The sequence below is a fragment of the Achromobacter sp. HZ34 genome, assembly GCF_002209485.1.
GTDB lineage: Bacteria > Pseudomonadota > Gammaproteobacteria > Burkholderiales > Burkholderiaceae_B > Bordetella_C.
On sequence record NZ_NJIX01000001.1, the window covers coordinates 344,379 to 402,049 of the forward strand.

Here is a 57,671-nt window from a genome sequence, read left to right on the forward strand (position 1 = left end):
GATGCCGCGCCTCAAACTTTCTTCAGCAGCGGCGGCGGCGGTGGCGGCGGTGCCGCGGCGATGGTGGTGCAGGGTGCCAACGGTTCTGTGGACCTGCTGGGAGGCTCCGCCCTGCTTGGGGGCGTCGGCGGCAACGGCGGCTTGGGATTCATCGACACGTTCGCGGCAAGCGGTGGCGCTGGCGGCACGGGACTATCCGTCTCGGGTACCAACATTACCGTCGTGGTGGAGGACAGCGCGGTGGTCAGGGGCGGCGCCGGTGGAACGGGTGGGATGGCGGATTCGTCGCCTTCCTTCGGCATTGCAGGGAGTGGCGGCAAGGGCGGTGCCGGCATCACCATGAACAACGGGTATATCTCGGTCAGTCAGCTCGGCTCGGTCGTGGGGGGCGACGGCGGGGCAGGGGGCACTTACACAGGACTCGTTGGAAAGCAGACCGGGTTGGGCGGGGTCGGCATCCTCGGCCACGACCTGAACATATCCATCGCGGGTGCCGTTTCCGGCGGGCTTTCGGGAGACGGTGCGATTCGCGCTGAAGCGATCCTGCTGACGGGCGGCGTCAATCAGGTGACCATCGAACCGACCGCGCAGATCGCCGGTAATGTGGTGGCCGCCGGCACCAGCACGCTGCGGATCGCCTCTACGGTGGATCAGACGCTCGATGCCTCGATCTTCGGCGACTACGACACCCCCGCGCAATACCAGGGATTCACTACCTTCGAAAAAGTCTCGTCAGGCACCCTGACGCTGACGGGGACGACGAATTACCTGACGCCCTGGAACGTGCGCACCGGCACGCTTTCCATATCGTCCGACGGCGCGCTGGGTCCAGTCGGGGGTGATCTCACCTTGACCAACGGCACGCTCGAAGTCTCGGGCTCGGGGTTCACCAGCTATCGCAACGTGGCGCTCCAGAGCGTGGGGGGCGTGGTGCAGGTGGACAACGCGCTTGGCAATCTCGTCCTCGCGGGCGCGGTGTCCGGCCCGGGCGGGCTGCGGAAAACAGGCGACGGTACGCTCACGCTTTCTGGCACGAATAGCTACGCGGGCGGTACGCAGGTGGCGGCGGGTACGTTGGTCGGCAGCACATCCTCTGTCCGCGGGCCCGTGCAGGTTGACACCCTGGGGATGTTGCAGCTGGTGCAGGACACCGACGGCGAGCTCAGCGGATTCCTGGCGGGTACCGGTACGCTGGTCAAGGATGGCACGGGCCGGGTGACCCTGATCTATGACAACTCCAACTTTACCGGCACCACCTTCATCAGCGGCGGCGCGCTGAACGTCATCAACAACAGCCTGGGTGGCAACGTCACGGTGTACCCGCAGGGCACCTTGATGGGCGATGGCACCATCGTTGGAAACGTCTCGGTCTTCGGCAACGCGACACTGTCGCCGGGCAAGGACAAGCCGGGCACGCTGACCATTGGTGGCAATCTCGATCTGAAGACGGGGTCCACGCTGCGCATCCAGTCCGACTCCGATGGCCAGCATGCCAGCAAGGTCGTCGTCAACGGCTCGGCGACGCTGAATGGATCGGTCGCCTCGGTGGAAGCCAATGGCAACTATTCGACGGCCACCAACTACAGCATCCTCAGTGCTGTCGGCGGTATCACCGGCAGCTTCAGCAATGTCACCAGCAACCTGGCGTTCCTGCAACCCACCCTCGCCACCGTCGGCAACGATGTGACGCTGACCTTGGTGCGCAAGGAGGTTACCGATCCTGGCACCGATAACGGTGCTGGCGGCACCACGCCCACCGGCGGCGGTTCGACTGGCGGCGGTTCGACGGGCGGCGGTTCGACGGGCGGCGCTTCGGGTGGTGGCAGCACCGGCGGTTCGCGTCCGATGACCTTCGCCGATGCGGCCAACTCCCGTAACCAGCGTTCGGTGGCCAATGCGCTGGAAAGCCTGGGTTCGGGCAATGCCCTGTACCGCCAGATCGAGAACCTGGCCGATGGCCAGCCGCAGTCGGTGTTCAAGGCCCTGTCGGGTGAATCGCATGCGTCGACGGCGTCCACGCTGCGTACCGGCGCGGATACGGCACGCGCGCTGCCGCTGGAGCATTTCCGTTCCAACTTGAGCGCCAACCTGTTGGCCGGCGCCCCGACCGCACAGGCCGGCACCAGCGACATGGGTACCAATCTCAGTTCCTTGCCCAGTTCGTCGGCCAAGCCGATGTGGGCCCAGGTGTTCGGTACGTGGCAGACCTTCGGCGGTGGCGACGCGGCACGCGTGACGCAATCGACCTCGGGCCTGTTCGTCGGTGGCGACCAGGCGGTGGGGGGCGGATGGCGCGCGGGCGGGGCGCTGGGTTATAGCGAGACCCGCAGTCGCGCGGGCGAAGTCTCGTCCAGGGCCGATATCGACAACTACAGTGCCACGCTCTACGGCGGCCGCAGTTTCGCCGCGGGCGCGGGCAAGTTGAATTTCCTGGCGGGTGGCAGCTACACGTGGCATGACATCGACAGCCGTCGAAGCATCGACACCAGCGGCTTCGACCAGTCGCTGAAGTCGAACTACAGCGCCAGCACCAGCCAGCTGTTTACCGAGCTGGGCTACGCACTACCGGTCACGGGCGCGCTGACGCTGGAACCGTTCGCGGGCGTGGCATGGAGCGACATGCGCACCCGTGGCTTCTCGGAGTCGGGTGGATCGGCCGCGCTGAATGGCGAAGGCGACCGCAATACGCTGACCACCACCACGCTGGGCCTGCGTTCGCGCACGGCGTTCGCGCTGGGCAAGCTTGAAGGCACGCTGCGTGGCACGGTGGGCTGGCGCCATGCGTTCGGCGATGTGATCACGCACAGCCGGATGTCGTTCAACGGCAGCGATTCCTTCACGGTGGCGGGTGTTCCGCAGGCGCGTGACAGCGCGCTGGTGGAAGTGGCGGCCGATGTGGCCTTGTCGCGTAACGTGTCGCTGGGCCTGGCCTATGGCGGTGAGTTCGGCGGTGGCAACACGCAGAACTCGGGCATGCTCAACCTGGCCTGGAAGTTCTGAGCGTTCGCGTGGCAAAGCCGGGCGGCATCGTCCGGCGGTTTACGGACGTTTGACGGACGCTATCTTCTTGGTGCCGGCATGACGGCCGCGTCGTTTCCCTCTGGGGAGATGGCGCGGCCGTTTTGCTTTTGTGGGATGGCTGGCGCAGGCGAGGGCGAATTTTCCGGGGGCGTCGGGTGTTGCGGGTTGGCTCGGTTGCTGGCGTGCTGGAACCCCGCAAGGCGAACTGCTCCGTATGTTCATGCCGGAACTCTTGATGAATGGTGGATCCATGTCTTCTGTAATGCCTGCATCTTCGACGATGCATTCTCCCAAAACTTTTTTCCTTGTTCCCGGAATGGAGCGTGCTCCATTGCCTGAAGGTACCGCAAACATTGGCGTGCCGGCGGGCAGTTCACTTTCAGGCATCGAGATCGTCGACGTGAAACACGACGCGCTTCCCCGCGTATCGCGCGCGGTGCGCTTGCGGGAATGGATCTACAGATGCTTCCCGCGCTTCGCGGCATTTGTCGGCATCAAGCGCGCGCAGGAGCAGGGCCGCAATGAACTGGCGACGGCCTTGCGCGATACCGAGGAGATGCATCGGGTCACGATTAAAGCCTACGTGTGCCTGGTGGACCAGTTGGCCAGCGCGAGAAAACGGCTTGCCACGGTGACCAGCCAGCGAGATGAAGCGCAGCAGCAGAGTCGGGCGTGGCAGGCGGCGTATTCAAACTCGTGGGAAGGCTTTCTGACTGCCGAGATCGATCAAACGACGCCACTCGTCGCCGGGATGCGCGAGGCTGATTCCAAAGCCGACGCAGTCCCTCCAGATGCGGCGCTCGCTGACGCGAAGGGGACGGCCTGGGACTACGCGTACCTGACTTTCGCTGACTCGGATGATGAAGAACCGATGGCGTTTTCCGAGCCTGAGGAAGCCGCGCCGCCTGTCGCGCATGCCGATCCGGCACCGAGGATGGATGAGTCCTGGCACTGCATGCCCGTCGCCTGACGTGGCCTCCCTGGCCAAGACATAAGCTTAGAAGCGATTCGTCGTTCCGGCCGCCAAGACCGCCGCGCACACTAGCGAGCTTTCATCGGGCGCCGCAATTGCAAGGACGGGCAGCATGGACACTCTGGATCGACAACGACGACGGTTTTTGCAACGCCTTTCCCAAGGCGCGGCGCTCGCGGCGCTGCCAGGCTGGGCAGGTACGGCGACCGCTCAGACGGGCAGCAACTACCCCGCCGCGCCCGTGCGCGTACTGGTGCCGACCGCGGCGGGCGGCAGCCTGGACACGCTGGCCCGCCTGCTGGCCGGCCGGCTCGAGCAGGACTTCGGCCAGACCTTCGTGGTCGAAAACAAGCCGGGCGCCAATGGCAACTTGGCATTCGAGACTGCGACGCGCGCCACGCCTGATGGCTTGACGTTGCTGCTGGCTTCCGACGCAATCACCATAAACCCGTTCCTGTATAGCCAGGTCCACTACGATCCAGTGCGAGGCTATGCGCCCGTGTCCCTGGTTTGTACCGCCGCCCAGGTGCTGGTGGTGCATCCTGGTGTGCCGGCGCGCACCTTGACCGAATTCACCGAGTTGGCGCGTCAACGTGCGGCCGAAGGCCGTCCCTTGAACATCGCTTCGCCCGGCGCCGGCAGCGCCGGCCACCTTGCGGCGGTGCTGTACCAGCAACGCGCCAAGGTGAACTGGACCCATGTGCCGTACAAAGGAGGCGGTCCGGCCGTCGCCGATTTGCTCGGCGGCCATGTCGACGGGCTGTTCGTCACGCTGGCGTCGGCGGTGCCGCAGATCCAGGCCAAGGGCCTGGTGGCTTTAGCCGTCACCACGCCGACACGCTCGGTGGCCTTGCCCGACGTGCCGACGATTGCCGAAGCCGCTCTGCCCGGTTTCGATGTGACCAATTGGGAAGGCCTCTTTGCACCGCCGGGCACAGCGCCCGCCATCGTCGATGCATTGCAACAGCGGGTGGTGGCGGCAGCCAAGGATCGTGCCGTGCGCGAACGCCTGCTGGGGCTGGGTTTCGAACCGGTCGCCGGCGGTCCGGAGGTGTTGGCCAAGCTGGTGCGTGACAATACCGCCAAGTGGCAGACAGTCATCAAGCAGGCGAATATCCACTTGGAGTAAGGCGAGCATGGATTTGCAATTACGAGGCGACCGCATCCTGGTGATTGGCGCGAGCGGTGGCATAGGTCTGGCGACCGCGCGCGCGCTGGCACTGGAAGGGGCTCGCGTGACCCTGGTCAGCCGCGATGCCGGGCGTGTCGAGTCGGCCGCGGCCGCCTTGGCCCGGGAAACCGGCGCGACGGTCGATGCCCACGTAGCCGACGTGACGGACGCCGCGGCGGTCGAAGCATTGAAAACGTGGTGGCAAGGGCAGGGACACCCGCTGGACGCGCTGGTCATCACCACGGGGGGCAGCCACCGCGCGCGCTTCGAGGAACTGGACGATGCAGCCTGGCTCGCCAATTACGAGTACAACATCCTGGGTGGCGTACGCCTGGTGCGAGCCTTCTTGCCCGCTTTGCGCCAAGCCGAAGCGCCTCGCGTGCTGCTATTTGGCGCCGCGGCGGCCAAAATGCCCTATCCCAACCAAGTTGCGTCCAACGTTCACAAGGCAGGCGTGCTGGCGCTGACCAAGACGCTGGCGGGCGAACTGGCGCCGGATATTCGCGTCAACGCGATCTGCCCGGGCCGTACCTTGACTTCCCTCTGGCTCAACCGGGCGCACGATCTCGCGCTCGCTGAAGGCAAGACCCAAGAGCAGGTCATTGCGCATTTCTCCGAGGAAATCCTGGCGGGCCGCTTTGCCGAGCCGCGCGAAATCGGTGACGTCGCCGCCTTTATCCTGTCACCGCGGGCGTCCTATATCGTGGGACAGTCCATCAACGTCGATGGCGGTATCGCGCGCGGATTGCTTTAGCCCCCCACATCCATCACTGCATATCTTCAAGCCGGCACGTGCGTGGCCGGCCCGGGCCATTCCGGCGCGGCCAGAGCGTGGTCACGGGTGGGAGCGCCCCGCATCGCCAAGGCGGAGGACGCCTTGCGGGCGGCCTGCATGACGGCTGGGGCGTAGGATTCGAGGTCAGCCAGCGACAACTGGTCCGCCGGGCCGGCAACGCACAAGGCGCCGATGACTTTCCAGGATCCGCCGAACACCGGCGCCGCGACGCTGGCCGCGCCCGGATGCATTTCCGCCAGCGTGCACCAGTAGCCCTGGCGCCGGATCTGTTCGAACACGGCGCCCGCCTGGCCTTCGAACGCCAGGATGACCTTGCCCGCTGAGCCTTTGGTCAAGGGCAATGGCTGGCCCACGCGCGAGCTGCTGGCGAAGTCGTCATGGCCCCGCACCCGGATCAGGCGCACCCGGCTGTTGCCATCGTGCGCGAAGAAAGAGCTGGTCTTGCCCGTCACGCGGGCCAGGTCGCGCAATATCGGCTCCAGCACATCGTGCAGGTCGAAGGCCACGTGATAACGCGCCGATAGCCATGCCGTGGCCGGGCCCAGGCGCCAGCAGGCATTTTCCAGTTGCACCAGATAGCCCGCCTGCGCCAGCGTATGCGCCAGGCGGAAGGTCGTGGTCTTGGGCAGGGCGGTACGGCGCGCCAGTTCGGCCAGGCTCAGCTGGCTATCCTCGATACCGAAGGCGTCCAGCAGTTGCAGGGCGCGGACGACGGCGGTCACGGCGTCGGGGGGCGCCTTGGGAGCGACCTCTGTGGCGGTCTGAGGGGCGACCTTGGCAACGGCTTCGGAGGCGGATTTGGAGGCGGATTTGGGTGCGGTTCTGGGTGTGCTGCGGGCGGACATGCGGGATGCGGATTCTGTCAGGGAAGTTGCGGTATCGTTCCACCAGTCGGAACGCTATTGTAGGCCGGTCGCGGAGTGCCTAGACTCGCTGCCGACAGCGTTCAAGCAAGAATCCCGCAGGAGCAGCATCATGATCATCGATTGTCACGGCCACTACACGACGGCGCCGCAGCGCCTGCGCGAGTTCCGCCAGAGCCAGATCGCCGCCGTGGTCGACAAGACCCAGCACAGCCCCGATCCCAATATCCGTTTCAGCGACGACGAGATCCGTGAAGGCCTGGAGAACAACCAGATTCGCATCCAGCGCGAACGGGGCGTCGACCTGACGCTGTTCTCGCCGCAGGCTGGCCAGATGGCCCACCACATCGGTGACAGCAAGGTCAGCGCCACGTGGACGCGCCTGTGCAACGACCTGATCCATAGAGCGGTGGAGCTGTACCCGAGCAATCTGGCGGGCGTCTGCCAGCTGCCCCAGTCGCCAGGCGTGAGTCCCGCGGAATGCATACCGGAACTGGTGCGTTGCGTGGAAGAGCTGGGTTTTGTCGGCTGCAACATCAATCCGGATCCCACCGATGGCTATTGGACCGATCCGCCGCTGACGCAGAAGCACTGGTATCCGCTGTTCGAGAAGATGGTCGAACTGGACGTGCCCGGCATGATCCACGTCAGCTGCTCCTGCAATCCCAATTTCCACTTCACCGGCGCGCACTACATCAACGGCGACACGACGGCCTTCATGCAGTTCCTGCAAGGCGACCTGTTCAAGGATTTCCCCACGCTGAAGATGATCATCCCGCATGGCGGCGGTGCCGTGCCTTACCACTGGGGCCGTTACCAGGGCCTGGCGCAGAACCTGCAGCGTCCGCCGGTGGAGGAACTGCTGAACAACGTGTTCTTCGATACCTGCGTCTACCACCAGCCGGGCATCGAGTTGCTGCTGGAAGTGATTCCGCCGGAGAACGTGCTGTTCGCGTCGGAGATCGTGGGCGCGGTCAAGGGCATCAACCCGCGCACCGGCTTCAACTACGACGACACCAAGCGCTACATCGACGCGGTCAGCTGGCTCTCCGAAGAGAACCGCCGCCTGATGTTCAGCGAGAATGCTTTCAAGGTCTACAGCCGCCTGCGTCCTGAACTGGAACGGCGCGGCGTTTTGTCCGCCTGAGACCGGCCGGGAGCCGGTTGCGCCGGCGTCCCTCGCGAAGAGGGCGCGTCGGGTGGGCCGGGTTCTGGCGGCAGGGCGTTTGCGCATAAGCACACTACAGGAAGGAGTACAGGATGAACGCAGGTTTTCAGGTTCTCAAACGCAAGCGTGCCGTCGATGCAGAAACGACGGCCAAGTTCGCCGCATTGCCGGTGGCCAATATCAGCGATGCCATGAATCGCGTTGTCGCCGGCGGTCCGCGCTTGCGCCCCTTGCACAAGGGCGGCGTGCTGGCAGGGCCCGCGCTGACCGTCAAGGTGCGCCCGGGTGACAACCTGATGATCCACATGGCGCTGAACATGGCGGTGGAAGGCGACGTCATCGTGGTCGATGCGGGCGGCGACCTGACCAATGCCCTGATCGGCGAACGCATGATCGCCTATTGCGTGGCGAAGAAGTTTGCCGGCATCATCATCAACGGTTCCGTGCGCGACCTGGCGTGGATCCGCGAGCACGACTTCCCCGTGTACGCGGCGGGTGTCACGCACCGCGGCCCCTACAAGGACGGCCCGGGCGAGATCAACGTGCCGGTGGCCTTCGATGGCCTGGTCATCGAGCCGGGCGACCTGGTGGTCGGCGATGACGATGGCCTGCTGTGCATTGCCTACGATGCGACCAAGGAAGTGCTGGTGAAGGCGCAGGCCAAGCACAAGCAGGAAACCGACACCTTCGCCGACATCGGCAAGGGCGACAACAATCGCGCGTACTACGAGAAGCAGTTGCGCGACAAGGGTTGCTACTTCGAAGAGTGATACGGCGGGGCGCCGCCGCGCCAGCGGTTGCGCCCGGGCTCGTACCCAGCGCCGCGCCTATGCGCGGCGTTTCAGCGCCTGGGCAAAGAAAGCGCCCAGCAGGGGTAGCAGCACGGCCGTGCCGCCGAACAGCCAGTGCGCATCCACGCGCTGCACCAGGGCGGCGACCGTCGCCACGCCGGCGGACTGGCCCAGGAACAGGCAGCAGGCGAACAGCGCTACCGCCGTGCCCCGGCGCGCCGGCGCCATTTGCGTGGCATTGGTCTGCAGCGTGCTGTGGATCAGGTAGTAGCCGAAGCCGCTCAGCAGGCTGCCCACCGCGCACCACGTCCATGCCGGACCCAGCGCATACAGCGCGCACGCAATCATCAGCACCAGGCCGCCCGCCGCCACCAGCCCTGTTTCGCCCAGGCTGTCGATGAGCTTGCGCGAAACCACCACATAGCCGATGCCGCCCACGGCGAACAGGCCGCCGATGGCGCCCGAGGCCGTCGGGCCCAGGCCGAAGCGCTGCTGTACATAGGTGGGCAGAAAGGCCAGCACGCCGAACACCAGCGCGCCTTCCAGGAATACGGTAAGCAGGACCGTGCGCGCCCAGGGGTAGGCCAGCACGTCGCGGATGGGGGCCAGGAATCCGGGCGCCAGTGCCTGCGGCGCGCCGGAGCCGGCGGGCGCCAGCCGTATCAGCAGCAGGCCGGCGGCCAGGTAGATGGCGGCCAGCATGGCGAAGGCGGCGCGCCAGCCTATGGTGTCGGCGAACACGCCTCCGATCAGCTGGCCCGCGGCCATGCCGATGATGGTGCCGGTGATGAAGCGTGCCAGGGTGGCCTGGCGCTGGGCGTAATCGACGTTGTCGCCGATCCAGGCCATGGCCAGCGGAATGATGCCCGCGCCGGCGGCGCCGGAGAGAAACCGCGCGACCAGCATGCCGTTCAGGCTGGGCGCCAGCGCCGCGCCCAGGCTGCCCACCGCGCAAAGAAATGCCGCTGCCGTCACCGTACGGTACTTGCCGTAGCGGTCACCCAGCGGACCGAACAGGAACTGGAACACCCCATAGGCCACGGCGAATATCGTCACCACCCCAGCCGCCTCGCCCGTACTGGTGCCATACTCCAGCGACAACTGCGGCAACAGGGGATCGCAAATCCGGAACGCGCACGCGCTGGCAAAGGCGGCAATCGCCAGGACCAGGATGATGCGGTGCGGGACAGGAGCGGAAGTGGCGGATTCGTTTGCGGAAGGAGAAGGTGCGGCGCTCATGGCGGGCAATCATAGCTTGCGTTGCCCTGAACAAAAAGTCCGGCCCGCGTAGGTGAGGCATTGGATTGGACCGGGAGCCGATGAAATATCGTCGCGCGCTACCGATCAATAATTAACAATTCAATACATAAATCGCACAAAATAACTCTCAATATTTCGATATTGGGTAGAGTTGCTCATCTTCTGAATGTGCTTTGCCAAGTGCTTTTCGGTCTGACTGCTGGTTGGCGTCTGTTCCCCATTCGAGAGCAGGCAATTCGTTAATTCGAGCTTGCGGCGGTGACTTTGGGTATGCGACGAGCCGCCAGTTCCATCGGGAGCATCATCCTATGCATGTGAACCGACGAGCGGTGCTTGGCCTCATGGCGGCCGCCGCGCTTCCTGGCCGCTGGGCCCTTGCCTCGAGCGCCAGGACGGATGATGGCGTCATCGAGCAGGCTTATCTCTATTTGCTCGGCCGGATGCTGGTCTTGCGGCAAGAGCATATCGACCGCGCCAAGCCTTCGTTTGCCTATAACCAGATCAACTACAACCCGCTGGGCTCGGCGGATTTCGTCAATCCCAACTTCGACGTGGCATACCTTGAAGCCTGGATCGCGGTGGATGATCGAACGCCCGTCCTGCTGACCGTGCCACGGATCACCGGACGCTACTACACGGCCCAGATCCTGGACGAATGGGGCGAGGTCATCGCCAACATCAACGAACGCACGTTCGCGTCCCAGCCTTCTGGAAGCTATGCACTCGTCGCGCCCGGCTGGCGCGACGACTTGCCCGCTGGTGTCGCGCGGATAGAACTGCATTCCCGCAAGGCCAAACTGCTTGGCCGTGTGGAGCTGAAGGACGACCCGGACGGGGCAATCAAGCTGCAGCAGGCGTTTGCGCTTGGCGCGCTGGGCAGGCCGGTGGTTTTTCCCGCTCCTGTCGTGCCTTCCTTCAACAACCAGGACCTGCTGGGCGCGGAGATATTCGACGACGTCGACGCGCGCATCGACAGCGCGTTCGATGTATCGCCCGTCGCCGCGCAAATGCAGCAGCAAGTGCGCGCGGTAGCCGAGTATGTCGCGTCGTCTGCCCAGGCCCGAGCCGCCGTGGATAAGCTGTTGCGTGAACAGGTCGTGCCCCGGTTCATCGAATACGCTTTCACCAAGAGCGCGCCTTATCGCAATCACTGGGTGGGCGGGGGCGCCACCGGGAACTACGGCAGCGACTATTTGCTGAGGACCGTCGTCAATTACGCCGGCATCTGGGCCAATACCAGCGGCGAGGCGGTCTATTTCGGGGCGACGCGCGACGCCAACGAGGCCCCGCTCAATGGCTCGAACAGCTATGTCATGCATTTCCCCGCCGACCAGCTACCGCAATCCGCGGTCGATGCCTATTGGTCGGTCATTCTCGTGAGCGTGCCTGATTACCGAGTCGTGCCCAACGATCTGAAGCGCTACAACTTCAACAACCATTCGAATCTCAAGCTCGAAGCGGATGGTTCCATGAAAATCGTGATCGGCCCGAAGGCAGTGGCTGGCGTCGCTGAATCGAACTGGCTGCCCGCCCCGCCGGGCAAGCCGTTTTCGCTGACGTTCCGCATGTACGTTCCCAAGGATGCGGTCAAGACCGGGGCCTGGGCGCCGCCTGCCGTGACGCCGCTGTAATCCCACCGTAACGCTCCCATCGTCGAGGTCTTTCATGAAAGTCCGCTACGTATTGCTTGCGCTGGCATGCATTGCCCAGGCTCATGCTCAGGCCCCGGCACCGGCCGCATACCGTTTCGATCACGGCTATCCCACGCCCGCCACTTCGAAGCAGGTGCGCGCCGACCAGGACCTGCAGCGCGCGCTCGTTGCCTACCGCTACTGGTATCCCACGGTGTCGGTGGAAGGGATATTCAACGGCAACCGGGTCGTGGGTATCCAGGATGGACAGCAGTGGGGGATTGCTGCCACAGGTCCGCGCCAGGTCGGTTTCACCTTGAATTCGGACACGCCGTATGGGTCTGCCGCGCTCGACCTTGCCCAAGGGCCGGTGGTCATCGAGTTGCCGCCCGGGCCCTACATCGGCCTGGTCAACGATCACAACCAGGGATGGGTGCAGGATCTGGGCCTGCCGGGGCCCGATGCCGGCAAGGGCGGCAAGCATCTGGTGCTGCCACCCGGCTATGCCGGGTCGGTGCCGCCGGGGTACTACGTCGGCCGCTCTCCGTCCAACAAGAACCTGCTGGCGATCCGCTCGTTGCCCGTCGGCGGGGACGTTCCCAAGGCGCTGGAAGCGTTGCGTGCCGTGAAGATATACACCTTGGGCCCGGATGGCCAGCCCGGTGCCGCGCTGGTCCCCGTCGACACCTCGGCGATGAAGCTGGACAGTTCGTCATTGAAATGGGAGGACAACTTCCAGTTCTGGGAAGTGCTCGACCGTGTGATCCAGCAGGAGCCGCTGGATCCCCGGGCACGCGCCATGTACGGGCTGCTGGCCGAACTGGGTATCGAGAAAGGCAAGCCTTTCAAGCCGGACATGAGGCTGCGCGAAACGCTTACCCGGGCCGCTCGCCTGGGCCGCGACCAGATGCTGGTGGCGGCATTCGACAGCGACCGGCCGGATCGGCGCGCATGGCCCGACCGCCAATGGGAATGGGCAGGCCTGGTGCCCGGCAGCGCGCAGTTCGAGACGCCGGCGGGTGTGGACCTGGATGCGCGCGACCGCTGGTTTGCGCAGGCGATCGTCACTTCGCCTGCGATGTTCCGCCGCGACCCGGGGGCGGGCTCGCTGTATTGGTTAGGCGCGCGCGACGCCAAAGGCGCCTATCTGGACGGCGGCAGGCAATACACATTGAGCGTGCCGCAGCCGGTGCCGGGCAAGTTGTTCTGGTCGGTCACGGTCTATGACAGCAAGACCCGCTCGCAGGTGCAGACCAGGCAGGACAAGGCCGCGTTGCGATCGCTGTTCGAGCTGAAGGACGTGGATACCTCGCAACCCTTGACGCTCTATTTCGGCCCCAAACCGCCCACGGGACAGGAGAATCGCTGGATCCAGACCAACCCGGGCCAGGGTTGGTTCGCGTACATCCGCATCTACGGCCCGGAAGCAGCCGCCTTCGACAAGAGCTGGAAACCGGGTGACTTCGTATTGCAGCCACGCTGAAAGCGGCGACGTCTCTTTTCTTGCAGCGCTCCTTTTTCCAAGGCAGAACGATCTCTTTTAGCGGACGTCCTTATCTTGAAAACAGGAAGAATTCCCGCGCGGGCATGACGTCTTGCAGGGGCGCGGTCTAGGCCACCATCACCCCGCGTGCGCGCAAGCTGCGGCGGCCGGCGCGCAGGACTTCCAGCAGGCGGTCGCGGCTTTCGCGCACGTGGGCCTGGACCAGGGCGACGGCCCGTTCGGCGTCGCCGCCGCGCAAGGCGGACAGCACCGCCCGGTGCTCGGCCCAGCCATGGCCGATGGGATCGCTTTCCAGCCAACGCGTGCGCGCCAGCCGGTTCATGGCATCGGCGACGCCGCGGCTGATGAATTCATTGCCGGACAATTGCGCCAGGCGCACATGGAATTCCAGGCCGATGCGATGGGTTTCCTCGGCGCTGGCCGCTTCGCCACAGTCATCGAGCAGGGCTTCGATATCGTCCAGGCCGGCATGATCCAGGTCGGCCACGGTCAGCCGCATGGCAGCCACTTCCAGCACTTCCCGATAGACGAACAACTGTTCGATCTCGGCGATGTTGATGGGCGTGACCATCCAGCCGCGCCCCTCGCGACAGACCAGGCCTTCCGATTCCAGGCGTAGCAGGGCGGCCCGCACGGGCGTACGCGAGGCGCCCAATTGCGCTTCGGCCCACCGCTCGGTCAGGCGCTCACCAGGACCCAGTTGCATATCCAGGATCATCGCGCGCAGCTGTTTTTCTACTTCCAGGGATTGGGACATGGATGCTCCTGCCAAGGCCGAAGCCAGGGAGATAGGTAACGACAACGATTGACAAGCCGCCAGTGGGTGTTTAATGTATCCCAGCTTGGTATCCCAAGCAAATCGCCAACGATATTCAAGTCCTCCCCCCGGGATTTCATCCGCATCCGACCCCTGCATCTCATGGCTTCCGACCCCAATCCACACTGGCATCGTAATCTTCTCGTCTGCCTGTTCGGCTCGTTCTCAACGCTGGTAGGCATGACGCTGATGCTGCCTTTCCTGCCCCTGTACGTGGAAGAACTAGGTGTGAAGGACCATGCGGCCATCGTGCAGTGGTCGGGAATCGCCTACGGCGCCACCTTCCTGACGGCGGGCTTCGTCGCGCCGCTGTGGGGACATCTGGGTGACCGTTACGGCCGCAAGCCCATGCTGATCCGCGCCAGCCTGGGCATGGCCATCTGCATTTCCCTGATCGGCTTCTCCACCAACGTCTGGCAATTGGTCGCCTTGCGCCTGTTGACGGGCATCGCCGGCGGCTATTCCTCCGGCGCCACCATCCTGGTGGCGGTGCAGACGCCGAAGAACCGTTCTGCCTGGGCCTTGGGCGTGCTGTCCTCCGGCATCATGGCCGGCAACCTGATCGGGCCGCTGATCGGTGGTTCGTTGCCGCCGTTGATCGGTATCCGCGCCACGTTCTGGCTGTCCGGCGCGCTGATCTTCATCGCTTTCCTGGCGACCACCTTCCTGGTCAAGGAAGGTAGTCGCCAGGCGGTTGCCGCCAAGGACCGTCCCAAGGGCGGCTGGGCCCATATCCCCCGCCGCGACGTGGTGCTGACCATGCTGTTCACGGGCATGCTGCTGATGTTCGCCAACATGTCCATCGAACCGATCATCACGGTGTACGTGAATACGCTGGTGGACGATCCCTCGCGGGTCACGTTCGTGGCGGGCCTGGCGATGTCGGCGGCTGCCCTGGGCAGCATCCTGTCGGCGTCGCGGCTGGGCCGCCTGGCCGACCGTATCGGCCATGCCTACGTCATCGTGCTGGCCCTGGGCGTGGCGGCCTTGCTGCTGATTCCACAAGCCTTCGTGACCGCCGCCTGGCAACTGGTGCTGTTGCGCTTCCTCATGGGCCTGGCCTTGGGCGGCCTGCTGCCTTGCATCGCCGCAGTGGTGCGGCACAACGTGCCGGACCATTTTGTCGGCAGCATCATGGGCTGGTCGGTGTCCTCGCAATATGTGGGGCAGGTGGCCGGCCCCTTGATGGGCGGGTACGTCGGCGGCCATTACGGCATGCCGGCCGTATTCCTCGGCACCAGCGTGTTGCTGATGCTGGGCGCGCTGGGTTCCTGGCGGGTCGCCGGCGCCACCGTCCGCAAGGCCGGCAAGACCGCGGCCGCGGAGTAAGCGCGGCGGCGGCTGACTCCTTTTAGTCGTCGGCGGGCCTGGGCAGGGGAAAGAAATCGCGGTAGGGCCGCGCGTCTCCCACGCAGCGGGCATAGGACGGCCATTCGAGCAGGCGCTTGCGGTAGGCCTGGATATTCGGATGACGGTCGTCTATGGGATGGACCCAGTGCGAATAGAACAGGAAGGGCGCGGCGGCGCAGTCGGCCAGGGTGCGGGTAGCGCCGGCTGCCCATTCGCGCCCCGCCATGTGCTGCTCCAGCCAGCCGTAGGCCCGGTCCAGCATGTCGTGCGCCTCGTCCACGCCATAGGCATCGCGCAGCGCGGGATCGGGGCGCAGGGCATCGAATACGATCTTCTGCACGGGCGTGGAAATGTAGTTGTCGAAGAATCGGTCCAGCCAGCGCACTTCCAGCGCGGCACGCGCGTCGGCGGGGATCAGCTGGACCGGGCCGGGGTGATAGGTCTGCAGATGTTCGACGATGCAGGTCGCTTCCATGACCTGCTGGTCACCGTCGACCAGCAGGGGAAAACGCTTCATGGGCCACAGCGACGCCAGTTCTTCATAGCAGGGCGAGCCGGGGCCCGCGACTTCGCAGGCCTCGAAGCCGATGCCGTTCTCGTAGAGCGCCAGCAGCGCCTTGTGGCAGTAGGAAGAAAACGGGTGGTAGAAGAGTCGCAAGGCCATAGCGGTTTCCTTTGAGGGGGAGGGGCGACAGATGCCTGGGTCTTGTACTCACGACGAATGAGCGCCCTGGTTTTCGACATCAGGGCGAACGTCAGGCGAAGGGGGCGTTTGAGGCAGGGCCGCGGCAAGCGAACAGCAAGCAGCCGGCGAGCCCTGGCGCTGCGGGCTCGCGTGGGCCGACTGCGTAGGCGGTAGGCTCAGGCCGCCGCGCGGCTCACCCCGTACCGATCATCGGGCCGGGGCACGTCGGTCGTTCCCGGCAACGCGTTGTCGGCGATCAGGCGTGTCAGCAGCGGCCACAGCTGGCGTGGCAAGTCATGTCCCATGCCGGCGATCAGGTGAAACGCCGCGCCCGGTATGGCGCGCGCCACCGCGCGGCCCGCCGCCGGCGGCAGCATGCGGTCCTTGGCGCCATGGATGACACAGGTGCGTGCCTGGATGCGTTGCGCATAGCGGCGCAGGTCGCCCGTGCCCAGTAGCGCCATCAGCTGGCGCCGCGCGCCGCCGCCGTCGATGCCGCGTTCTCCCAGGCGATCGATCAGCGCATCCATCTCCGCCTCGTCGACCGGGTAGGCCGCCGAGCCCAGGGCCTGGAACAGCGCTTTGACATGGGCCTTCTGTCCGTGCAGGCCGGTTTCCGGCCGTGGCTTGCGCAGCAGCCGCCACAACAGGCTGGGCGCGGTGGGCGGCAGCAGGGGCTGGCAGGTGCTTGAAAAGATGATGCCCAACGACGCCACGCGCGCAGGGTAGCGTGCAGCGAAAACCTGGGCGATCATGCCCCCCATGGAGCCGCCCACGACGTGCGCCTGCGTCAGGCCCAGGCCATCGAGCAGGGCGGCGGCGTCGTCCGCCATGTCCTCCAGGGTATAGGGCACCTTGCTTTGCATGCCGAGTTGCGCCCGGGCGATCAGCCACCACAAGTTGGGCGTAGGGGTCAGGCTGCGTACGCGTCCCGACAGGCCGATATCCCGATTGTCGTAGCGGATGACCCGGAAGCCGGCCTCGACCAGCCGCCTGCAGAAACCATCGGGCCACAACAGCATCTGTGCGCCCAATCCCATGATCAGAAGCAAGGGTGGGGCATGCGGATCGCCCCAGTCTTCGTAAGCCAGCCGCACGTGCGGCGCATCGATCTGGCCGCGCCGGATCGGTGTGCCCACGGCGTCGAAGTGGTGTGCATTCATGTCGGCATGATCCTCGCGATAGGCACGACGAAGCGGCCGCCGCGGCGCACGGAACGCCACCGCGCGCGACCGGTTGTCGAGTTTACGCGTCCGACACCGCCCCGTCGTTACAAGGGCTTGACATAGCGCCCGACCTGGGCGGCCGCGCCATCGGCCCAGTTGTCGATCAGCGCCTTGAGGTTGTCCGGCTGCACCGTTCCCTGGCCCTGCGCCGAGCTGCGGATTGTTTCGCCGGTGCCGCCACGGACGGAGGCGAACAGCAACTGGCCGGTCTGGCTGTCCAGGACCTGGGTCTCGATAGCCAGCGACGCGTTCTGCGGCCGGCCGCCCTCGATGGCCGCCTTCGCGCCCGTGATGATCAAGCCAATGGGGATGTATTGGTAAGGCGCCAGGGCTTCCGTTTCGGCGCCGACGGCCGTGATGGCCAGGCGCACGTGCGCGACGCCGGGGCCCGAGTGATTGACCAGGCGCACCTTGTTGGCCAGGCGGCTGCGGACGGCTTCATCCATGTATTGGCGAATCTGGTTCATGGCGGCCATCGAGACGTTTTCGGTGGGCTTGGGCTCTGGATAGAACACCACCGGATCGAGCCAGAGCGCGCTGTATTTATCAGGCGCGAAGGCCGGATTGATGTAAGCCAGTCGCGTGCCTCCCCCCGGCGCATCCTGTTTTTCCAGGCGTGAATAATCGCCCAGGAAACCGGACTCGCGCGGTGGCGGCGAGGATGCGCAGCCCGCGACGATAAGGACGGTGGCAATGCTCAGGAGAGACTTACGCAGGAAGCGGGATTTCATGGCGGCACCTGATTTGTATGACTAGGGAAAACGCTGGAACGGCTTCGGCAAACGGGTCGATGCAAGTGGCGGAAGAATAGCCGGAACTGTCGTGATGGTGCACCCAAAACTGCGGTCAACAGATGCTGATGGTCCTGGATTTCAATCAGGGGTTGAAGGGAATTGTCTTAATCCTGTTGTGTTTTGCTAAGCATTGTGCGAATAATGCCACATACTAAAGCAATAAATCGCAATAAGGATGTTCGAAGAAGTGGCGCGGTAGGGCGGACGCCACCGAGTACGGTCCAGAGCAAATGTCTCACGTGTATTCATACGCTGTCCTACGTGTAGCCCATACGCTGTGCAGAGTGAGGTCATAGTGAACGGTATCCGCCAGATCCCCGCGCGTATCCTGTCGGCGATTTCCGCGATCGCCAGCAGCGTCTTCAGGAGGAGGCGACGCCTCGTGTTCACCCGATATGGGTGTTTCCCTGGACGCCCATCCTTGTTATTTCGCACCGTGGTATCCCCCAACACAGTGTCATCCAGGCGTGTCCCTCCGTATTACCGCTGATTCTCTTCGCCCGCTACGCGAGGTTCGTTGAACCTGGGTACCCGGGCGGCTGAGGTTCTTCCCATTCATGATCGGGACGAGGCAATGCAGAGACGCGAGCAATTTTTTAATACGGTGCTGCCGTTCATCGCCAGGACGGCGGCGTGCGTGAGCGCCTTGGCCTGCGCATCGTCAGCATGGGCGACGGAAGGCGCCTTGGGCCGGCAGGTAACGGGCACCAACGTACAGGCCAATATCGGCATCGTGGCGCCGGAACCGGTGACCATCGTGCAACTGTCCGAACTCTACCTGGACGGCAGCCTGCATGGCGGGCGCGAGGTGCCCGTGGGCCGCAACGTCTCGGTGGGACTGGACGCCCAGGTGGCCTTCACCCTGGCAACGTTGCTCAAGACCTGGGATACCGGCACGGGCCGCTGGAACTTCGCTTCCGGCCTGACCGTGCCCTATGTCTGGACCAAGGTCAACGCTGGCCTGACCGGCCCGCGCGGTAATACGGTGAATACGACGGATCGCGCGTCCGATCTGTTCGACCTTTATTTCACGCCCATCGTTGCCGGGTATCACTTCTCCGAGACCGAGCATGTGGCGCTCAGTTTCAACGTCTGGGCGCCAACGGGCAGGTACAACGCCAACAACCTGGCCAATCCCAGCCTGAATAACTGGACCTTCGTACCGCAGGTCGCCTACACGCGCATCTTTCCGGAATCGCATTGGCAGCTCGATGCGGTCTCCAGCTTCCAGTTCTACACGCCCAATCGGGACACCGATTATCACAACGCGCCGTTGTTCGGCACGGACGTGATGGCGCGGCGCATGTTCGGCAACGGCCTGGGCGTGGGGATGGTAGCAGGCACCATCCTGCAGCTGGGTAATGACCGCGGTGATACCGCCGACCGGCTCAATGGCTTCAAGGGCCACGACCTGGCGCTTGGCCCCATCGTCACGTATGACCGCAAACTGTCGCCCGAGCGGTCCCTGTCCATGTCCTTGCGCTGGGTGCCGACGGTGGCTAGCACCAATCGCCTGGACAGCGGCAGCACGGTAATGGCCAGCGTCGCGTTGGTGTTCTGAGCATTTTCGTCTGGTAGCGCGGTCGCGCTGACCGCGCCGATCGTGGGGAAAGTCATCATGAGAAAACCCGTCATGAGTAAACCTGTCACGAGCAAATCTGTCGCAAGCAAACCCGTCGATGGTAAAGCCGCCGCCGGTAAGCGCCTGCGAGCGCGGGCCTGGCTGTTGCTGGGCGTGGTGGTCGGCCTGGGCGTCAGCGCGGGCGTGGCGGCATCACTGGACATGTTGCCCGGTCAGGCTGGCAAGGCAGGCAAGGCGGTGGCGGCGGTTGTGCCAGTGCTTGGCGACGGCAAGAAGGGTCCCCAGGGCATGGCCTGGATTCCAGGTGGCGAATTCCTGATGGGTAGCGACGTACGCATGTCGCAGCCGAACGAGCGGCCCGCGCACAAGGTGCGCCTGAGCGGCTTCTGGATGGATCCCCATGACGTCACCAATCGGGAATTCGCGCGCTTCATCGAAGCCACGGGCTACGTCACGACGGCGGAGCGCAAGCCGCGCTGGGAAGACCTGCAGGCACAGCTGCCGCCCGGCACGCCACGTCCGGACGATGCCAAGCTGGTGGCGGGCGCCATGGTGTTCGTCGGCACCGCGTCCGAGGTGTCCTTGCGCGACTTCTCGCAGTGGTGGCGCTACGTACCCGGTGCGGATTGGCGTCACCCGCAGGGGCCGCACAGCAACATCATCGGCAAGGAAGACCATCCCGTCGTGCAAGTGTCCTACGAGGATGCGCAGGCCTATGCCAAGTGGGCGGGCAAGCGCTTGCCTACCGAGGCGGAGTGGGAGTTCGCCGCGCGGGGCGGCCTGGAGCAGGCCACGTATGTGTGGGGCAATGAACTGGCGCCCAACGGACGGCCCATGGCGAATATCTGGGATACGCGCGAGACCCAGCCTTTCCCCGTCGTCACCGACGAGAAGATTCCGGTAGGGACCACACCGGTGGGCATGTATGCGGCCAACGCTTATGGGCTGTACGACATGGCGGGCAATGTGTGGCAGTGGACGGCGGACTGGTACCGCGCGGATGCTTTCCGCATCGAGGCGCAATACCGTCAACCGCCTCTGGATCCGGCGGGGCCGGCGCAAAGCTTCGATCCGGACGAACCTGGCGTGCCGGCGCAGGCGCCCAAGCGGGTGACGCGGGGCGGCTCCTTTCTTTGCAGCGAGACCTACTGCATCAGCTATCGGACCAGTGCGCGGCGCGGCACGGATCCCATGAACAGCATGTCGCATCTGGGATTCCGCACGGTGATGACGCCGGCGCAATGGCAGGTGGCGCAGGCACAAAAGCGTAGCGTCGCCGTTCGTTGAGCAAAAACATGGCAAATCGTGCAGGCATTCTGGCGCTGGAGCAGGCGGTCGGCGAGGCCGTGCTGGGCCAGGGGGCAGTGATACGGCTGGTGCTGGTGGCCTTGCTGGCGGACGGCCATGTGCTGTTGGAAAGCCTGCCCGGCCTGGCCAAGACTCGCACGGTGAAGGCGCTGGCCGCGCATCTGGCGGCCGACATGAGCCGCATCCAATTCACGCCTGACTTGCTGCCCTCGGATATCACCGGCGCGGATGTGTTGCAGCAGGACGCCGAGGGACGGCATCAGGTGCGCTTCCAGGCCGGGCCGCTATTCGGCAACCTGGTGCTGGCCGATGAAATCAATCGGGCGCCGGCCAAGGTGCAGTCGGCGTTGCTGGAGGCCATGGAAGAGCGGCAGATCACGGTAGGTGGCGTGACGCGGCGCATGCCGCCGCTGTTCATGGTCCTGGCGACGCAGAATCCGATCGAGCAGGAAGGCACGTATCCCTTGCCGGAAGCGCAGATGGATCGTTTCCTGATGAAAATCAGCCTGGACTATCCGGGCCCGGAGGATGAGGTGGCGATGCTGGCGTTGCTGCGAGGGGCAGGGCGGGACGCGGCGGCGGGCAGCTCGCGTATTGCAGGCAACGGCGAAGCCGGCGCTGAAGGCAACGCCGCCGCCGATGCCAATGCCGCCGGCAGTGTCATTGCTGCTGCCAATGGCAATGGCAATGGAAATGGCAATGCCGTCGGCAATGGCAAGGCCGATGCCACGGTTCGCATGACGCAGGAGGATCTTTTTGCCTGCCGTGCCGCGGCGGCGGCGGTCTTTGTCGCGCCCGCGGTGGATCGTTATGTCGTGGATCTCGTCAATGCCACACGGCATCCCGCGGACGCCGACCTGGCGCGTTGGATACAGATAGGCGCCAGCCCACGGGGCGCGATCGCGCTGGATCGCGCGGCGCGTGCCCATGCCTGGCTGTCCGGCGCGGAATTCAGTTCGCCTGACGACGTGCGCGCCGTGGCCCATGCCGTGTTGAGGCACCGCCTGCACCTGTCGTACGACGCCGTGGCCGAAGACGTGACGGCCGGGCAGGTTATCGATCGCCTGCTGGATGTGGTCGCCGTGCCTGCGTAGGAGAAAAATGTGTCGCCACCCGCCAAACCGCCACCGGCCCAGCATCCGCCCGCGAAGCCGCGGCCGGCCAAAGCGCGGCCCGTCGCCGACGCTGCATCGCGCGCCGATCCACGCGTGCGCCCGCAGCCGGAATCGGGCGGGAAGGCCCATCCTGTCTATCCCTCGCTGGCGGAATTGATCGCCCTGGAAGCTGCGGCAAGCGGCATGTCCTTCAGCACGCGCCATCCGCTCAATAGCGTGCTGGCCGGCGCGCACGGTTCGCGTCTGCGCGGCCGAGGGCTGGACTTCTCCGAGTTGCGCCGCTACGTGGCGGGCGATGACCTGCGCCAGCTGGACCTGCGCGCGTCGCTGCGCTACGGCAAGCCCTATGTGCGGTCCTACACGGAAGAGCGGGACCGGCCGGCGCTGATCGTGGTTGACCAGCGCATGACCATGTATTTCGGGTCCGTGCGCGCGTTCAAGAGCGCCGTCGCCGCGCGTGTGGCGGCGCTTGGGGCCTGGATGGCGCTACGCGCCGGCGACCGGGTGGGCGGCATCGTATTCGATGACGACGGGCAGAAGGTGTTCAAGCCCTTGCGTAGCCGTGACCGCGTGCAGGCCTTGCTGGCTGAAGTGGTACGCGTGAACGGCGCGCTGGCGGCCGACAAGGCCGATCGGCCTGCCATGGCAGGGCTGAATGCCGCCTTGCGGGCCGCCCAGGCCCTGGCGCCGCATGACTGCCTGATTTGCATCGTCAGCGATTTCGCCGGCGCGAATGAGGAAACCTTGCGGGCCTTGCGCGTGCTGGCCATGCACAACGACGTGGTCGGTGTACTGGTCTTCGACCCGATGGCCCAGGATATTCCCCGTCGTGGCCGCCTGGTCGTCACGCAAGGAGCGTTGCAGCTGGATATTGCCGTGGGGCGCCGGCACGAACGGCAGCCGCTTGCCGATTTCTTCAGCGGCCGGCTGCGCGAGGTGGCGGATCTGCTGCGCCGCAGCCGCGTGCCCTTGCTGACGATAGATACCGCGCATGACGAGGTGGCGCAGTTGCGCAGGGAGTTGGGACGGGGAGTGGGGCGGGGAATGGGGCGCGGTTCGGCCCAGGGATTTGCACGACCCGCGGGAGGGCCCCGATGAGCGCTGATCTGCCGGGACTGGATCAACTGCGCGAATTGCCCTTGCCGCCGCCGGTTTCGTACTGGCCGCAGACGTGGGGATGGGTAGCCGTGGCGGTGGTGATTCTGGCGCTGACGGGCTATGCTTTGCTCACCGCGATGCGCCGGCACAAGCGGAATCTCTATCGGCGGCAGGCCCTCGTGGAACTCGCGCGGATACGGGCGGCGGTCGCCGACCAGGCGCTGGCGGCGCGGCAATTGCCCGATCTGCTCAAGCGGACAGCGCTCGTGGCGCGGCAGGGACTGGAGAATCGGCGTTCAGGCGTGACATTACCTTTTCCCGGCGACAGTGCGCGCCTGCTGGCGACGCTGGCCTACGCCCCCGACGCCGCGGTGCGGGATCTGGATCCTGCAACATTGGAGCAGTTGTTCGATGCCAGCCGGCGGTGGATAGAAGACCATCGCATCGAGCGTCACCATGTGGCGGCTTGAATATCCCTGGCTGCCGCTCGCCGCGCCCCTGGCGTGGGCAGCCTATCGTTGGCTGCCGGTGTATCTGCACGGCCGCAGCGCCTTGCGGGCGCCGTTCTTCGACACGATGGCCAGGTTGACCGGCAAATCGCCCGAGCGGCCAGGCGCGCAGGCTGCCGGCGCGCAGCTGTGGCTGAACCTGGCTGTCTGGCTGCTGATGCTGCTGGCGTTGGCGCGGCCGCAATGGGTGGAACCGCCACTGGTTCATGCCGAACCCGTGCGCGACATCATGCTGGCCGTGGACATATCGCAGTCCATGGATACACGCGATTTCCGCGATGGATCGGGTCGGGAAACAACGCGTTGGCAGGCCGTGCGCGCCGTGGTGCGCGACTTCATCGAGAAGCGGCAGGACGATCGATTAGGACTGATCGTGTTCGGCACGGGTGCCTATCCGCAGGCGCCGCTGACGCTGGATCATGCCGTGTTGCGCTTGCTGCTGGACCAGACCGCGGTCGGCATGGCGGGGCCGAACACGGCCATCGGCGATGCGATCGGGCTGGGCATACGCATGCTCGATGCCGCCCGCGAACGGGACAAGGTCATGATCCTGCTGACCGATGGCAATGACACGGGCAGTGCCGTGCCGCCGCCGCGCGCCGCGGCGCTGGCCAGGCAGCATGGGATCGTGGTGCACACCATAGGCATGGGAGATCCGGCGGCCACTGGCGATGACCGGGTGGATTTCGATGCGCTGCGGGATATCGCCAAGGCCACGGGCGGGCAGTTCTTTCGCGCCGAGAACCTGGCCGCGCTGCAAGACGTGTATGCCACGCTGGACCGCATCACGCCGCGCGAGGTCAATACCTTGCGGCACCAACCGAAGAGAGAATTCTTCTGGGTCCCGCTGGGAGCGGCCCTGTGCCTGCTGGTGCTCTGGCATGCCATCGCTGCCTTGGCGGCGTGGACGCGCGCGCGTACGCAGCAAGACACCCCCGCATATCGGGGTGATTCCCACACCAGTGGCATGGACGGCGGGACGGCGCGCAGACCGCCGGCCAGCGCTGCCGGGAGGGCATCGCATGCGCGCGGCGGCGAGAGCGTGAGTGGCAAGGTGCGTACTGGCGATGCCGATCACCCAAGCAGCGACGACAGTGTGGACCGCAAGGAGGGCGCATGGACCTGAGCGCCTTTCATTTCCTTCGTCCATGGTGGCTGCTCGGGATCGTGGCGGCGCTGTTGCTCTGGTGGGCATGGCGGGCGGCTTCCAGTCGCGATGCGCAAGATAGCCGTATTGCGCCGGCCTTGCTGCCTTATCTGCTGGTGCATGCGCCGGGTGGCCGGGGGCCGCGGCCTGTCGATCTGCTGGCCGCCGTCCTGGCCGTGGGCGCCGTGGCGGCGGCGGGGCCGGTGTGGGAGCGCGATGAGCCTGATTTTCTCGATAACGTCGCGCCTTTGATCGTGGCGGTAGATCTGTCGCCGTCCATGGATGCCACTGACGTCGCGCCATCCCGCCTGGAGGCTTCCAAGCAGACCGTGCGCGACCTTGCGGCCAGACGGGCGGGATCGAAGACCGGCTTGATCGCCTATGCCGGCACCAGCCATCTGGTACTGCCGCCTACCGATGACACGGACTTGCTGGGACTGTTTACGCAGTCACTGGCATCGGATCTGATTGCGCCAGCGGGGCACGATGCGGCCGGGACCATAGCCTTGGCCACACACGTGCTGGCGGCAGAACGCGCGGGTGGCACGCTGCTTTTGTTAACGGACGGTGTCGACCGCGCGCAGCTGGCGCTGGTGCGGCAGCGCGCGCAGGCCGCCAAGGACATGCAGGTTCTGGTCATGGCTGTCGGCCAACGGACGGGTGGTGGCGGGCCAGGCAATAGCGGGCGCGGCAAGGCCGTCAGCGGTGGGGCCGTTGGCGACGTCAGTGCCGCGGGCATCGATGAGGCGGCGTTGCGCGATCTGGCGCAGGCGGCCGGGGCGCCCTTGGGCAGCCTGACGCGCAGCAGCGATGATCTGGACTGGATCACGCTGCACACACAGCAGCACTTTCTATCCGTCCAGGATGCGCAGGCGGGCACGCCGCATTGGAAAGAGGCGGGGTATTGGCTGTGCTGGCCCCTGGCCTTGCTGGCTCTGGCTGCCCTGCGGCGAGGATGGCGCGTGGCCTGGCATGCCTGCCTGGTGGCCGGTACGCTGATGCTGGCCCTGCCGCCTCCCACCTACGCGGCAGGGACGCAATCAGCGTCTGGGGCTGCAACGCCGTCAGTTTCTTCGACGGCGCCGGGATCGACTGCCGCAACGGTGGAATCGACCTGGGCCGCGGCAGGACCGACCTGGGCGGGGTCGTGGCAATCCCGCTTCAGGGCGGTGCTGGCCGATGCCTTCCTGACGCCGGACCAGCAAGGCCGCATGGCGTTCGATCGCGGGCACTACGAAGCGGCGCTGGCGCATTTCCAGGATCCCTATTGGAAGGGACGCGCGGCGTATGCAGCGGGCAAGTACCAGGCAGCGCTGCAGGCATTCAGTTCGCTGAAGACGGCGGAGGGCTATTTCTACGTGGGCAACACGCAGACGCGCCTGCGGCAATATGACGCCGCGCTGGCCGCCTATGACCAGGCCCTGGTCATCAGGCCTGGCTGGGATCCGGCCGTTGTCAATCGCGGCATCGTCGCCCGGCTCCTGGCCGCGATGACCCAGGAAGATGAGGGCGCGCAGAGTGAACCTGCTGACAAGACGATAGAGGACAAGACCGCGCAGGCAGGCAAGATGGTTGCCACGCAGGCCAGGCAGGCCGGCTCCGAGGAAATGTGGCTGCGCAACCTGACGCTGTCACCCGCGCGCTTCTTGCGCGGCAAGTTCGCGGCCCAGGACGCGGCGGGAGGGCAGCCATGAGTCTGGCACAACGCACCTCGTTGTTCGCGGCGATTCTGCTTTTGTTCCTGCTGTCGCCACCGGCGTGGGCCCAGGATGCGCCGCCGTTGCGCGTGACGGCCAGCGCGCCGTTGCAAGCGCTGGCCGACGGCACCATCGAATTGCAGCTTGAGGTGATGACCAGCACCTGGTTCACCCAGCCCCCGCGCTTGCCGACGCTGACTCTGCCAGGCGTCCTGGTGACGCCGCCGTCGGGCGAGGGCGTATTGCTGCGCGAGCAGAAAGACGGCGTTGCCTATAGCGGCCTGCGCTACACCTATCTGCTGATCGCAACGCAGCCCGGCAGCCTGCTCATCCCCGCACTGACCGTAAGCGCCCAGGTCGGTCCCGGCCGCAACGTAGTGTCGGCCAGCAGCGCCCCACTGGCCATCACCGTCGCCGTTGCGCCAGGCGCATCCCAGGCAACGCCCACCGGCACTCGCGCCGCGTCTCGGGCGCAAGAGCGGCGTTCGGGCCCAGGGGGAACCCGCGGCGCGCCGGATGCTACGGCCAGCGCAGCGACATCCTCGCCCGCATCTTTCGCCATCGTCGCCAGAAGCGTCAGCGTCACGCAGGAGTACGCGCTAGCGCCCGATCCGCTGGTGATGGGCGGGCGCATCACGCGTACCGTCACGCAGCGGGCAGAGGGGGCACAGGCGATGTCGCTGGCGGCCGCGCCCATGGGCGACGTGCCGCATTTCAAACGTTATCCGCTGGAGCCCGAGGTGACGACGCTCACCGATGGCCGGGGCAATTTTGTCGGCGGACAACGTATCGATCGCGTGCAGTACGTGGCACAGGACGCCGGCACCTTCGAGTTCCCGACCTTGACGCTGCCGTGGCGCGACGCCGCGGACGGCGCGATGAGGGAAAACACCGCGCCTGGCCGTACCGTAAAGGTCGGCATGGCGCCCGCGCCCGACGTGCCGTTCTCCCTGGCCGACGATCTGGCACGCCTGCGCCAGGACGCCCGCTGGGTGTTGCCGCCCGGCGTTCTGAAAGCGGCCGCCATCACGGTGCCGGCGCTGTTGCTCCTATGGCTGACCTGGCCCTGGTGGCGCCGCGGCGTCGCCGCGCTACGAGCCGCGCTGCGGCGGGCGCAGGCGCGTTGGTGCGCCAGTGAAGCCTTCTACTGGCGCGCCTGGCAACGGGCGTCGCGCCGTGCGCCGGCGACGCTGAGCGCTTTCTATCTGTGGCTGCATCGATGCACCGGCATGACGACCCTGCGCGACGCAGTAATGCCGATGGCTGCGGCGTCGCGCAGCCAGGCTGAAATGATCTTGCGCCAAATCCATGGCCTGCACAGTGAAGACTCCATAGACGGCAAGGTCGCCGGGCAGACCTCAGGCGGCAACCTGTCGCAGCTGGCTGCCGCAACGCGCACGTGGCGCAAGTCCTGGCGCCGCCGCGCCAAGCGGCCCAGCGCGTATGCCTTGCCTTCGACCCTGGCGGCTTCGTCATCCAAGACCAACAAACCCGCCGGGAGCGCGCCATGACCATCATCCTTGCTCAAGCCGTCTTGCAGCGCACGATTAAACGCTGGGCATCCTGGTCGGCTATCGCCGCGCTCTCCCTGCTGACCGCTTGCGCCAGCACACCATCGCAACGGCAGACGCAAGGGCCGCGGCAGGACCAGCTTCTGCCACCCGCCACCCTGCAGTCCTGGAACGACGGCCCCTCGCGCCGCGCCATCACTGAATTCGTGCAGGCGGTAACCCAGCCCGGCAGTCCCGACTTCGTCGCGGTGGACGAGCGCATCGCCGTGTTCGACAACGACGGCACCCTGTGGAGCGAACAGCCGCTCTATTTCCAGGTGCTGTTCGCGCTGGACCAGGTACGCGCACTGGCCCCCGCGCATCCGGAGTGGAAGACCAAACCTCCTTTCCAGGCCGTACTGCGCAACGACCAGAAAGCGCTGGCCAAGCTGACCCTGCGCGACCTGATGCAGATCATCGCCGCCACCCAGACCGGCATGGACAGCGAACAATACACCCGCCAGGTCAAGGACTGGATGGCCACCGCGCGCCATCCGCGTTTCCAGCAGCCTTACGACCGCTTGACCTACAGCCCCATGCGCGAACTGCTCGACTACCTGCGCGCGCACGACTTCAAGACCTACATCGTCTCCGGCGGCGACATCGCCTTCATGCGCGCCTGGGCGCAGCAGGCATACGGCATTCCGCCGGAGCAGGTCATCGGTAGCAGCTTTGTCGTCACCTACGAAATGCGCAGCGGCAAGCCGCGCCTGATGCGCCAGCCCAAACTGGAGTTCAACGACGACGGCCCCGGCAAGCCTGTCGCCATCCAGCACTTCATCGGCCGCCGCCCCATCTTCGCGTTCGGCAATTCCGACGGTGACCTGCAGATGCTGCAGTGGACCACCGCCGGCGCGGGACGCCGCTTCGCCGGGCTGGTCCATCACACAGACGCCAAGCGGGAATGGGCCTACGACCGGGAATCGAAAATCGGGCGCCTGGACAAAGCCCTGGACGAGGCGCGTCGCCAGGGGTGGACGATCGTCGATATGGAAAAGGAGTGGTCTCGCGTGTATGCGTTCTAGAAGCAGGTGGCATTGACCCAATCCGCCCATACCCGGGCAAGGAGAGCAGTGATGAAAGCAAGACTATGGCTAGGCGCGGCTTTGTTCGCCGCGGGCGGGCTTGCGGTGCAGGGCGGCGCCTATGCGCAGGCCCAAGGCAGTCAGGCTCAAGAAGGTACGCAGGCCCAAGGAAATCAAACCCAGGCGTCCGCCAGGAAGCCGAACATCCTGGTGATTTTCGGCGACGACATCGGCCAGGCGAACATCAGTGCCTACACGATGGGCGTGGTGGGATACAAGACCCCCAACATCGACCGCATTGCCAGGGAAGGCACGATATTCACCGACTACTACGCGGAAAACAGCTGCACGGCAGGACGTTCCAGCTTCATCACCGGACAATCGCCGATGCGTACCGGACTTTCCAAGGTCGGTATTCCCGGCGCCACGGTGGGGCTGCAAGACCGGGATATCACCATAGCGCAGGCGCTCAAGGCCGAAGGGTACGCTACCGCGCAGTTCGGCAAGAACCACCTGGGCGACCGCGACGAGTTCCTGCCAACCAAGCATGGTTTCGACGAGTTCTTCGGCAATCTTTATCACCTCAACGCCGAAGAAGAGCCGGAACGGCCATTCTTTCCCAAGAATCCCACCGATCCCCTCATCAAGTCCTATATGCCGCGCGGCGTGATACGCGCCACCGCCGACGGCAAGATCGAGGATACCGGGGCCTTGACCAGCAAGCGCATGGAGACCATCGATGACGAAACCGTGGGCGCCGCGCTGGACTACCTGGACAAGCATGGCAAGGGCGACAAACCCTTCTTCGTGTGGATGAACACCACCCGCATGCATATCTACACGCACGTCAGGCCTGAATACCGGGGCAAGAGCGGCATGCCCGGCAACGAGTACGCCGACGGCATGTGGGAACACGACCAGGATGTCGGCAAGCTGCTGAAGAAACTGGATGACCTGGGCATCGCCGACAACACCATCGTCGTCTACTCCACCGACAACGGTCCGAACCAGTTCACCTGGCCCGACGCGGCGACGACCCCGTTCCGGAACGAGAAAGACTCCAACTGGGAAGGCGCGTTCCGGGTGCCGGCCATGATCCGCTGGCCAGGCCATATTCCGGCAGGCGCGGTCAAGAACGGCATGGTCTCCGGCATGGACTGGTTTCCCACGTTGCTCGCCGCCTCGGGCGACGCCGGCGTCAAGGACCGCTTGCTCAAGGGCTGGACGCCGCAGGGCGCGAACCAGAGCTACAAGGTTCATCTCGATGGGTATAACCAGCTGGATTACCTGACGGGCAAGACCGACAAGAGCGCGCGGGACCAGTTCTATTACTTCAACGACGATGGCCTGCTGGTCGCTATGCGATATGAAGATTTCAAGATCGTGTTCTGCGAACAGAAGGCGCCAGGGGGCTTCGCGGTCTGGCAGGAACCTTTCGTCTGCCTGCGCGTGCCCAAGGTCTTCAACTTGCGCATGGATCCCTATGAGCGCGCGGACGTCGTCTCGGATCAGTACAACGACTGGCTGACCAAGAATGCCTACCTGGCTTTCATCGGTACGGCCCTGGCGTCCGAGTTCCTGGAAACGTTCAAGGAATTCCCCCCCAGCCAGCGGCCCGCCACCTTCAGTACCGACCAGGCGCAGGAAGAGTTGAACAAGTTCCTGGAGAAGTACTACGCGGAGAAAGCCAGGAAGCTGGGCTCGCCTGGCAGCTGATTGGCCAATCTGGCGGCGGGCCGGTGGGCAGCAGACCGGCCCGCTCCGCCGCATGATCCATTTCGAGGCCTGTTCATGACGACATCGACGCGCATATTGCCGGGCGCTACCAAGGTTCGCGCCCGAGCCGGGGCGGCGGGCGCGCGCCTGTTCGCACCGGCCATCCTGATGGCGCTATCCGGCGGTGCCGCGTTGATGTTCCAGGTGCTGTGGATCAAGCAGCTGACCTTGATCGTCGGCGTGGAGGTGCACGCCATTGCCGTGGCTGTCAGCGCTTTCTTTCTCGGCCTGGCGGCGGGCAGCGCCTGGCTCGGCCGCAAGGCGGATCGCACCGCGCGTCCACTGCGGCTTTACGCAGGTATCGAGGCGGGGATCGCCGTACTCGCCGTCACGGTCACCCTGGCCTTGGCCCATGGGGCGGCGCTCTTTGCGCAAGTCGAACAACGGGCCGCGCTACTGGCGTGGCTGGCCGTCGTCGTCGCGGTGGGCGTGGCGCCTTTCCTGATGGGCGGCACCTTGCCCGTGCTGTTGCGGGCGGTGGGCGCGGGCCGGATCGGCCGCGCCGGCGCAACGCTTTACGCCGCGAATACCGCCGGCGCGATCGTCGGCGCGCTGCTGCCAGCCTTTCTCCTGATTCCCGCGCTGGGTGTGCAAGGCACCGCGTGGGCGGCCGCGTGCCTGAACCTGGCGGCAGCGCTGGGCGCCTGGACGCTGGACAGGCACAGGCTGATCGACATCCCGTCCGACCCTACGCACGCCCCGCTGCAGGCCAGGGGGGAGACGGCGCCAGGGCGCGTGGCGCGCGCAGGGCGCAAAACGGCAATGCCCGCGCCCATGACGGCCGCGGCGCAGGTCCACGCTAGCCGTGCCGATCCGGTGGCCAGGGTGGCCGTGCTTCTTTATGCCTGCGCGGGCGCCATCGCCATGGGCTACGAAGTCCTGTGGTCGCAAATGGTGGTGCCCTTCATGAGCACGCGCGCTTTTGCGTTTTCCATCGTCCTGGCGGTGTACCTGGCGGGGCTGGCCATCGGTGCCGCCCTGTATGCGCGTTGGGAAACACGCGATCCCTGGCGTTCATTCGGCTTGTTGATCGCCGGCGCCGGCGTCGTCGCGCTGTTGGAGGCGGCGCTACTGGGCCGTTGGCTGATCGGCCTGCAGACCACGGCCGAAATGACGGTGCTCGCCTGGACCGGCAGCGGCCTGGCCGGCATGAGCGCCCGTTTCCTGGTGGCCGCGACGGCGGTGGTGCTGCTGCCCACGGTGTTGCTGGGCGCGGCGTTTCCCGCCGTCCTGCGGATAGCCGTGCCGGCCGACCGGCGCGGGCAAGGGGCCGGCCTGGTGCTGTGCGCCAACACCTTGGGCGGCATCGCGGGAACGGCGTTGACCGCCTTCGTGTTCCTGCCCGTGCTGGGCGCCGTACGCAGCCTGGCCTTGCTGGCGCTGCTGGCATGCGCGATCGGCATCGCGGCGGTCTGGCGGACGCGCGCCATGACGGGATCCGCTGCCGCACAGCCGCGGCGGGAGCGCCAGGCCATGCCTTGGGCGCGAGCGCTGGTGCTGGGGATGCTGGCGGTAACGCTGGTGGTGGGTCTATTCCTGCCCGCCGACCATCTGGCGCGCCTGTTGCCGGGCGCCCAAGGCGCGAATCTCGTGTTCTATGAGGAAAACCGCGGCGGGACCGTGGCGGTGGTCGAGCGGGGCGAGGGCGAGCGCCATTTTCGGCGGCTCTACATCCAGGGCGTGTCGAATTCCGGCGATGCCATGCCTTCCTTGCGCTACATGCGCCTGCAGGCCTTGCTGCCGCTGATCGTGCATGCCGGCGAACCGCATTCGGCATTGGTCATCGGGTACGGCACGGGAATCACGGCCGGCGCCTTGTCGCGCTATCCCGCGCTGGAGCGCAGGGTGGTTGCCGAGTTGCTGCCCGCCGTGCTGCATGCCGGGCCGCGCTTCGCCGGTACCTATGGCGCCGCCACCGACCCCGGCCTGGATCGGCGGCTGCGCGACGGTCGCCGCGAATTGCTGGCGAGCGGCGAGCATTACGACCTGATCACGCTGGAGCCGCCGCCACCGTCGGCGGCCGGTGTCGTCAATCTGTATTCCCGGGATTTCTATCGACTGGCGGCGGGGCGCCTGAACGACAAGGGCATCGTGGCGCAGTGGTTGCCTTTGCCCACGCAGAACATCGACGACACGCGGGCGCTGGTGGCCAGCTTCATTGCCGTCTTCCCGCACGCGACGCTGTGGACCACGGAGCTGCACGAGATGCTGCTGGTGGGTTCCCTGCAGGACATGCCCCTCGATGCGGACCGCATCGCGGCGCGCTTGCGGATTCCGGCTGTGCGTACCGCGCTTGCCGAGGTCGGCGTCATGTCTCCCGGCGCGCTGCTGGCCACCTGGGTGACTGACCGCGCGGGCCTGGCGCGCTTCGCCGGCACGACGCCCGCCGTGACGGATGATCGGCCCGCCATCGAATACGCCACCTGGGTGCGTCCGCGCGAGCTGACCCGCACGCTGCCAGCCTTGCTGGACCTGCGCACCGCAGCGCCCGTGGCGGCATCCGACCAGGCTTTGCTGGCCGACATGGCACGAGAGCGCGGCGCCCTGGATCTGTTCTACACCAGCGCACTGGCTGCCTACGACGGCGACCGCGGCGCCTGGGCCAGGAACGCGCCGGCCCTGGCCCGCCTGTCGCGCGACAACCCGTACCTGCGCTGGTTCATGGGTGGTGAATAGCCGGTTGGCCGGACGTGTGGCGACGCCGCCATGAGGTCGTCCGTTTGCGTCCTGATTTTATGTATGCAAAAATATACAAAAATAAGGACGAGACAGATATGCCCATTACGAAGGCGAATTCGCAGTCGCATGCCGCCTATAACGAGATCAAGCGCCGCATCCTGGCCGGATTGTTCGGGCCGGACGCCCGCCTGCGCGAGATCGAGGTGGCCAATCTGCTGGAGATGGGGCGCACGCCCGTGCGGGAAGCGCTCAAGCGTATCCAGGACGAAGGCCTGATCACCCATGAGCCGGGCCGCGGCATGGTCGTGACGACCATGGACCAGCAGGAGGTCGGGGAGCTATATGCGATGCGCCGTGTGCTGGAAGGCAGCGCGGCCGAATTCGCCGCCCGCCACGCATCCGACGCGGAAATCGACAATATGCAGGCCATCCTGGACGATGGCGACGGCGGCGATCCCGTGGCGCATAACCTGCGTTTCCACCAGGCCGTGTACAGCGCCGCCCACAATCGCTACCTGATCCGGTCGCTGCATTCGCTCACCGAGACCACCTATCTGCTGGGACGCAGCACGCTCAGTACGCCGACCCGCGCGGCCAGGTCCCATACCGAACACCTGGCCATCGTCGCGGCCATACGCGCACGCGACCCGCGCGCGGCACAAGACGCCGCTCAACAACATATTCATCAGGCCCTGCTGGAACGTTTGAAGATGCTGCGCCAGGGATGAGCGCTACATAAATACGGAGACACGAACAATGCTGAAATCGAATTTGCCACGCCGGCGTGTGATGGCGGGACTGGCCGGGCTGACCCTCGGCATACCGCTGCTGGCCGCGATGGCGCCGGCACAGGCGGCCGACGACTATCCCAGCCATCCAATCACGCTGGTCGTGCCTTTCGCGGCCGGTGGCGGTACCGACAGCATCGCCCGTGACCTGGCGCGCACCCTGGCTGACCGCCTGGGCCGCTCGGTGGTGGTGGAGAACCGCGGCGGCGGCGGTGGCGCCATCGGCGCCGGCATGGTCGCGAACGCGCGGCCCGACGGCTACACGCTGTTGTTCGCTACTTCCACCTTGGTCACCAACGCGGCGGCCGGCGTGGCCACCAATTACGACGTGCAGAAATCCTTCGCGCCCATCGCGCTGCTGGGCCGTGGCCCGCTGCTGGTCGTGGCGGCGAAGAACCTGCATTTGAAGAGCATTGCCGACCTGCGCCAACGGGCCTCCCAGCCGGACGGCGATCTCAACTTCTGCTCGGCGGGCAACGGCAGCATCAACCATCTGTCGGGCGAATTGTTCAAGCAGAAGACCGACACCCACATGACCCACGTTCCCTACAAGGGCAGCGGTCCGGCCACGGTCGATCTGCTGGCTGGCCGTGTCCAGGTGTTCTTCTCGACCGTGCCGACCATCCTGCCGCAGGTCAAGGATCATCGTGTGGACCTGCTGGCGGTGACCAGCAAGACGCGCTCGCCGCTGTTCCCCGACGTGCCTACGGTGGAAGAGGCCGGCGTGCCCGATTTCGATATCTCGACGTGGTGGGCCGTGCTGGCGCCGGCCGGCACGCCGCAGGCCATCATCGACAAGCTGAACAAGGATGTGAACGCCGCGGCTGCCGACAAGCTGGTGGCCCAACGCCTGAAGGATGAGGGCGCCGAAGCCTTCAGCGGCCCGCCGGAAGCATTGGCCAAGACCCTGGACAGTGAACTGAAGGTGTGGCGCGGCGTGGTGCAAAAAGGCGGCATCAAGATGGATTGAAGGCTGGACATCCGGACGCAGCGCCGTCCGGATGTCCGCGTGTGTTGGTTAACGAGAGTCAATAGCAAGTCGAAGCTTGAATAGCTGCGCGAATCGGAAGCACGCAGCGAGGAGACCCCCTATGCAAGATAATCAGACCACCGGCGTGACGCGCCGAACCTTCGTCAAGGCCGCGGCCGCCGGCTGCGCCGTGGCCTTGGGCGGCCGTGCCTGGGCGGCAGGTGATGCCTACCCCAGCAAGCCGATCACCCTGGTCGTACCGTACGCGCCCGGCGGGCAGGGCGATGTGTTCGCCCGTGTCCTGGCCGAACGCCTGGGCACGGAAAAGAAGTGGAACGTCATTGTCGAGAACCGCGCGGGTGCTTCCGGCGCGGTGGGATCGCGCGTGGTGCTGCGTGCCCCCGCCGATGGCTACACCCTGCTGCTGGGCCAGACCGGTGAGATCGCGGTCAACCAGTTCGCCTCCAAGACCCTGGGCTACGATCCGCTGAAGGAATTCGAGCCCATCATTCTGATCGGCGATTCGCCCCTGGTGCTGGCAGTGCCGGAGAAGTCGCCCTATGCCGACCTGCAGGCCCTGATCACCGCTGCGCGCGCCAAGCCCGATGCCTTGGCTTATGCATCGTCCGGCACGGCGACGCCAGGCCACCTGGCGGCCGCCGCGCTGGCCCTGGGCACCAAGACCCGCATGGTACATGCGCCTTACAAGGGCGCCGGCCAGGCGATGTCGGACCTGCTGGGCGGCCACGTCGATTTCTTCTTCTCCAGCGCGTCGGCGGTGATGCCGCATGTGAACTCCGGCCGCTTGCGGGCCCTGGCGGTGTCGTCGCGCGAACGCCTGCAGGTCTTGCCCAATGTGCCGACGGTGGCGGAAGTGGTGCTGCCGGATTTCCAGTTCAGCTTGTGGGGCGGCATGTTCGCACCGGCCGCCACGCCCAAGGCGGTGGTCGAGCAGATCAATGCCACCTTGAACGCGATCCTGGCCGAACAACAGGTGAAGGCGCGTTTCGAGGCCGATGGCGCCGCGGTGCGGCCCAACACGGTCGCGGAGTTCAATCAGTTCGTGCACAGCGAGGCGGCCAAGTACCAGAAACTGGTGCAGGTCACGGGCATCCAGGTAGAGTAAAACCGTAACTCAATAACGCAAGGATTCATCATGAAGATAGTGGTTATTCCCGGTGATGGCATCGGCCCCGAAACCGTAGCGGTCGCCGTCGACGTACTCAAGGCTGCTTCGCAGCGCTTCGGCCTGGGCCTGGTGTTCGAGCATGACATCGCCGGTCATGAGAGCCTGACAAAACATGGCGCCACGGTAACGCCGGCCTTGCTGGACAAGGTCAAGGCGGCCGACGGCCTGCTGCTGGGCCCCATGGCGACGTACGACTTCAAGGACGAGGCCAAGGGCGAGATCAACCCGTCCAAGTTCTTCCGCAAGGAACTGGACCTGCACGCCAATATCCGGCCGGCGCGCACGTATCCCGGCATGAAGCCGCGCCTGGGCGAGTTCGACCTGGTGGTGGTGCGTGAGAACACCGAAGGCTTCTACGCCGATCGCAACATCGAATCGGGCAACAGCGAAATGCTGATCACCCCGGATGTGGTGGTGTCGCTGCGCCGCATCACGCGCTTCTGCTGCGAACGCATCGCGCGCTCGGCCTTCGAACTTGCCATGACGCGCAAGAAGCACGTCACCATCGTGCACAAGGCCAATGTGCTCAAGCGCGGCGATGGCATGTTCATCGACGTCTGCCACGAAGTGGGCAAGGAGTTTCCGGAAGTGGTCGTGGACGACGTCATCGTCGACGCCATGATGGCCCACGTGGTGCGCGCGCCGCAGCGTTACGACGTCATCGTCACCACCAATATGTTCGGCGACATCCTGTCTGACCTGACCGCGGAAATGTCGGGCAGCCTGGGCTTGGGTGGGTCCTTGAACGCGGGCCTGCAGTACGCCATGGGCCAGGCCGCGCACGGCTCGGCGCCGGATATCGCGGGCCAGGATGTGGCCAATCCGATCTCCCAGGTGCTGTCCGCCGCCATGCTGCTGAACTGGCATGGCCAGCGCAAGAACGACAGCAAGTTCATCGAGGCCGCTGCTGCCATCGAGCAGGCCATTGCCGGCAGCATCGCCGCGCAGGATTGCACGCGTGACGTCGGTGGCAAGCTGGGCACGCGCGATTCCGGCGCCGCCATGGTCAAGCTGGTGGCCGCGTAATGGCGGCGGGCGGCATGGAGCGGCCCGCGGCGGCAGCGGTGCCGGTCGAGGCGCAGCAGTCCGGCGCCGGGTCGATATCGGTTGGCGCGCAACAGCCCGGCGTCGGATCGGTACCGGCTGGCGCGCAACAGGCCGGTGCCGGGCCGACTTCGGCCCTGCCGGCGGGCGCCTGCGATTGCCATGTGCACATCGTGGGCGAGCAGGGCGCCTATCCCATGCTGCCCGATCGCCCGTATACCGCGGGCCCCGCGACCGTAGCCGACTTGCGTGCGCACATGGCCCGCCTGGGCCTGGCGCGCGCGGTCATCGTCCAGCCCAGCTTCTACGGCACGGACAATCGCCTGCTGGTCGACAGCCTGGCGGCCATGAATGGCGACGGGCGCGGCATTGCCGTGTTGGCGGAGGATGTCAGCGATGCAACGTTGACCGAACTGCACGACGCCGGTGTGCGGGGCGTGCGCATCAACCTGGAAAGCGTGGGCGCCAGCGACCCGGACAAGGTGGTGCAGGCCTTCGCCGCCTGGGCCGGACGCTTGCGTGGACAAGGCTGGCATATCCAGACCTATGCGTCGCTCGACGCCATCGCCGCGGCCGCGCCGCGCCTGCGCGGTCTGGGGCTGCCGGTGGTACTGGATCATTTCTCCATGATCCCGGCGCGCGTGGCCCTGGACGATGCGCGGGTGCGCGAGGTGATGGCCCTGGTGGGCAGCGGCGCGGCCTACGTCAAGCTGTCCGGATCGTATCGGGTCGACCAGGGCGCGACGGCGCGGCAGGTGACCGCGCTGGCGCAGGCCTTCCTGCAAGCCAATCCTGAACGTGCCGTATGGGCCAGCGACTGGCCGCACACCAATCGTGCGCCGGGCAAGCTGCCGACGGAAGTCAGCCCTTATCGCGACATCGATCCGCGCGGCCTGCGCAAGGAAATCGATGCATGGCTGCCGGAAGCGCGGGTGCGCGAGCAGGTGCTGGTCAGCAATCCTGCACGACTCTACGGTTTTTGAGTCGTCATGCAATTTCCGGGTGGCGGGCGATGTCCTCGTCCGCTGCCAGGACGTCGTAGGCGCGCGGGTCGGCCGGCACGAAGCGGGCGACATGGGCTTGCCGCAGCAGCGCCATCCCGGGCGCATCGCCGTTCAAGCTGAACAGCGCGTCGGCAAGCCGTGTCGATACCGAGCTATCCACCCCGGGGCCGCTGACGAGCAGGGGATTGCAGGTCCAATCCGTGTAGCCGATACCGCGCACCCCCTCCAGCGCCGCCGGATCATGCGCCCGCAGCAGATCGACGTACCATGCATCGATCGCGGTCACATCGAAGGCACTGTCGCGCAATCCCCGCAGCAGCCCGCGCGGATTGCCATAGGGGCCGGTACTGGCGCTGAAGAGCGGCGCTCCACGCGTGTCGGCCAGGGCGGCGAGCCGGCGCCGCGGTGCGTTCCATCCGGATTGGGAGTCGCGCACCATCCAGCCGTAGCGGCTGCCCAGGGCGTCCTCGAGCTGTGTCCAGGGGGCGTCTTCCCGGACCAGGAAGACGCTGCGGTAACGCGCCTGATCGTCGTACGATGGCCAGTCCGGCACCACCGACGCCACGGCCGTATAGGCCAGTCCTTCGCGCAATGCCTTGGCGTAAGGCCAGCCGCACATGAAGGCCCCGCACAGGCCCGGCTGCGCCCATAGATCGCCGATGGGTGTCGGCCAGCCATGCTCGATGAAAGCGACGTCCAGCCCCGCCCGCCGGTGCGCCTCTGCCAGCACGGCATGCCAGGCCACGCGCGCGGCAGGCGCGACGTCATACATTCTGGTCGAGGTGATCAGCGCGGGCGATGGCATGACGGTCAGGCGATCCTGCCAAAACGAACGGGTTGAATGAACACGCTAAGCGAATACATCAAGCGAACTTCAGCGTCTGTCCGATGCCCAGGCGCCTGGCCTTCTCCAGCATCGCCACGCCCAGGGAGATATCCGTGGTGGAAAGCCCCCGATGCCAGAACAGAATGGTCTCGTCATCCCGTTCGCGTCCCGGCTTCAGCCCCGCGACGATCTGGCCGATTTCCGCGTGCAGGTTCTCTTGCGTGATGCGGTCGCTGTCCACATGCGCGCGCAGCGCGCCGAAGGGCAGGCCCTTGCGGCATTGGCCCCAGTCGTCCACCACCACCTTGCTCATGATGTCCGTCAACGACAGTTCGACAGCGCTCATGGTGCCGTAGGGCATGACCAGCGCGCCGGGCTTGATCCATTCGGTCTTCAGCAGGGGCGTGGGTTGCGGCAGGCGCGATGCCTCCACGATGATGTCGGCATCGCGCACGCAGGCTTCCCAGTCGTCGACCACTTTCACAGGCTTGTTCAAGTCGCGTGCCAGGCGTTCCCCGAATGCCTTCTGGCTCTCCGGGCGGCGCGAATGCACGCGGATCTCGTCGAAATCGAACAGGCTGTCGAGCAGGCGCACGTTCCAGTACGATGTGCCGCGGGCGCCGATGTGGCCCAGCACCTTGCTGTCGCGCCGGGCCAGGTGTTTCGCGCCCAGCGCCGTCACGGCACCCGTGCGCATGTCGGTGATGGCCGTGGCGTCGACGATCGCCAGCGGCTTGCCGGTATGGGGATCGAACAGGTTGAGCAAAGCCATCTCCGACGGCAGATCGACTTTGTAGTTGTTGACGAAGTCGCTGACCACCTTGACGCCCGCGACCTGCATGGGCGCGATATAGCCGCGCAGCACATTGAAATGCCCCTTGTCCGAAGACTCAGGCACCAGGTGCACGCGCGGCTCGATGACGGTCTGCCCCAGGCCCTGGGCGCGCAGGGCGCCTTCCACGGCCGCCAGGATTTCGGCGTCGGTCAATTGCAGGGCCTTGACGTCCGGGCCGTTCAGATAGGTGATGTCGATGGGTTGCATGTTTACTCCGGGCTCACTGTATGGGTTTGATGCCTGCCGTCTTGACGATGTCCGCCCATTTGCGCGACTCGTTCTGGATCATGGCGGCGAATTCCTGCGTCGTCGTGTTGGCGGGATCGACGCCCTGGTCGTCGAACTTCTGGCGCACGGCCGGGTCCTTCAGCACGGTGGCGATATCATGCTGCAGCTTGCGCACGATGGCATCCGGGGTTTGAGCCGGCGCCACCAGTCCGTACCAGGACGTGACGTCGAACCCGGGATAGCCGCTTTCCGCCACGGTCGGCACGGCAGGCAACTGGGGCAGGCGCTTCGGGCCGGCGATGGCCAGGGCATTCAGCTTGCCGCTGCGGATGAAGGGCAATACGGTGGAGACGCCCGCGAACATCATGTCGACATTGCCCGCGACGACGTCGGTCACGGCGGGCGCCATGCCGTTGTAGGGGATATGCATGGTGTTGATGCCGGCCGCCTGGTTCAGCAACTCGCCCGCCAGGTGCGCGCCGCTACCGGCGCCAGGCGAAGCGAAATTGAGCTTGCCGGGCTTGGTCTTGGCGTACTCGACGAAAGCCTTGAAGTCCTTGGCCGGAACGGCGGGATTCACCACCAGGATGTTGGGCGAGGTCGCCAGCAGCGTGACCGGCGCGAAAGCACGCGCGGTATCGAAGTTCAGGTTGGTGTACAGCAGCGGGTTGACGGTCAGGTTGCCGGCCGGTGCCAGCCCCAGCGTGTAGCCGTCCGGGGCGGCGCGCGCCACCTGGCTCATGCCCAGGTTGCCCGAAGCGCCTGGACGATTCTCGATGATGACCGGCACGTGCCACATCTCGTTGAGCTTTTGCCCGACGATGCGGGGTATGGCGTCGGCCACGCCACCCGCGCCGAAGGGCACGATGATGGTCACGGGCTTGTTGGGATAGGCAGGTTCAGCGGCCTGCGTGGCGGCGCACGTGAACGCCAGGGTGATGCCGGCGGCAACCGCCAGGCGCTTGATCAGCGGCAATTTCATGGTTATTCCCCTTGTGTACAGGACTGCTTTGTATGGCTACTGCCTGTTCGTACCGCTGCGCGTGGCAGCACTACGTGTATCGGTTCAACGGCCCAGCATGGGCAGGTCCAGTCCCGCGTCTCGCGCGCAGGTAATGGCCTGTTCATAGCCTGCATCCGCATGGCGCATGACGCCCGTGGCCGGGTCGTTGTGCAGCACGCGGCCTATGCGTCGCGCGGCCTCTTCGGTACCGTCGCAGACGATGACCACGCCCGCATGCTGCGAGAAGCCCATGCCGACGCCGCCACCGTGATGCAGCGACACCCAGGTGGCGCCGCCGGCGGTGTTCAGCAGGGCATTGAGCAGCGGCCAGTCGGACACCGCATCCGAGCCGTCACGCATCGATTCGGTTTCGCGGTTCGGGCTGGCTACCGAGCCGGAGTCCAGGTGATCGCGTCCGATGGCCACCGGCGCGCTGAGCTCGCCCGTGCGCACCATCTCGTTGAAGGCCTGGCCCAGGCGCGCGCGGTCGCGCACACCCACCCAGCAGATGCGGGCGGGCAGGCCCTGGAAGGCAATGCGTTCGCGCGCCATGTCCAGCCAGTTGTGCAGATGCTTGTCGTGCGGGATCAGTTCCTTGACCTTGGCATCCGTCTTGTAGATGTCTTCGGGGTCGCCCGACAACGCCACCCAGCGGAAGGGCCCGATGCCTTCGCAGAACAGGGGGCGGATATAGGCGGGAACGAAGCCGGGAAAATCGAAGGCGTTGGCAACGCCCATTTCCAGCGCCATCTGGCGGATGTTGTTGCCGTAATCGACGGTGGCGGCGCCGCGTTCCTGCAGGGTGAGCATGGCGCGCACATGGCCGGCCATGGACTGCTTGGCGGCCTGCACCACGGCTTGCGGATCGCTGTCGCGGCGCGCGCGCCACTGCTCCATCGTCCAGCCTTGCGGCAGGTAGCCGTTCAGCGGGTCGTGCGCGGAAGTCTGGTCGGTGACGCAATCGGGCGTGATGCCGCGCTCGACCATCTGGGCGAGCACGTCGGCGGCGTTGCCGAGCAGGCCGATCGACACGGCACGGCCCTGCTTCCTGGCGTCTTCCAGCAGGCCCAGCGCGTCGTCCAGGGTCTTGGCCTTGACGTCGATATAGCGGGTGCGCAGCCGGAAATCGATGCGCGATTCATCGCATTCGACGGCAATCATGCTGAAGCCCGCCATGGTGGCGGCCAGGGGCTGCGCGCCGCCCATGCCGCCGAGCCCCGCCGTCAGGATCCAGCGTCCTTTGGGATCGCCGCCGAAATGGCGGTCGGCGATGGCGTAGAACGTTTCGTAGGTGCCCTGGACGATGCCTTGGGAGCCGATGTATATCCAGCTGCCGGCCGTCATCTGGCCGTACATCATCAAGCCTTTGCGGTCGAGTTCGTGGAAGTGTTCCCACGTGGCCCAGTGCGGCACCAGGTTGGAGTTCGCCAGCAGCACGCGCGGCGCATCGGCATGCGTCTTGAAGACACCGACGGGCTTGCCGGACTGGATCAGCAGGGTTTCATCGGGCTGCAGGCGGCGCAGGACCTCCAGGATCCGGTCGTATGAAGCCCAGTCGCGCGCGGCGCGGCCGATGCCGCCATAGACCACCAGTTCTTCAGGATGCTCGGCGACTTCGGCGTCCAGGTTGTTCTGCACCATGCGGTAGGCGGCCTCGATCAGCCAGTTCTTGCAGGACAGGGTGCTGCCACGGGGCGCGCGGATGGAGCGCGCGGGGTCGTGGCGGGAAGCCGGGGCGGACGGGGTTGTGGTGGACGGCATGGCTATTTATCTCCAGAAGGCTTGGCGGGGGCGGGGCGCGGGGCGACGACGGCGTGCCCCGTCAGCCGGTAGCGGTCGCCGGGATGGATCAGGCGGGCGAAGGTGACCACGTCTTCACCCGACCAGGTACGGCGCAGCACCTGCAGGCAGGCCTGCGGGCTTTTCAGGCCCAGCCAGCCGGCCGTGCGCGGATCGGGGAGCACCGCTTCGATGGTGTGCTCGACTGCAGTAAGCGGCGCGACGCGGCTCAGGTAGGCATTGGGCGTTTCCTGGCTGAAGTCCTGGCCGATGTAGTCGGGGGCCGCGTGTGGATTGACGTAGCGGTCTTCCAGTTGCACGGGGACGTCGTTGTCCAGATGCAGGATCAGCGAGTGATAGACGGCTTTGTCGATGGACAGCGCGAGCGCGGTGGCAATGCCTTCCGGGGCGGTGACACGTTCCAGCACCAGTACGCGGTTCGAATAGCGGTGGCCGCGCTCGGCGATCTCCTCGGCGATGTTGCGTACTTCCAGCACGGGCAGGGCGGGCTTCTGTTCCGCCACGAAGGTGCCCAGCCCCTGGCTACGCACCAGGACGCCGTCCTGGGTGAGTTCCAGGATGGCGCGCCGTGCCGTCATGCGCGACACGTCGAACTGCGCGGCGAGCTGGTTCTCCGATGGCACCTGGTCGTTCACGGCCCACTGGCCGGCTTCGATCTGGTCGACGATGTGCCGCTTGATGCGCGCATACGGCGGCAGTGGGGTGTCACGGGAAATGCTGGGCATGGTGTCCTGTCCGGCGGCCGATAGGGCCGCCTGGTCTGTGATGGCTTGCTGGTGTCGCGGTGGGTCGGCATAGCCGGCCTGCCGGCCGCGACTCGATCTGGGGCAAACTCTAACTTGAATATACAAGTATAGGCAAGTAAAGTGCGCTCAAGGAAAACCCGAGGAAAACCGGGATTCGGCCAGCCTGAAGCACTACGGGACAACATCAACACAAGGGAACAGCATTGCCATGGGAAACGTCGCGGAAAGCCCCGATACCTTGATCGTCAACGCTCGGATCGCCAGTTTTGCCCCTGGCCTGGACACCCCTTACGGCTACCTGCCGGAGGCTGACGCCCTCGTGCTGGGCGGGGGCAGGATCCGCTGGATCGGCGCGGCAGCGCAGGCGCCAGCCCCGCTGGGGGCGAGCCGTCAGACGATCGATGCGGCAGGGGCGTGGGTCATGCCGGGTCTGATCGACTGCCACACGCATCTGGTTTATGCGGGCTCGCGTGCGCAGGAATTCGATATGCGCCTGAACGGCGCTTCTTATGAGGACATCGCCCGCGCCGGTGGCGGCATCGTGTCCACGGTGCATGCCACGCGGCGCGCCGGCGAAGCGGAATTGATCGAACAGGCCATGCCCAGGCTGCGCGCCTTGCTGCGCGAAGGCGTCACCACGGTCGAAATCAAGTCGGGATATGGCCTGGACCGTGCCACGGAGATCGCCATGCTGCGTGCCGCGCGGGCGTTGGGCGCCAGCTTGCCGGTGACGGTGCGCACCACTTACCTGGGGGCGCATGCGCTGGCACCCGAATACCTGGGCCGCGCGGATGACTACATCAAGTTCATCTGTGCCCACGTGCTGCCCGAGGTGGCGCGCCTGGGCCTGGCTGACGCTGTCGATGTCTTTCACGAAAGCATAGGCTTCGATGCCGCCCAGGCCGAACGGGTGTACCGCGCGGCGGCGGCGGCCGGGCTGCCGGTGAAGGTGCATGCCGAGCAGTTGAGCGACAGCGGCGCGGCGGCGCTGGGCGCGCGCTATCGCGCCTTGTCGGCCGATCACCTGGAATATCTGGACGAGGCCGGCGCGCGCGCCATGGCGGCGGCGGGCACGGTGGCGGTGCTGCTGCCAGGCGCTTTCTATTTCCTGCGCGATACGCATGTGCCGCCCATCGAACTGCTGCGCCGCCACGGCGTGCCGATGGCGGTGGCCAGTGACTGCAACCCGGGGACATCGCCGTTCGCATCGCTGCTGCTGATGCTCAATATGGCCTGCACGCTGTTCCGCTTGACACCGGCCGAGGCCTTGAACGGCGTCACGCACGCGGCCGCGCGCGCGCTGGGCCTGCAGGATGAAGTGGGCATACTGGCGCCGGGCAAATGGGCGGACCTGGTGTTCTGGCAGGTGCCCACGCTGGCGGAGCTTTGCTACAGCTACGGCGCGCACAAGCCCAGCCGGATCATGCGGCGCGGCGTCGAATGCGGCTGAGCCGGCCGTGGCCAGGCCCGGCAAGTGGACGAAGCGGGACGCGGTCCCGGCCTGGCGTGGCACCGCTTAGAGGGCCTCGAACGCCCGCTTAGAAGATTTGAAATGGACGTTGGCGGCTGCGCTTCCTAGACTCTCTCGCAATACTGAAAAACGCAAAAAATGCAGGCGAGGAGACGAAGTGCTGAGCAAGGTGTTGGACAACGTCCGGGTGCTGGATCTTTCCCGCATCCTGGCCGGCCCCTGGTGTACGCAGAACCTGGCGGACCTGGGTGCCGAGGTGATCAAGGTCGAGCGTCCGGGGCAGGGCGACGACACGCGCAAATGGGGGCCGCCATATCTGCACTCGCAGGATGGGGAGGAAACCTTCTCCGCCTACTTCACCTGCTGCAATCGCAACAAGCAATCCATCTGCCTGGACTTCGCCGCGCAGGCCGATCGCGCGACCCTGCTGGCGCTCTTGCGCGATACCGACGTGCTGGTGGAGAACTACAAGGCCGGCACGCTGAAGCGTTATGGCCTGGACTACGAGACGCTGAAGGCCTTGCGGCCCGGCCTGATCTACGTGTCCATCACCGGCTATGGGCAGGACGGTCCGAAAGCCGCGCGCCCCGGCTACGACTACATCTTCCAGGGCATGGGCGGGCTGATGGGCTACACGGGCCGCGCCGATGACGAACCTGGCGCGGGCCCGCTGCGCGCGGGCATGCCGGTGGTCGACATCGCCACCGGCATGTATGCCACGTCGGCCATCCTGGCGGCCTTGCTGCGGCGCGGGCGCACCGGCGAGGGCGGCCATCTGGACATCGCACTGCTGGACGTCGCGGTGGCGATCAACGCGAACCAGGGCGCCAATTACCTTGTCTCCGGCCAGAACCCCGGCCGCACCGGCAATGCCCATCCCAATCTTGCGCCTTACGAAGTCTTCCGCGCCAGCGATGGCCATTTCATACTGGCGGTAGGCAACGATGAACAGTTCGGGCGCCTGAGCACCTTGTGCGGTCGCCCCGATCTTGCCACCGACGCGCGCTTTGGCAGCAACAAAGACCGCGTGCGGAACCTGGCGGCCTTGCGGGCCATCCTGGCGGACATCCTGATCCAGCGCGATCGCGCGCACTGGACGACGCAGCTCGAAGCCGCGGGTATCGCCTGGGGGCCGGTCAATACGCTGGAAGAAGTCTTCGCCGATGAACAGGTGCGCCACCGTGGCATGTTGCGCCATGCGGAGCATCCGCGTTTCGGCGCCATCCCGCTGGTGCGTAATCCCATGCTTGCGGGCGAGGCCGATACCCCGCTGCGGCCCCCGCCGTTGATGGGTGAGCACACCGAAGCGGTGCTGCGGCGCCTGGCGGAACCCGACCACAAGCACCAATGACCGAGACCCTGCTCAAGCAGGCATCATCCAACGCAGCACCCTCGATCGAAACAGCATCCGCATCCGATCGATTCCAACCCCATAACAATATCCGGAGACATCCATGTTCCCCTCGCTGCACCGCGCCGCCGGCGCGTTGACCCTTGCCCTGGGCGCCGTCGCCCTGGCGGCGCCTGTCACTCCCGCCCTGGCCGCCTATCCCGACCACACCCTGCAATTGATCGTCCCTTATGCGCCGGGCGGTACGACTGACATCATGGCCCGCATCGTCGCGCCCAAGCTGGGCGAAGTGCTGGGGCAAACCGTCGTGGTCGTCAACAAGCCCGGCGCGGGCGGCGCGCTGGGTAGCGCCTTCGCCGCGCGCGAGCCCGCCGACGGCTACACGCTGGTGATGGCGGTGGAAAGCTCGCACGCCGTCAATCCGGCGGTACACGAGAAATCCAGCTACGACCCGGTGAAGGACTTCGCCCCCATCAGCAATCTGGCCAATGTGCTGGGGGTGCTGGACGTGCGCGGCGATTCGGACATCAAGACCTTCCAGCAGTTGGTGGATCAACTCAAGGCCAAGCCCGGGCGCGATGCGTTCGGGTCTTCCGGCAGCGGCGGCTACAGCCACTTGTTCGGCGAACTGTTCCTCAGCAGCACGGGAACCAAGATGCTGCACGTGCCTTACAAAGGCCTGGGGCCCGCGCTGGTGGACCTGATGGCGGGGCAGGTGCAAGTGGTGTTCGACAACCTGCCGTCGTCGGCGGGCTTCATCGCGTCGGGCAAGCTGCGGGCGCTGGCGGTGGCTTCGCCGCAGCGGGTCAAGACCCTGCCCGACGTGCCGACTTACGCGGAACTGGGCTATCCGCAGTTGAACACGCCCAGCTGGTTCGGCCTGGCGGCGCCCAAGAATACGCCCGCGCCCATCCTTGACAAGCTGAATGCCGCCATCAAGCAGGTGCTGGCGGAGCCTGCAGTGATCACCGCCATCGAGCAGCAGGGTGCCGTGCCGGATTACACCACGCGCGAACAGTTCGCCGCCGTGATCCAGCATTCCTATGCGGTCTGGCAGAAGGTGGTCAACGATATCGGCTTCCAGAAGCTGTAAGGGCAGGCGCATCGACATTCATAAGCAGGAGCAGGCAGACGATGAAACAAAACGATTTTTCCCATCCCCACGCCGCCCTCGCCGTGACGGCGCAGGGTGTCGCGACCCTGGAGATCCGTGATGCGGGCAAGCTGAACATCCTTAGCGCGCGTGTCGTCGAGGGCCTGATCGCGGCGCTCGATCGCATCGCCAGCCGTGACGACGTTCGCGTCGTGGTGCTCAGGGCGCAGCAGGAGAAGGCCTTCGTCGCGGGATCCGACATCAAGGAAATGGCGCATTTCGACCAGGCCGGCGCCATCGGCTACATCGATCGCCTGCGGCAGTTGTGCGATGGCGTGCGCCTGCTGCCGATGCCGGTGATCGCCCGCATACCGGGCTGGTGCCTGGGCGGCGGCATGGAGCTGGCCCTGGCCTGCGATCTGCGGATCGCTTCGGAACAGGCCCACATGGGCATGCCGGAGGTGAAGGTTGGCGTGCCGTCCATCATCCACGCGGCCATGTTGCCACGCCTGATCGGCAAGGCGCGCGCCAACTGGATGCTGCTGACCGGCGAAGTGGTGGATGCGCGCGAGGCGCAGTCCTGGGGATTGCTCGACCGCGTGGTCGCGCCTGATGCGCTGGATGCCGAAGTGGATCGGATTGCGGGTATGCTGGCCGGATTGGGCCCGCGCGTGCTGGCCCAGCAGAAGCGCTTGCTGCGCGAATGGGAAGACGAGCCGCTGGAAGTGTCCATACGCAATGGCGTGCTGGAGTTCGGCGCGGCATTCGGCACCGGCGAGCCCGGCCGTTATATGCAGGCGTTTCTGGAGGAAAAGGCACGCAGGAAAGGCGGCTGAGACCCGGCGGCCGAGCCCCGGCGGCTGCCCTCCGGATGGCGGCGGGGGGCAGCTTGCCCGTGGAACGGGTACTGTCCTGTTTTGTGAAGTGGGAACTAACGCAATGTCCTATGAATTGAAGGATCTGCGCCTGTTCAAGGCCATCGTGCAGGCCGGCAATCTTTCCGCGGGCGCGGCCGCCATGCACATGACGGCGCCGTCCGCCAGTTATCGGATCAAGAACCTGGAATACACCGCGGGCAGCCCGCTGTTCGTGCGCTCGGCCAAGGGCATGGCGCTGACCCCCGCCGGCGAGGCCCTGGCGCGCCACGCCGATGTCCTGCTGGCCAACCTGCAAGCCATGCAGGAGGAAGTGGGCGCCTACGCCCGTAGCCTGAAAGGCCGCATACGGGTGTTGGCGAACAGCAGTTCGCTCAACGGCTTCATCATTCCCAGCCTGGCGCGGTTCCTGGCGTCGCATATCGACGTGGATCTGCAAGAGGCCGACAGCGAGGCCATCGCCGGTGCCATCCGCCGCGGCGATGCGGACATCGGCATCTTCGCCGGACGCGCGCAGGACGCTGAGCTGCAATGCGAGTTGTATGCCATCGACCGCCTGATCTGCGCGGCGCCGACCGAGCATCCGTTGGCCGCTCGGCCCCGTATCGGATTCGCGGAAGCCTTGTCGCACGGCTTTGTCTGCATGGACCGGGCCAGCAGCAATTTCCATTTTCTGCAGACGCAGGCGGCCAAGGCGGGCCAGTCCTTGAACGTGCGCGTGCATGCGCACGATTTCGCGTCGGTGCTTTATCTGGTGCGGGCGGGCGTGGGGCTGGCCCTGGTGCCGACCAGCGTGGCGGAACCGGACCTGCGCGCGGGGACGATGGCCGGCATCGCCCTGGTCGATGCCTGGGCCTTGCGCGACCTGCATCTGGTGACGCGCCAGGATGCCTCAAACGCCGGGTTGGTGCGGCAGTTCGCCGACATGCTGTTGCACGATCCGCTGGTTACCGCGACGCGCAGCCGTGAACCGGGCGCACCGTGGATGACGGGCGCGTCCCAGGCCTGAGGACATCGGGTGCCGTATGCGTCAGCGCTGCCACGAACTGGCTGATTGCACTGGCTGATTGTGCTGGCTGACGGTGGCTTCAGGCAGGTTGCGGTGGCCGCGGCCGGCGCCAGAAGACGACGGTGCCCAGCTGCACCAGGCCCGCCGTCACGCCGACGGCCGCGCCGATCTGCCATGCCAGGTCGTAGTTGTGCAGCAGGTCGTAGACGTAGCCGCCGCCCATCGCGCCCGTGAAACTGCCCAACTGGTGGCTGCAGAAAGCGACGCCGATCAACATGGCTTGCCAGCGCAGGCCGAAGGTCTCGGCGATCCAGCCTGAGACCAGCGGCACGACGCCCAGCCACAGGAAACCCATGATGGCCGCGAAGACCAGGGTCGTCTCGGGGGTAGGCAGGTTGTGGAAATACCAGACCAGGGTCAGCGAGCGCAGGATGTAGATGCCCCCCAGCAGCGCCTGCTTGTTCCAATGGCCGCCGGCCCAGCCGAAGAACAGGCTGCCCAGCGCATTGAAGCCGCCGATCATGGCCAGCGCCTTGGCCGACAGCATGGGGTCCATGCCGCAAAGATCGAGATACGTCGGCAGATGGGTGGTCAGGAAGACCAGCTGCATGCCGCAGACGAAGTAGGCCAGGGCCATGATGACGAAGGGCCCATTGCGCATGGCCATGCCGAGCACCTGCGCCGCCGTCATCTCGACGCCGGTCGGCGAGCGCGGCGCCACGGGACGCGGCAGGCGGTCGACCCGGCCGGCGTACCAGGCCGCCGGCAGCATGACCGCGGCCAGGGCGATGAAAGACACGGTGCCCATGCGCCAATGCCAGTGCTGCATGATCACCTGGCCCAGCGGCGCGGCTATCATCGCGCCCAGCGAGCCGGCCGACGAGACCAGCCCCAGCACCAGGCTGCGCTGCGCCACCGACACGGGCCGCACCGATACGGCCATCGCCATGCTGCTGCCGGTGGCGGCCAGGGCGGCGCCGATGCAGACGCCGGCGCCCACGATCACCAGGGGCAAGCCCTGCGCGCAGGCCAGCAGGACCAGGCCCAGCAGGAACAGGGATGCGCCGCTCATCAACAGCGGCCGGAAACCGATGCGGGGAACCATGGCGCCGGCGATGGGCTGCAGGATGCCCCAGGCCAGGTTCTGTACGGAGATGGCGATGGTGAAGTCGCTGACGGAGATGCCCAGGTCGCGCGTCAGCGGCGGCACGAAGATGCCCAGGCTTTGGCGCATGCCCATGGACAGGCTCAGCATGGCCGCCGCCCCCAACAGGATAGGAAGGGCGGGACGCAAGGCGGATAGCTGCTGCATGTCGGTAGGCCGTGGGGGCGGCTGGCAGAAGATGGCCCACCGCGTTTCGCGCCAGGCCACCTGGGATGGGTGTCTCGGGTTGGCGCGTTTCCTAAATATTGGAATCGCGCTGTATAAATTTTGAAATGACTATACAGGTTATAAGCGCGATAGTCTCGTAACAATTATGCTGCGCCGCGCCAAAGGCGTGCCGTGCCCACGCGTTGCGGTTCGGTGCACTGGTCCCGCGCGCATGCGCGCTGCTTCGCGCATGGAGCAAGCAGGGAGGAAGGGCCCCGTCTCTGCCATCTATTTGCCGTCTGCTTTCCTTGGGAGAGAAGAAGATGAAGGGACGCGGGAGGGACTCCTTCCGAGGCTGCGGCCTGTCAACCGGGCCAGCGGCCGCCCAGCGCCCGCGTGGCCTGCGCCGCGCTTTCCTGCAGCAGCTTGGACATCTTCTTGATGGCGGCCGCGGTGTAGCGTTCCTTCGGGCCGGACAGGGAGATCACCCCGCGGATTTCGTCGTCCGGGCCGAAGACCGGGCTGGCTACCGCCGCGCAACTGGGATCGCGCTCGCCCATGGACGTCATCAGCAGCCCGGCCTGCGCCGCGCTTTCACCATGCACGAAATACGCCGTCAGCAGCTTGCCGGCCGCGCCCTTGTCCAGCGGCAGCAGGTCGCCCGCGCGGATCCGGTCCAGGGTCGAATGATGGGAGTCCACCCGCAGCAGGCAGATGCGTGACTGCGCGTCGTGGTACGCGTGGAAGGAAGCGCTTTCGGTGCCGTGGTCCACCAGGCCCTGCAGCAAGGGCTGCAAGGTCTCGGTCAAACGGTAGGTGGCCTCGTAGGCGCGTCCCAATTGGTGCGCGTACAGTCCCAGGGCATAACGCCCGTCCGCGCGCCGCAGCACCAGGTTGGCTTTCTCCAGCGAAGCGATCAGCCGCAGCAAGGTGCTTTTATAGAACCCGGTCGCGCGGGACAGGTCCGCGAGGCTGATGGGTTCGGTGCGCTGGGCGATGGCATCGACGATGGATAGCGCGCGTTCGACGGCGGCGACGCCGTCGGCGGTGTCCTGGGGGGCGGCGGAACGGCTCATGGGACGGAGGGGGGCTGATGTGGGCTAGTGGCCCGAGGCGGCGTTGGCGGCGCCGCCGCCGTCCTCGTCATCGATCACACGGCTGATGACGGGCCAGTACCGGTCGCCCAGGCCGCGGGCCAAAGCCGCTTCGAACCATTGGTCTACGTTGCGGGCCCCGTGCGCCGGGATGCCGGTCTGTTCGGCCAGCCGCAGCGCGTAGTTGAGGTCCTTGCGCGCATAGCTGACCGGGAACGCTTTCTCGGGAAATTCACCCGGCAGAATAGCCTTTAAGCCATGGTTGCGCAACGCGAAGCTGTCGGCCGAACCCAGTGTGAAGGTCTCCATGATGACCTTGGGATCGACGCCCGAGCGGCGCGCGATGCCGCGTGCTTCGGCAATCGCCGTGACGGTCTCGAACAGCACCATGTTGTTGAGGATCTTGACGACCTGGCCGCTGCCGACGCCACCGCACAGGGTGATTTCGTTGGCGAAAGTGGCGATCAGCGGCCGCACGCGTTCGAAGACGTCCGCTTCGGCGCCGACCATGACCGAGAGGGTGCCGGCTTCGGCGGCCGCCCGCGTACGCGCCACCGGGGCATCGATGAACGTGACCTGGCGTTCGGCGAATTCGGCGGACAGCTTGCGCGTGGTGTCGACGGGAGAGGTGCTGGTGTCGACGATGACCTGGCCGGCACGGCAAAGCGCCAGCAGGCCGGCGGGGCCGCGCGCCAGTTTTTCGACGATCTCGCCCGAGGGCAGCGACAGGAAGATGATGTCGCACTCGCGCGCAAGCGTGGCGACGTCGCCGGCCTGCACGCCCTGGGGCGCCAGGCGGGCCAGCGGCTCGGGGTTCATGTCGCAGCCCAGGACGGGCAGGCCGCATTTTTGCGCCAGGTTACGGCAGATGGGTTCGCCCATCACGCCCAGTCCGATAAAGCCGACGCGGGTGAAACGACTCATGTTTGGTCTCCGGAAATTGAAAAAGTAATGTGACGTTCAGAAGGATCGTGAATCGACGGATGACGGCTGGGTCCGACGAGCGATGCGCGGTCCTGTACGCAATTCGCGCAGGTCGCCGCGCACCTCGCGCACCTCGCGCACCTCGCGCACCTCGCGCACCTCGCGCACCGGGCGCGCCGCGCCAGCGCGCGCGGCCTGGCGCCCACCGCCAACCGCGCTACATGGCGAAGTAGATGCCCTTGGATTGCTGGTACAGGCGCAAGCCGCTGGCGCCTTTCTCGCGGCCAATGCCGCTTTGCTTGAAGCCGCCGAAGGGGGTGGAGATCGACAATTGCTTGTAGGTGTTGATCCACACACTGCCGGCTTCCAGCTGGCGCGCCACGCGCCACGCGCGGCGATAGTCCGCCGTCCAGATGCCCGAGGCCAGGCCGTAGACGCTGTCGTTCGCTTGCGCGATCAGGTCGTCTTCGTCGTCGAAGGGCAGGGCGCACAGCACGGGCCCGAAGATTTCCTCGCGGACCACGTAGGCGTCCGGCTTCAGGCCGCCGATGACCGTGGGCAGGTAGAACGCGCCCGCCGCCAGGCGATCCTCATTGGGCCGTCCGCCACCGGTGAGGATTTCGCCGCCGTCCTTCAAGGCGCTGGCCACCATGGATTCAATCTTTTCCCGATGGGCGAACGAGGCGATGGGCCCCATGCCGGCGCCTTGGGCATCCGGTTGATCGACGCGGATGGCGCGTGCCCGTGCCAGCAGTTTCTCCAGGAAGTCCTGCTGCACGGAACGCTGCACATACAGGCGCGAACCGGCCACGCAAGATTGCCCGCTGCCTTCGAAGATGCCGCCGATCACGCCTTCGACCGCCGCATCCAGGTCGGCATCGGCGCAGACGATGTGGGGCGACTTGCCGCCCAGTTCCAGCGCCACCGGCATCAGCTTGTCGGCCGCGACGCGCGCGATGGCCCGCCCGCTGGCGGTGCCGCCGGTGAAGGACACCATGCGCACGCCAGGATGTTCGACCAGCAGCTTGCCGGCACCGCTGCCCAGGCCGGTGACCACATTCAGGATGCCCGGCGGCAGGCCCGCTTCCAGGGCGATGCGGCCCAGTTCCAGCGCCGGCGACGACGTCACTTCGGAAGGCTTCAGGATCACCGCGTTGCCGGCGGCCAGGGCCGGCGCCACTTTCTGCGCCTCCATGGTCAGGGGCGAATTCCAGGGCGTGATGGCAACGATGACGCCATACGGTTCGTACTGCGTCATCGACAGGTAGTTGCCGCGCGGCGGCGTGACTTCGGCCGTGATGGTTTCGCACACGCCCGCGTAATAGCGGAAGGTGGCGGCGGCGCTGGTCACCTGTGCCTTGCACTCGCTCCAGACCTTGCCGTTCTCGATCATCTGCAGGCGTGCCAGCACCTCCGCGTTGGCGTCGATGCCGTCGGCCATGCGGCGCAGCAAGGCCGCGCGCTGGTGCGGCAGCATGTCGCGCCAGGCCTTCTGGCGCACGGCGCGCCAGGCGCTGTCGACGGCGGCATTGACCTGATCCGCGTCGGCGGCGCCGATCTCGAAATTGGTCGCGCCGTTGGCGGGATTGACGGAAGCAAAGGTCTGCGCGGCGGGCGTCCAGCGTCCGTCTATCAGCAGGGACTTCGGTTGGGAGGATGTCTGGGACATGCGAGTCTCTTCCAGGGATTCGAAATAAGCGATAAAATAGAATGCATGTTCTGCGGAACAGAACACACAGAATATACAAACACTTCATCGAAAACAAGAGGAGACGACTTGATGAAACACAATCATGCGCACATGGTGACGCGGCGCCCGCAGGGTAAGAAGAGGCTGATGGTGGCGCTGGTCGCCGCGTGTAGCGTCCTGGGGGCGGCGCTGCTGCCGGTGGGGCAGGCGCGCGCCGACAACTTTCCGTCCAAGCCTGTCACCATGATCGTGCCGTATCCCGCGGGCGGTGCCACCGACATCGTGGCGCGTGCCATCGCGGAGAAGCTGACGTTGACGTGGAAGCAATCGGTGATCGTGGAAAACCGCGCGGGCGCGGGCACCACTATCGGCGCCGGCGCCGTGGCGCGTGCGGCGGGTGACGGCTACACCCTGTTCATGACGACCTCGGCGCACACCATCAGCGGGCATATCTACGACAAGCTGAACTACGACCCCGTCAAGGACTTCGCGCCGATTACGCTGGTGACCAAGGTGCCGCTGGTGCTGGTGATCAATCCGGCGTTGCCTGCCAAGACGCTGCCTGAATTCCTGGCCTACTTGAAGAAGGATGGCGCCAGCGTGAACTTCGCGTCACCGGGTACCGGCACGGCGCAGCATTTGAGCGGCGAGCTTTTCAAGATCGCCACCAAGTCGGCTATTACGCATGTGCCTTATCGGGGCGACGCGCCCGCCTTCACGGATCTGATCGGTGGGCAGGTGCAGATGATGTTGGCGACGATCACGTCGGCCTTGCCGCAGATCAAGTCGGGCAAGCTGCGCGCGCTGGCGGTGGCCAATGGCAAGCGCGTCCAGGCGCTTGCCGATGTGCCCACCTTCGCGGAAGCGGGCATGCCGGGTTTCGAGGCGGCCACGTGGTTCGGCCTGCTGGCTCCGGCGTCGATGAAGCCTGAGTTGCAGCAGCGGATCTACAAGGACGTGGCAGCCATCGTCGCCACGCCAGAGATGCAGCGCCGCATCGAGGACCTGGGCGGCGACGTGATCAACAGCACACCCCAGGAATTCGGCGCCTTCATGCAGGAAGAAACCGCCAAATGGGGCAAGGCCGTCAAGGCCAGCGGCATGGCGAAGCAATAACGGTCCCGCCGGGGACCGCGCGATGAACGGGCCGGTGTGAAGACCGGCCCCGCCTGGCCGATGTGGCCGGCGTGTACGCGTGACGGTCCCGTGCTCCATCAGGAAAGCAGTCTTGGTAAAGACTCGAGTGTTTCCGTCTTTGTTACTTTATTTTTGAATATTGCTCTGCAATTATCGTAAGTTGCCGAATTGTTTCCACATAGAATTCACGATTCCTTAGTCACTGGATACATGCTGCAAGATGGAATCGTTGATGATGGAGCAGGCGGCCGCTTGCGTTCGCGCGCAATCCTTGCGTCCCAAAGCGCTGGTCTTGCTGGTCGCCGCCGCGTTGGCAGGCACATACGGACTGATGGGTCCCAAGGCAGCATGGGCCGATGGAGGCCGCGGCTCCACCACACTGGGCGCGCCGGCAGGAGGCAGTGGCGGCGTTGACGGTGATCTGGCGTCCGCCACCGGCCAGATGGGAAATCCGAATCCCTCGGCATCCGCCGGGACGACGGGCGGGGGCGGCGGCGTGGATCTGGGTACGGGCAATGGCGCCGCCGGTGGCGCGCGTGGCTTCGGCGGAATCGGTGCCGGTGTTGGCCAGATCGCACCCCGCGCGGGCGCCAACGGCACAGCCGGCGCCGTCTACACAGCGCCGCAGACCATTGCCGCACCCATCACGGGAAACGCGGGCAGCACCACGGTGGACAGCAATTTGACCCTCTACACCGCCGCCGGCGGCGGCGGAGGCGGGGTGGGCGTCAGCACGACCGCCGATCTGATCGTGCAAAGCAACGTCACGGGCGGCGCCGGCCGCAGCGTGCTTAGCGCGGGCAATGGCGGCGGGGGGGCGGGAATTTTTTCCTCCGCGCAGGTCACGGTGACGACGGCAGCGTTTGTCACCGGCGGTGCGGGCGGCGGCGCTACCAGCGCGCTCACGATCACCGGCGGCGGTGGCGGCGGCGGCATGGGCGTGCTGCTCGCGGCCGGCGGCGGCCTGGACAATGCGGGCAGGATCACGGGCGGCAAGGGCGGCAACGCCACCACCTCGCTGGTTACCGGCGGCGGTGGCGGCGACGGCGGCGCGGGTGTCGAACTGACCTCGGTCGGCACGGTGGTCAACACCGGCGCGATCACGGGCGGCGTCGGCGGCAACGCCCCGGTCACCGGCGTGTCAGGCCGTGGCGGCGCCGGCGTGCTGTTCTACACGGGCGGCAGCTATGCCAGCGGCGGCACGCTGATCAATGCCGGCACCATCACGGGCGGTGTCGGCGGCAATAACACTGCCGCCGGCGTGGCGGGCAGCGGCGGCGCGGGCGTGCAGGGCGGCAACGTGACGGTCATCAATACCGGCACCATCAGCGGCGCGTTCAGCGGGACCGGCAACACGCACTTGCAAGCCGCCGCGATCGCCTTCACCGGCGGCGTCAACACACTGGAGATTCGCAGCGGCTCCGTCCTGAACGGCAATGTGCTCGCCTACAGCAGCGCCGACACGCTGCGCCTGGGCGGTGCCACCGACGGCAGCTTCGATACATCGAAACTGGGCGCGGCCGCCAGCACCGCGCAATATCAAGGTTTCGGCATATACGAGAAGAGCGGCGCCAGCACCTGGACGCTCACCGGCACGACGACGGCGGCAACGCCCTGGACCCTCACCAGCGGCACCCTGTCGATCGCCGACGATGCCAGCCTGGGCGCGTCCAGCGGCAGCTTGACCTTGAATGGCGGCACGCTGCGGAACACCGCGGCCGTCACCGCCAGCCGCGCCGTGGTGCT

Annotated in this window: 46 protein-coding genes and 1 pseudogene (2 of these 47 cut by a window edge); 32 read left to right on the forward strand and 15 right to left on the reverse strand. The window is 66.1% G+C overall.

The window, feature by feature from the left end; genetic code table 11:
• From CEY05_RS01450 to CEY05_RS01465, 4 genes are all read left to right on the forward strand, one after another.
• Positions 1-3,000 carry the 3' portion of an autotransporter domain-containing protein gene (locus tag CEY05_RS01450; RefSeq protein WP_088595620.1) on the forward strand. It extends 453 nt beyond the left edge of the window, so the window shows 3,000 of its 3,453 coding nt (coding positions 454-3,453); its start codon lies off the left edge, out of view; the stop codon is at positions 2,998-3,000.
• 235 nt (positions 3,001-3,235) lie between these two features.
• Positions 3,236-3,991, forward strand: a complete 756-nt coding sequence (locus CEY05_RS01455) for a hypothetical protein (protein ID WP_143220248.1) — start codon at positions 3,236-3,238, stop codon at positions 3,989-3,991.
• Between the two features lie 148 nt (positions 3,992-4,139).
• Positions 4,140-5,123 carry a tripartite tricarboxylate transporter substrate binding protein gene (locus CEY05_RS01460; protein WP_158219230.1) on the forward strand — a complete coding sequence of 328 codons (984 nt, stop codon included), beginning with the start codon at positions 4,140-4,142 and terminating at the stop codon, positions 5,121-5,123.
• 7 nt (positions 5,124-5,130) lie between these two features.
• The gene (locus CEY05_RS01465) at positions 5,131-5,919 is read left to right on the forward strand and encodes an SDR family NAD(P)-dependent oxidoreductase (protein WP_088595623.1); all 789 of its coding nucleotides are present in this window, start codon (positions 5,131-5,133) and stop codon (positions 5,917-5,919) included.
• A gap of 26 nt (positions 5,920-5,945) precedes the next feature.
• On the opposite strand, the gene CEY05_RS01470 is transcribed toward CEY05_RS01465, so the two are convergent.
• Positions 5,946-6,683 (reverse strand): IclR family transcriptional regulator, encoded by a 738-nt coding sequence (locus CEY05_RS01470; protein WP_233161301.1) that lies wholly within the window; start codon positions 6,681-6,683, stop codon positions 5,946-5,948.
• Positions 6,684-6,936: 253 nt separating this feature from the next.
• Here CEY05_RS01470 and CEY05_RS01475 point away from each other — a divergent pair, with 253 nt between their 5' ends.
• Positions 6,937-7,971 (forward strand): amidohydrolase family protein, encoded by a 1,035-nt coding sequence (locus CEY05_RS01475; RefSeq protein WP_088595625.1) that lies wholly within the window; start codon positions 6,937-6,939, stop codon positions 7,969-7,971.
• 113 nt (positions 7,972-8,084) lie between these two features.
• The gene (locus CEY05_RS01480) at positions 8,085-8,762 is read left to right on the forward strand and encodes an RraA family protein (RefSeq protein ID WP_088595626.1); all 678 of its coding nucleotides are present in this window, start codon (positions 8,085-8,087) and stop codon (positions 8,760-8,762) included.
• A 57-nt stretch (positions 8,763-8,819) separates the two neighbouring features.
• On the opposite strand, the gene CEY05_RS01485 is transcribed toward CEY05_RS01480, so the two are convergent.
• Positions 8,820-10,022 (reverse strand): MFS transporter, encoded by a 1,203-nt coding sequence (locus tag CEY05_RS01485; protein WP_088595627.1) that lies wholly within the window; start codon positions 10,020-10,022, stop codon positions 8,820-8,822.
• 224 nt (positions 10,023-10,246) lie between these two features.
• Between CEY05_RS01485 and CEY05_RS01490 the strand changes: the two genes are divergently transcribed.
• Positions 10,247-11,674, forward strand: a complete 1,428-nt coding sequence (locus CEY05_RS01490; protein ID WP_198952649.1) for a DUF1214 domain-containing protein — start codon at positions 10,247-10,249, stop codon at positions 11,672-11,674.
• Between the two features lie 34 nt (positions 11,675-11,708).
• On the forward strand, positions 11,709-13,157 hold the full coding sequence (locus CEY05_RS01495) for a DUF1254 domain-containing protein (RefSeq protein WP_088595629.1): 1,449 nt from the start codon (positions 11,709-11,711) through the stop codon (positions 13,155-13,157).
• A 127-nt stretch (positions 13,158-13,284) separates the two neighbouring features.
• Here CEY05_RS01495 and CEY05_RS01500 read toward each other — a convergent pair whose 3' ends face one another.
• Positions 13,285-13,935: a GntR family transcriptional regulator gene (locus CEY05_RS01500; RefSeq protein WP_088595630.1), complete on the reverse strand. Its 651-nt coding sequence runs from the start codon at positions 13,933-13,935 to the stop codon at positions 13,285-13,287.
• Positions 13,936-14,097: 162 nt separating this feature from the next.
• Between CEY05_RS01500 and CEY05_RS01505 the strand changes: the two genes are divergently transcribed.
• On the forward strand, positions 14,098-15,324 hold the full coding sequence (locus CEY05_RS01505) for an MFS transporter (RefSeq protein WP_088595631.1): 1,227 nt from the start codon (positions 14,098-14,100) through the stop codon (positions 15,322-15,324).
• 22 nt (positions 15,325-15,346) lie between these two features.
• Here CEY05_RS01505 and CEY05_RS01510 read toward each other — a convergent pair whose 3' ends face one another.
• The 3 genes from CEY05_RS01510 to CEY05_RS01520 form a co-directional block, all read right to left on the reverse strand.
• Entirely contained in the window at positions 15,347-16,009 is a 663-nt protein-coding gene (locus tag CEY05_RS01510) for a glutathione S-transferase family protein (RefSeq protein WP_088595632.1), read from the reverse strand.
• Between the two features lie 197 nt (positions 16,010-16,206).
• Positions 16,207-17,193 (reverse strand): alpha/beta fold hydrolase, encoded by a 987-nt coding sequence (locus CEY05_RS01515; RefSeq protein ID WP_088595633.1) that lies wholly within the window; start codon positions 17,191-17,193, stop codon positions 16,207-16,209.
• A 107-nt stretch (positions 17,194-17,300) separates the two neighbouring features.
• Positions 17,301-17,987: a DUF3313 domain-containing protein gene (locus CEY05_RS01520; protein ID WP_088595634.1), complete on the reverse strand. Its 687-nt coding sequence runs from the start codon at positions 17,985-17,987 to the stop codon at positions 17,301-17,303.
• A 637-nt stretch (positions 17,988-18,624) separates the two neighbouring features.
• Here CEY05_RS01520 and CEY05_RS01525 point away from each other — a divergent pair.
• From CEY05_RS01525 to CEY05_RS01605, 16 genes and pseudogenes are all read left to right on the forward strand, one after another.
• The gene (locus tag CEY05_RS01525) at positions 18,625-19,611 is read left to right on the forward strand and encodes a transporter (protein WP_088595635.1); all 987 of its coding nucleotides are present in this window, start codon (positions 18,625-18,627) and stop codon (positions 19,609-19,611) included.
• A 222-nt stretch (positions 19,612-19,833) separates the two neighbouring features.
• Positions 19,834-20,919 carry a formylglycine-generating enzyme family protein gene (locus tag CEY05_RS01530; RefSeq protein WP_088596177.1) on the forward strand — a complete coding sequence of 362 codons (1,086 nt, stop codon included), beginning with the start codon at positions 19,834-19,836 and terminating at the stop codon, positions 20,917-20,919.
• Positions 20,920-20,927: 8 nt separating this feature from the next.
• Complete coding sequence (locus CEY05_RS31595; protein ID WP_233161303.1) at positions 20,928-22,034, forward strand: MoxR family ATPase; 1,107 nt, start codon at positions 20,928-20,930, stop codon at positions 22,032-22,034.
• A gap of 204 nt (positions 22,035-22,238) precedes the next feature.
• Entirely contained in the window at positions 22,239-23,153 is a 915-nt protein-coding gene (locus CEY05_RS01545; protein ID WP_088596178.1) for a DUF58 domain-containing protein, read from the forward strand.
• Positions 23,150-23,623: a DUF4381 domain-containing protein gene (locus CEY05_RS01550; protein WP_088595636.1), complete on the forward strand. Its 474-nt coding sequence runs from the start codon at positions 23,150-23,152 to the stop codon at positions 23,621-23,623. The genes CEY05_RS01545 and CEY05_RS01550 overlap by 4 nt, the downstream gene beginning before the upstream one ends.
• Positions 23,610-24,623: pseudogene (locus CEY05_RS01555) on the forward strand (VWA domain-containing protein); the annotation flags it as partial. The gene CEY05_RS01550 and the pseudogene CEY05_RS01555, both read left to right, overlap by 14 nt.
• A gap of 155 nt (positions 24,624-24,778) precedes the next feature.
• A complete protein-coding gene (locus tag CEY05_RS01560; RefSeq protein WP_088595638.1) occupies positions 24,779-26,503 on the forward strand; it encodes a VWA domain-containing protein in 1,725 nt (574 codons plus the stop codon).
• On the forward strand, positions 26,500-28,017 hold the full coding sequence (locus CEY05_RS01565; protein WP_088595639.1) for a BatD family protein: 1,518 nt from the start codon (positions 26,500-26,502) through the stop codon (positions 28,015-28,017). Before CEY05_RS01560 ends, CEY05_RS01565 begins: the two co-directional genes overlap by 4 nt.
• Entirely contained in the window at positions 28,014-29,081 is a 1,068-nt protein-coding gene (locus CEY05_RS01570) for an HAD family phosphatase (RefSeq protein ID WP_088595640.1), read from the forward strand. The genes CEY05_RS01565 and CEY05_RS01570 overlap by 4 nt, the downstream gene beginning before the upstream one ends.
• Before the next feature lie 51 nt (positions 29,082-29,132).
• Entirely contained in the window at positions 29,133-30,797 is a 1,665-nt protein-coding gene (locus CEY05_RS01575; RefSeq protein ID WP_088595641.1) for an arylsulfatase, read from the forward strand.
• Positions 30,798-30,872: 75 nt separating this feature from the next.
• Positions 30,873-33,533: a spermidine synthase gene (locus CEY05_RS01580; protein ID WP_143220250.1), complete on the forward strand. Its 2,661-nt coding sequence runs from the start codon at positions 30,873-30,875 to the stop codon at positions 33,531-33,533.
• 98 nt (positions 33,534-33,631) lie between these two features.
• The gene (locus CEY05_RS01585) at positions 33,632-34,264 is read left to right on the forward strand and encodes a GntR family transcriptional regulator (protein ID WP_088595642.1); all 633 of its coding nucleotides are present in this window, start codon (positions 33,632-33,634) and stop codon (positions 34,262-34,264) included.
• Positions 34,265-34,292: 28 nt separating this feature from the next.
• Complete coding sequence (locus CEY05_RS01590; RefSeq protein WP_088595643.1) at positions 34,293-35,294, forward strand: tripartite tricarboxylate transporter substrate binding protein; 1,002 nt, start codon at positions 34,293-34,295, stop codon at positions 35,292-35,294.
• A gap of 121 nt (positions 35,295-35,415) precedes the next feature.
• Entirely contained in the window at positions 35,416-36,420 is a 1,005-nt protein-coding gene (locus tag CEY05_RS01595; protein WP_088595644.1) for a tripartite tricarboxylate transporter substrate binding protein, read from the forward strand.
• Between the two features lie 30 nt (positions 36,421-36,450).
• Complete coding sequence (locus tag CEY05_RS01600; protein ID WP_088595645.1) at positions 36,451-37,509, forward strand: isocitrate/isopropylmalate dehydrogenase family protein; 1,059 nt, start codon at positions 36,451-36,453, stop codon at positions 37,507-37,509.
• A gap of 14 nt (positions 37,510-37,523) precedes the next feature.
• Positions 37,524-38,510: an amidohydrolase gene (locus CEY05_RS01605; protein WP_233161304.1), complete on the forward strand. Its 987-nt coding sequence runs from the start codon at positions 37,524-37,526 to the stop codon at positions 38,508-38,510.
• 4 nt (positions 38,511-38,514) lie between these two features.
• Here the strand turns inward: CEY05_RS01605 and CEY05_RS01610 are convergent, their stop codons facing one another.
• The 5 genes from CEY05_RS01610 to hutC form a co-directional block, all read right to left on the reverse strand.
• A complete protein-coding gene (locus CEY05_RS01610; protein WP_088595646.1) occupies positions 38,515-39,336 on the reverse strand; it encodes a phosphate/phosphite/phosphonate ABC transporter substrate-binding protein in 822 nt (273 codons plus the stop codon).
• A 58-nt stretch (positions 39,337-39,394) separates the two neighbouring features.
• Positions 39,395-40,399, reverse strand: a complete 1,005-nt coding sequence (locus tag CEY05_RS01615; RefSeq protein WP_088595647.1) for an ornithine cyclodeaminase family protein — start codon at positions 40,397-40,399, stop codon at positions 39,395-39,397.
• Between the two features lie 13 nt (positions 40,400-40,412).
• Positions 40,413-41,402 (reverse strand): tripartite tricarboxylate transporter substrate binding protein, encoded by a 990-nt coding sequence (locus tag CEY05_RS01620; RefSeq protein ID WP_088595648.1) that lies wholly within the window; start codon positions 41,400-41,402, stop codon positions 40,413-40,415.
• 84 nt (positions 41,403-41,486) lie between these two features.
• Positions 41,487-43,184: a urocanate hydratase gene (gene hutU, locus CEY05_RS01625; protein ID WP_088595649.1), complete on the reverse strand. Its 1,698-nt coding sequence runs from the start codon at positions 43,182-43,184 to the stop codon at positions 41,487-41,489.
• Positions 43,185-43,186: 2 nt separating this feature from the next.
• Positions 43,187-43,948 (reverse strand): histidine utilization repressor, encoded by a 762-nt coding sequence (gene hutC, locus CEY05_RS01630; protein WP_088595650.1) that lies wholly within the window; start codon positions 43,946-43,948, stop codon positions 43,187-43,189.
• Between the two features lie 229 nt (positions 43,949-44,177).
• On the opposite strand from hutC, the gene hutI reads away from it, so the two are divergent.
• The 5 genes from hutI (at position 44,178) to CEY05_RS01655 (ending at position 49,768) form a co-directional block, all read left to right on the forward strand.
• Positions 44,178-45,419 (forward strand): imidazolonepropionase, encoded by a 1,242-nt coding sequence (gene hutI, locus CEY05_RS01635; RefSeq protein WP_088595651.1) that lies wholly within the window; start codon positions 44,178-44,180, stop codon positions 45,417-45,419.
• Between the two features lie 178 nt (positions 45,420-45,597).
• Positions 45,598-46,791, forward strand: a complete 1,194-nt coding sequence (locus tag CEY05_RS01640; RefSeq protein ID WP_088595652.1) for a CaiB/BaiF CoA-transferase family protein — start codon at positions 45,598-45,600, stop codon at positions 46,789-46,791.
• A gap of 103 nt (positions 46,792-46,894) precedes the next feature.
• On the forward strand, positions 46,895-47,884 hold the full coding sequence (locus CEY05_RS01645) for a tripartite tricarboxylate transporter substrate binding protein (RefSeq protein WP_088595653.1): 990 nt from the start codon (positions 46,895-46,897) through the stop codon (positions 47,882-47,884).
• Between the two features lie 41 nt (positions 47,885-47,925).
• Positions 47,926-48,720 carry an enoyl-CoA hydratase gene (locus CEY05_RS01650; protein ID WP_088595654.1) on the forward strand — a complete coding sequence of 265 codons (795 nt, stop codon included), beginning with the start codon at positions 47,926-47,928 and terminating at the stop codon, positions 48,718-48,720.
• A 103-nt stretch (positions 48,721-48,823) separates the two neighbouring features.
• Complete coding sequence (locus tag CEY05_RS01655) at positions 48,824-49,768, forward strand: LysR family transcriptional regulator (protein WP_088595655.1); 945 nt, start codon at positions 48,824-48,826, stop codon at positions 49,766-49,768.
• Between the two features lie 79 nt (positions 49,769-49,847).
• Here CEY05_RS01655 and CEY05_RS01660 read toward each other — a convergent pair whose 3' ends face one another.
• The 4 genes from CEY05_RS01660 to CEY05_RS01675 form a co-directional block, all read right to left on the reverse strand.
• The gene (locus tag CEY05_RS01660) at positions 49,848-51,080 is read right to left on the reverse strand and encodes an MFS transporter (RefSeq protein WP_233161305.1); all 1,233 of its coding nucleotides are present in this window, start codon (positions 51,078-51,080) and stop codon (positions 49,848-49,850) included.
• A 365-nt stretch (positions 51,081-51,445) separates the two neighbouring features.
• Positions 51,446-52,156, reverse strand: coding sequence for an IclR family transcriptional regulator (locus tag CEY05_RS01665; protein ID WP_088595656.1), 711 nt, complete (start codon positions 52,154-52,156; stop codon positions 51,446-51,448).
• Positions 52,157-52,180: 24 nt separating this feature from the next.
• Positions 52,181-53,098 (reverse strand): NAD(P)-dependent oxidoreductase, encoded by a 918-nt coding sequence (locus CEY05_RS01670; RefSeq protein WP_088595657.1) that lies wholly within the window; start codon positions 53,096-53,098, stop codon positions 52,181-52,183.
• A gap of 217 nt (positions 53,099-53,315) precedes the next feature.
• Positions 53,316-54,767 (reverse strand): aldehyde dehydrogenase, encoded by a 1,452-nt coding sequence (locus CEY05_RS01675; RefSeq protein WP_088596182.1) that lies wholly within the window; start codon positions 54,765-54,767, stop codon positions 53,316-53,318.
• A gap of 111 nt (positions 54,768-54,878) precedes the next feature.
• Between CEY05_RS01675 and CEY05_RS01680 the strand changes: the two genes are divergently transcribed.
• Together CEY05_RS01680 and CEY05_RS01685 are read left to right on the forward strand one after the other, a co-directional pair.
• Complete coding sequence (locus CEY05_RS01680; RefSeq protein WP_233161306.1) at positions 54,879-55,904, forward strand: tripartite tricarboxylate transporter substrate binding protein; 1,026 nt, start codon at positions 54,879-54,881, stop codon at positions 55,902-55,904.
• A 241-nt stretch (positions 55,905-56,145) separates the two neighbouring features.
• Positions 56,146-57,671, forward strand: partial view of an autotransporter domain-containing protein gene (locus tag CEY05_RS01685; RefSeq protein WP_088595658.1) — the 5' end (the start) only. 2,239 nt of this gene lie beyond the right edge of the window; 1,526 of the gene's 3,765 nt are visible here — the first part of the coding sequence; it begins with the start codon at positions 56,146-56,148; the stop codon falls past the right edge of the window.

What these genes read in the sequence shown, in the direction of transcription:
- CEY05_RS01455 (WP_143220248.1), top strand. Translation starts at nt 3,236, where the DNA reads ATGTTCATGCCGGAACTCTTGATGAATGGTGGATCCATGTCTTCTGTA.
- CEY05_RS01465 (WP_088595623.1), top strand. Translation starts at nt 5,131, where the DNA reads ATGGATTTGCAATTACGAGGCGACCGCATCCTGGTGATTGGCGCGAGC.
- CEY05_RS01475 (WP_088595625.1), top strand. Translation starts at nt 6,937, where the DNA reads ATGATCATCGATTGTCACGGCCACTACACGACGGCGCCGCAGCGCCTG.
- CEY05_RS01480 (WP_088595626.1), top strand. Translation starts at nt 8,085, where the DNA reads ATGAACGCAGGTTTTCAGGTTCTCAAACGCAAGCGTGCCGTCGATGCA.
- CEY05_RS01485 (WP_088595627.1), bottom strand. Translation starts at nt 10,022, where the DNA reads ATGAGCGCCGCACCTTCTCCTTCCGCAAACGAATCCGCCACTTCCGCT.
- CEY05_RS01495 (WP_088595629.1), top strand. Translation starts at nt 11,709, where the DNA reads ATGAAAGTCCGCTACGTATTGCTTGCGCTGGCATGCATTGCCCAGGCT.
- CEY05_RS01500 (WP_088595630.1), bottom strand. Translation starts at nt 13,935, where the DNA reads ATGTCCCAATCCCTGGAAGTAGAAAAACAGCTGCGCGCGATGATCCTG.
- CEY05_RS01505 (WP_088595631.1), top strand. Translation starts at nt 14,098, where the DNA reads ATGGCTTCCGACCCCAATCCACACTGGCATCGTAATCTTCTCGTCTGC.
- CEY05_RS01510 (WP_088595632.1), bottom strand. Translation starts at nt 16,009, where the DNA reads ATGGCCTTGCGACTCTTCTACCACCCGTTTTCTTCCTACTGCCACAAG.
- CEY05_RS01515 (WP_088595633.1), bottom strand. Translation starts at nt 17,193, where the DNA reads ATGAATGCACACCACTTCGACGCCGTGGGCACACCGATCCGGCGCGGC.
- CEY05_RS01520 (WP_088595634.1), bottom strand. Translation starts at nt 17,987, where the DNA reads ATGAAATCCCGCTTCCTGCGTAAGTCTCTCCTGAGCATTGCCACCGTC.
- CEY05_RS01525 (WP_088595635.1), top strand. Translation starts at nt 18,625, where the DNA reads ATGCAGAGACGCGAGCAATTTTTTAATACGGTGCTGCCGTTCATCGCC.
- CEY05_RS01530 (WP_088596177.1), top strand. Translation starts at nt 19,834, where the DNA reads ATGTTGCCCGGTCAGGCTGGCAAGGCAGGCAAGGCGGTGGCGGCGGTT.
- CEY05_RS31595 (WP_233161303.1), top strand. Translation starts at nt 20,928, where the DNA reads ATGGCAAATCGTGCAGGCATTCTGGCGCTGGAGCAGGCGGTCGGCGAG.
- CEY05_RS01545 (WP_088596178.1), top strand. Translation starts at nt 22,239, where the DNA reads ATGTCCTTCAGCACGCGCCATCCGCTCAATAGCGTGCTGGCCGGCGCG.
- CEY05_RS01550 (WP_088595636.1), top strand. Translation starts at nt 23,150, where the DNA reads ATGAGCGCTGATCTGCCGGGACTGGATCAACTGCGCGAATTGCCCTTG.
- CEY05_RS01560 (WP_088595638.1), top strand. Translation starts at nt 24,779, where the DNA reads ATGGACCTGAGCGCCTTTCATTTCCTTCGTCCATGGTGGCTGCTCGGG.
- CEY05_RS01565 (WP_088595639.1), top strand. Translation starts at nt 26,500, where the DNA reads ATGAGTCTGGCACAACGCACCTCGTTGTTCGCGGCGATTCTGCTTTTG.
- CEY05_RS01570 (WP_088595640.1), top strand. Translation starts at nt 28,014, where the DNA reads ATGACCATCATCCTTGCTCAAGCCGTCTTGCAGCGCACGATTAAACGC.
- CEY05_RS01575 (WP_088595641.1), top strand. Translation starts at nt 29,133, where the DNA reads ATGAAAGCAAGACTATGGCTAGGCGCGGCTTTGTTCGCCGCGGGCGGG.
- CEY05_RS01580 (WP_143220250.1), top strand. Translation starts at nt 30,873, where the DNA reads ATGACGACATCGACGCGCATATTGCCGGGCGCTACCAAGGTTCGCGCC.
- CEY05_RS01585 (WP_088595642.1), top strand. Translation starts at nt 33,632, where the DNA reads ATGCCCATTACGAAGGCGAATTCGCAGTCGCATGCCGCCTATAACGAG.
- CEY05_RS01590 (WP_088595643.1), top strand. Translation starts at nt 34,293, where the DNA reads ATGCTGAAATCGAATTTGCCACGCCGGCGTGTGATGGCGGGACTGGCC.
- CEY05_RS01595 (WP_088595644.1), top strand. Translation starts at nt 35,416, where the DNA reads ATGCAAGATAATCAGACCACCGGCGTGACGCGCCGAACCTTCGTCAAG.
- CEY05_RS01600 (WP_088595645.1), top strand. Translation starts at nt 36,451, where the DNA reads ATGAAGATAGTGGTTATTCCCGGTGATGGCATCGGCCCCGAAACCGTA.
- CEY05_RS01605 (WP_233161304.1), top strand. Translation starts at nt 37,524, where the DNA reads ATGGAGCGGCCCGCGGCGGCAGCGGTGCCGGTCGAGGCGCAGCAGTCC.
- CEY05_RS01610 (WP_088595646.1), bottom strand. Translation starts at nt 39,336, where the DNA reads ATGCCATCGCCCGCGCTGATCACCTCGACCAGAATGTATGACGTCGCG.
- CEY05_RS01615 (WP_088595647.1), bottom strand. Translation starts at nt 40,399, where the DNA reads ATGCAACCCATCGACATCACCTATCTGAACGGCCCGGACGTCAAGGCC.
- CEY05_RS01620 (WP_088595648.1), bottom strand. Translation starts at nt 41,402, where the DNA reads ATGAAATTGCCGCTGATCAAGCGCCTGGCGGTTGCCGCCGGCATCACC.
- hutU (WP_088595649.1), bottom strand. Translation starts at nt 43,184, where the DNA reads ATGCCGTCCACCACAACCCCGTCCGCCCCGGCTTCCCGCCACGACCCC.
- hutC (WP_088595650.1), bottom strand. Translation starts at nt 43,948, where the DNA reads ATGCCCAGCATTTCCCGTGACACCCCACTGCCGCCGTATGCGCGCATC.
- hutI (WP_088595651.1), top strand. Translation starts at nt 44,178, where the DNA reads ATGGGAAACGTCGCGGAAAGCCCCGATACCTTGATCGTCAACGCTCGG.
- CEY05_RS01645 (WP_088595653.1), top strand. Translation starts at nt 46,895, where the DNA reads ATGTTCCCCTCGCTGCACCGCGCCGCCGGCGCGTTGACCCTTGCCCTG.
- CEY05_RS01650 (WP_088595654.1), top strand. Translation starts at nt 47,926, where the DNA reads ATGAAACAAAACGATTTTTCCCATCCCCACGCCGCCCTCGCCGTGACG.
- CEY05_RS01655 (WP_088595655.1), top strand. Translation starts at nt 48,824, where the DNA reads ATGTCCTATGAATTGAAGGATCTGCGCCTGTTCAAGGCCATCGTGCAG.
- CEY05_RS01660 (WP_233161305.1), bottom strand. Translation starts at nt 51,080, where the DNA reads ATGCAGCAGCTATCCGCCTTGCGTCCCGCCCTTCCTATCCTGTTGGGG.
- CEY05_RS01665 (WP_088595656.1), bottom strand. Translation starts at nt 52,156, where the DNA reads ATGAGCCGTTCCGCCGCCCCCCAGGACACCGCCGACGGCGTCGCCGCC.
- CEY05_RS01670 (WP_088595657.1), bottom strand. Translation starts at nt 53,098, where the DNA reads ATGAGTCGTTTCACCCGCGTCGGCTTTATCGGACTGGGCGTGATGGGC.
- CEY05_RS01675 (WP_088596182.1), bottom strand. Translation starts at nt 54,767, where the DNA reads ATGTCCCAGACATCCTCCCAACCGAAGTCCCTGCTGATAGACGGACGC.
- CEY05_RS01680 (WP_233161306.1), top strand. Translation starts at nt 54,879, where the DNA reads ATGAAACACAATCATGCGCACATGGTGACGCGGCGCCCGCAGGGTAAG.